The organism is Streptomyces maremycinicus, from assembly GCF_001184025.1.
GTDB classification, from domain to species: Bacteria; Actinomycetota; Actinomycetes; order Streptomycetales; family Streptomycetaceae; genus Streptomyces; species Streptomyces maremycinicus.
Genome location: NZ_BBYG01000008.1, coordinates 392,689 through 450,029 on the forward strand (window position 1 = coordinate 392,689; position 57,341 = coordinate 450,029).

General features: G+C 73.2%; 45 protein-coding genes (1 of these 45 running past the window's edge). 24 read left to right on the forward strand and 21 right to left on the reverse strand.

What is annotated here, in order from left to right; translation table 11 throughout:
- Positions 1-751, reverse strand: partial view of a C40 family peptidase gene (locus AOQ37_RS01920; protein WP_062640438.1) — the 5' portion only. The gene continues 332 nt to the left of window position 1, outside the view; 751 of the gene's 1,083 nt are visible here — the first part of the coding sequence; it begins with the start codon at positions 749-751; its stop codon lies beyond the left edge, outside the window.
- Between the two features lie 460 nt (positions 752-1,211).
- Between AOQ37_RS01920 and AOQ37_RS01925 the strand changes: the two genes are divergently transcribed.
- Complete coding sequence (locus AOQ37_RS01925; RefSeq protein ID WP_062640440.1) at positions 1,212-1,565, forward strand: hypothetical protein; 354 nt, start codon at positions 1,212-1,214, stop codon at positions 1,563-1,565.
- Here the strand turns inward: AOQ37_RS01925 and AOQ37_RS01930 are convergent.
- Positions 1,543-2,550: a tellurite resistance/C4-dicarboxylate transporter family protein gene (locus AOQ37_RS01930; protein WP_078889937.1), complete on the reverse strand. Its 1,008-nt coding sequence runs from the start codon at positions 2,548-2,550 to the stop codon at positions 1,543-1,545. The two genes, AOQ37_RS01925 and AOQ37_RS01930, sit on opposite strands and share 23 nt — an antisense overlap.
- A gap of 436 nt (positions 2,551-2,986) precedes the next feature.
- The gene (locus AOQ37_RS01935) at positions 2,987-4,150 is read right to left on the reverse strand and encodes a C40 family peptidase (RefSeq protein ID WP_062640444.1); all 1,164 of its coding nucleotides are present in this window, start codon (positions 4,148-4,150) and stop codon (positions 2,987-2,989) included.
- 455 nt (positions 4,151-4,605) lie between these two features.
- On the opposite strand from AOQ37_RS01935, the gene pcrA reads away from it, so the two are divergent.
- Positions 4,606-7,110, forward strand: a complete 2,505-nt coding sequence (gene pcrA / locus AOQ37_RS01940; protein ID WP_062640446.1) for a DNA helicase PcrA — start codon at positions 4,606-4,608, stop codon at positions 7,108-7,110.
- A gap of 117 nt (positions 7,111-7,227) precedes the next feature.
- On the opposite strand, the gene AOQ37_RS01945 is transcribed toward pcrA, so the two are convergent.
- Together AOQ37_RS01945 and AOQ37_RS01950 are read right to left on the reverse strand one after the other, a co-directional pair.
- The gene (locus tag AOQ37_RS01945) at positions 7,228-8,763 is read right to left on the reverse strand and encodes a M23 family metallopeptidase (protein ID WP_062640448.1); all 1,536 of its coding nucleotides are present in this window, start codon (positions 8,761-8,763) and stop codon (positions 7,228-7,230) included.
- Positions 8,764-9,097: 334 nt separating this feature from the next.
- Complete coding sequence (locus AOQ37_RS01950; RefSeq protein WP_062640450.1) at positions 9,098-10,093, reverse strand: esterase/lipase family protein; 996 nt, start codon at positions 10,091-10,093, stop codon at positions 9,098-9,100.
- 500 nt (positions 10,094-10,593) lie between these two features.
- Between AOQ37_RS01950 and icmB the strand changes: the two genes are divergently transcribed.
- A complete protein-coding gene (icmB, locus tag AOQ37_RS01955; protein ID WP_020132112.1) occupies positions 10,594-11,010 on the forward strand; it encodes a coenzyme B12-dependent isobutyryl CoA mutase small subunit in 417 nt (138 codons plus the stop codon).
- A 228-nt stretch (positions 11,011-11,238) separates the two neighbouring features.
- Here the strand turns inward: icmB and AOQ37_RS01960 are convergent, their stop codons facing one another.
- Positions 11,239-12,870 carry a DUF5691 domain-containing protein gene (locus AOQ37_RS01960; protein WP_062640451.1) on the reverse strand — a complete coding sequence of 544 codons (1,632 nt, stop codon included), beginning with the start codon at positions 12,868-12,870 and terminating at the stop codon, positions 11,239-11,241.
- A 67-nt stretch (positions 12,871-12,937) separates the two neighbouring features.
- Positions 12,938-14,290, reverse strand: a complete 1,353-nt coding sequence (locus AOQ37_RS01965) for an SWIM zinc finger family protein (protein WP_062640454.1) — start codon at positions 14,288-14,290, stop codon at positions 12,938-12,940.
- 180 nt (positions 14,291-14,470) lie between these two features.
- Between AOQ37_RS01965 and AOQ37_RS01970 the strand changes: the two genes are divergently transcribed.
- The 3 genes from AOQ37_RS01970 (at position 14,471) to AOQ37_RS01980 (ending at position 19,498) form a co-directional block, all read left to right on the forward strand.
- Entirely contained in the window at positions 14,471-15,613 is a 1,143-nt protein-coding gene (locus AOQ37_RS01970) for an ATP-binding protein (RefSeq protein ID WP_062640456.1), read from the forward strand.
- Positions 15,614-15,752: 139 nt separating this feature from the next.
- Positions 15,753-18,287 carry a DUF5682 family protein gene (locus AOQ37_RS01975; protein WP_062640458.1) on the forward strand — a complete coding sequence of 845 codons (2,535 nt, stop codon included), beginning with the start codon at positions 15,753-15,755 and terminating at the stop codon, positions 18,285-18,287.
- A gap of 17 nt (positions 18,288-18,304) precedes the next feature.
- Positions 18,305-19,498 carry a VWA domain-containing protein gene (locus AOQ37_RS01980; RefSeq protein WP_107085072.1) on the forward strand — a complete coding sequence of 398 codons (1,194 nt, stop codon included), beginning with the start codon at positions 18,305-18,307 and terminating at the stop codon, positions 19,496-19,498.
- Positions 19,499-19,798: 300 nt separating this feature from the next.
- Here the strand turns inward: AOQ37_RS01980 and AOQ37_RS01985 are convergent, their stop codons facing one another.
- Entirely contained in the window at positions 19,799-20,020 is a 222-nt protein-coding gene (locus tag AOQ37_RS01985; protein WP_062640462.1) for a hypothetical protein, read from the reverse strand.
- A gap of 265 nt (positions 20,021-20,285) precedes the next feature.
- Between AOQ37_RS01985 and AOQ37_RS01990 the strand changes: the two genes are divergently transcribed.
- The 3 genes from AOQ37_RS01990 (at position 20,286) to sucD (ending at position 23,342) form a co-directional block, all read left to right on the forward strand.
- Positions 20,286-20,726 (forward strand): hypothetical protein, encoded by a 441-nt coding sequence (locus AOQ37_RS01990; RefSeq protein ID WP_062640464.1) that lies wholly within the window; start codon positions 20,286-20,288, stop codon positions 20,724-20,726.
- A gap of 528 nt (positions 20,727-21,254) precedes the next feature.
- Complete coding sequence (gene sucC, locus AOQ37_RS01995; RefSeq protein ID WP_062640466.1) at positions 21,255-22,433, forward strand: ADP-forming succinate--CoA ligase subunit beta; 1,179 nt, start codon at positions 21,255-21,257, stop codon at positions 22,431-22,433.
- 21 nt (positions 22,434-22,454) lie between these two features.
- The gene (sucD, locus tag AOQ37_RS02000) at positions 22,455-23,342 is read left to right on the forward strand and encodes a succinate--CoA ligase subunit alpha (protein ID WP_062640468.1); all 888 of its coding nucleotides are present in this window, start codon (positions 22,455-22,457) and stop codon (positions 23,340-23,342) included.
- Between the two features lie 150 nt (positions 23,343-23,492).
- Here the strand turns inward: sucD and AOQ37_RS02005 are convergent, their stop codons facing one another.
- Entirely contained in the window at positions 23,493-24,593 is a 1,101-nt protein-coding gene (locus tag AOQ37_RS02005) for a helix-turn-helix domain-containing protein (protein ID WP_062640470.1), read from the reverse strand.
- Positions 24,594-24,689: 96 nt separating this feature from the next.
- Between AOQ37_RS02005 and AOQ37_RS02010 the strand changes: the two genes are divergently transcribed.
- Positions 24,690-26,582 carry a cell division protein PerM gene (locus AOQ37_RS02010; RefSeq protein ID WP_062640472.1) on the forward strand — a complete coding sequence of 631 codons (1,893 nt, stop codon included), beginning with the start codon at positions 24,690-24,692 and terminating at the stop codon, positions 26,580-26,582.
- An 85-nt stretch (positions 26,583-26,667) separates the two neighbouring features.
- Here the strand turns inward: AOQ37_RS02010 and AOQ37_RS02015 are convergent, their stop codons facing one another.
- Complete coding sequence (locus AOQ37_RS02015) at positions 26,668-27,435, reverse strand: hypothetical protein (protein WP_062640474.1); 768 nt, start codon at positions 27,433-27,435, stop codon at positions 26,668-26,670.
- A gap of 308 nt (positions 27,436-27,743) precedes the next feature.
- Here AOQ37_RS02015 and purN point away from each other — a divergent pair, with 308 nt between their 5' ends.
- Together purN and purH are read left to right on the forward strand one after the other, a co-directional pair.
- Positions 27,744-28,373, forward strand: coding sequence for a phosphoribosylglycinamide formyltransferase (gene purN / locus AOQ37_RS02020; protein WP_062640477.1), 630 nt, complete (start codon positions 27,744-27,746; stop codon positions 28,371-28,373).
- Positions 28,370-29,953, forward strand: coding sequence for a bifunctional phosphoribosylaminoimidazolecarboxamide formyltransferase/IMP cyclohydrolase (gene purH, locus AOQ37_RS02025; protein WP_062640479.1), 1,584 nt, complete (start codon positions 28,370-28,372; stop codon positions 29,951-29,953). Before purN ends, purH begins: the two co-directional genes overlap by 4 nt.
- A 160-nt stretch (positions 29,954-30,113) precedes the next feature.
- Here purH and AOQ37_RS02030 read toward each other — a convergent pair whose 3' ends face one another.
- The gene (locus AOQ37_RS02030) at positions 30,114-30,746 is read right to left on the reverse strand and encodes an RDD family protein (protein WP_062640480.1); all 633 of its coding nucleotides are present in this window, start codon (positions 30,744-30,746) and stop codon (positions 30,114-30,116) included.
- Positions 30,747-31,081: 335 nt separating this feature from the next.
- Between AOQ37_RS02030 and AOQ37_RS02035 the strand changes: the two genes are divergently transcribed.
- The 5 genes from AOQ37_RS02035 to AOQ37_RS02055 all read left to right on the forward strand — a co-directional run bounded on the left by AOQ37_RS02035 (position 31,082) and on the right by AOQ37_RS02055 (position 35,909).
- Positions 31,082-31,936: a bifunctional methylenetetrahydrofolate dehydrogenase/methenyltetrahydrofolate cyclohydrolase gene (locus AOQ37_RS02035; RefSeq protein WP_062640482.1), complete on the forward strand. Its 855-nt coding sequence runs from the start codon at positions 31,082-31,084 to the stop codon at positions 31,934-31,936.
- Positions 31,926-32,549 (forward strand): DUF3017 domain-containing protein, encoded by a 624-nt coding sequence (locus AOQ37_RS02040; protein ID WP_107085073.1) that lies wholly within the window; start codon positions 31,926-31,928, stop codon positions 32,547-32,549. Before AOQ37_RS02035 ends, AOQ37_RS02040 begins: the two co-directional genes overlap by 11 nt.
- A gap of 300 nt (positions 32,550-32,849) precedes the next feature.
- Positions 32,850-33,308, forward strand: a complete 459-nt coding sequence (locus tag AOQ37_RS02045; protein ID WP_062640484.1) for a helix-turn-helix domain-containing protein — start codon at positions 32,850-32,852, stop codon at positions 33,306-33,308.
- Positions 33,309-33,435: 127 nt separating this feature from the next.
- Positions 33,436-34,422: a helix-turn-helix domain-containing protein gene (locus tag AOQ37_RS02050; protein WP_062640486.1), complete on the forward strand. Its 987-nt coding sequence runs from the start codon at positions 33,436-33,438 to the stop codon at positions 34,420-34,422.
- A gap of 497 nt (positions 34,423-34,919) precedes the next feature.
- On the forward strand, positions 34,920-35,909 hold the full coding sequence (locus AOQ37_RS02055; RefSeq protein ID WP_062640488.1) for a malate dehydrogenase: 990 nt from the start codon (positions 34,920-34,922) through the stop codon (positions 35,907-35,909).
- An 83-nt stretch (positions 35,910-35,992) separates the two neighbouring features.
- Here AOQ37_RS02055 and AOQ37_RS02060 read toward each other — a convergent pair whose 3' ends face one another.
- Genes AOQ37_RS02060 through AOQ37_RS02090 form a run of 7 tightly spaced genes read right to left on the reverse strand, consistent with a single transcriptional unit; the run spans position 35,993 to position 45,444 of the window.
- Positions 35,993-39,343 (reverse strand): SAV_2336 N-terminal domain-related protein, encoded by a 3,351-nt coding sequence (locus AOQ37_RS02060; RefSeq protein WP_159401282.1) that lies wholly within the window; start codon positions 39,341-39,343, stop codon positions 35,993-35,995.
- Positions 39,344-39,367: 24 nt separating this feature from the next.
- Entirely contained in the window at positions 39,368-40,330 is a 963-nt protein-coding gene (locus AOQ37_RS02065) for an AAA family ATPase (RefSeq protein WP_062640492.1), read from the reverse strand.
- The gene (locus AOQ37_RS02070; RefSeq protein WP_062640494.1) at positions 40,327-42,576 is read right to left on the reverse strand and encodes a VMAP-C domain-containing protein; all 2,250 of its coding nucleotides are present in this window, start codon (positions 42,574-42,576) and stop codon (positions 40,327-40,329) included. The genes AOQ37_RS02065 and AOQ37_RS02070 overlap by 4 nt, the downstream gene beginning before the upstream one ends.
- Before the next feature lie 3 nt (positions 42,577-42,579).
- Positions 42,580-42,969 carry a CU044_2847 family protein gene (locus AOQ37_RS02075; RefSeq protein ID WP_234436764.1) on the reverse strand — a complete coding sequence of 130 codons (390 nt, stop codon included), beginning with the start codon at positions 42,967-42,969 and terminating at the stop codon, positions 42,580-42,582.
- Positions 42,954-43,172 (reverse strand): DUF397 domain-containing protein, encoded by a 219-nt coding sequence (locus AOQ37_RS02080; protein WP_062640496.1) that lies wholly within the window; start codon positions 43,170-43,172, stop codon positions 42,954-42,956. Before AOQ37_RS02080 ends, AOQ37_RS02075 begins: the two co-directional genes overlap by 16 nt.
- Positions 43,154-43,996 (reverse strand): helix-turn-helix domain-containing protein, encoded by an 843-nt coding sequence (locus tag AOQ37_RS02085; protein WP_062640498.1) that lies wholly within the window; start codon positions 43,994-43,996, stop codon positions 43,154-43,156. The genes AOQ37_RS02080 and AOQ37_RS02085 overlap by 19 nt, the downstream gene beginning before the upstream one ends.
- A 41-nt stretch (positions 43,997-44,037) precedes the next feature.
- On the reverse strand, positions 44,038-45,444 hold the full coding sequence (locus AOQ37_RS02090) for an MFS transporter (RefSeq protein ID WP_062640500.1): 1,407 nt from the start codon (positions 45,442-45,444) through the stop codon (positions 44,038-44,040).
- 101 nt (positions 45,445-45,545) lie between these two features.
- On the opposite strand from AOQ37_RS02090, the gene AOQ37_RS02095 reads away from it, so the two are divergent.
- From AOQ37_RS02095 to AOQ37_RS02120, 6 genes are all read left to right on the forward strand, one after another.
- On the forward strand, positions 45,546-46,496 hold the full coding sequence (locus AOQ37_RS02095) for a LysR family transcriptional regulator (RefSeq protein ID WP_062640502.1): 951 nt from the start codon (positions 45,546-45,548) through the stop codon (positions 46,494-46,496).
- A 213-nt stretch (positions 46,497-46,709) separates the two neighbouring features.
- Positions 46,710-48,239 carry an aldehyde dehydrogenase family protein gene (locus AOQ37_RS02100; RefSeq protein WP_062640504.1) on the forward strand — a complete coding sequence of 510 codons (1,530 nt, stop codon included), beginning with the start codon at positions 46,710-46,712 and terminating at the stop codon, positions 48,237-48,239.
- A gap of 67 nt (positions 48,240-48,306) precedes the next feature.
- Positions 48,307-49,839, forward strand: coding sequence for a GMC family oxidoreductase (locus AOQ37_RS02105; protein WP_062640506.1), 1,533 nt, complete (start codon positions 48,307-48,309; stop codon positions 49,837-49,839).
- Positions 49,836-51,056, forward strand: coding sequence for a quaternary amine ABC transporter ATP-binding protein (locus tag AOQ37_RS02110; RefSeq protein ID WP_062640508.1), 1,221 nt, complete (start codon positions 49,836-49,838; stop codon positions 51,054-51,056). The genes AOQ37_RS02105 and AOQ37_RS02110 overlap by 4 nt, the downstream gene beginning before the upstream one ends.
- Entirely contained in the window at positions 51,056-53,002 is a 1,947-nt protein-coding gene (locus tag AOQ37_RS02115; protein ID WP_062640509.1) for an ABC transporter permease, read from the forward strand. The genes AOQ37_RS02110 and AOQ37_RS02115 overlap by 1 nt, the downstream gene beginning before the upstream one ends.
- A 46-nt stretch (positions 53,003-53,048) precedes the next feature.
- Positions 53,049-54,005 carry an ABC transporter substrate-binding protein gene (locus AOQ37_RS02120; protein ID WP_062641375.1) on the forward strand — a complete coding sequence of 319 codons (957 nt, stop codon included), beginning with the start codon at positions 53,049-53,051 and terminating at the stop codon, positions 54,003-54,005.
- A 3-nt stretch (positions 54,006-54,008) separates the two neighbouring features.
- On the opposite strand, the gene AOQ37_RS02125 is transcribed toward AOQ37_RS02120, so the two are convergent.
- The 3 genes from AOQ37_RS02125 to AOQ37_RS02135 are packed head-to-tail and all read right to left on the reverse strand — an operon-like array spanning position 54,009 to position 55,728.
- Positions 54,009-54,746 (reverse strand): isocitrate lyase/PEP mutase family protein, encoded by a 738-nt coding sequence (locus tag AOQ37_RS02125; RefSeq protein ID WP_374701470.1) that lies wholly within the window; start codon positions 54,744-54,746, stop codon positions 54,009-54,011.
- Entirely contained in the window at positions 54,743-55,171 is a 429-nt protein-coding gene (locus tag AOQ37_RS02130; protein ID WP_062641382.1) for a carboxymuconolactone decarboxylase family protein, read from the reverse strand. Before AOQ37_RS02130 ends, AOQ37_RS02125 begins: the two co-directional genes overlap by 4 nt.
- Positions 55,172-55,209: 38 nt before the next feature.
- A complete protein-coding gene (locus tag AOQ37_RS02135) occupies positions 55,210-55,728 on the reverse strand; it encodes a carboxymuconolactone decarboxylase family protein (RefSeq protein WP_062640511.1) in 519 nt (172 codons plus the stop codon).
- Positions 55,729-55,775: 47 nt separating this feature from the next.
- Here AOQ37_RS02135 and pdxR point away from each other — a divergent pair, with 47 nt between their 5' ends.
- On the forward strand, positions 55,776-57,200 hold the full coding sequence (pdxR, locus tag AOQ37_RS02140; protein ID WP_062640513.1) for a MocR-like pyridoxine biosynthesis transcription factor PdxR: 1,425 nt from the start codon (positions 55,776-55,778) through the stop codon (positions 57,198-57,200).
- Positions 57,201-57,341 lie beyond the last annotated feature (141 nt).

Consider the following 57,341-nt stretch of genomic DNA (forward strand, 5'->3'; position numbering starts at 1 on the left):
CGTCCGCCGCTCGGGAGTTGGGGGCTTTGACGGTGGCGGAGCCGGCGGGCGGGAGGCTGTCGCGTCCGTCCGCCGAGGAGCGTGAGGCGCGGCCGCTCGCGGTGCCGCCGCCGCTCGTCGTCCCGCCGATCCGGGACCGTTCCTCCGCCGTCAGCCGGTTCAGCAGGCGGCGCGCCGCGTCCAGCTTGCCGGTGACCGTCTTCTTGTGGGTCCGCAGCTCGGCCTGGCGGGTCTTGAGCGAGGTCAGTTCGACACGCGCCGCGCCGCGCAGCTGCTCGATCTCCCGCAGCTGTCGGCGTACCTGGGTGACGGCGGCCGACTGGCGGTCCCCGGCGCGTTCGGCGAAGGCGGCGCCGTCGAGGTACCGGTCGGGATCGTCGGAGAGCGCCAGTTGCACGGCCGGGTCGAGCCCGGTGCTGCGGTACTGCGCGGCGGCCATCGAACCCAGCGTCTCCCGCGCCGTGTTGAGCTTCTCCTCCTTGCGGGCCGCCTGGTCCCGCAGGCTCTCCAGCCGCTGCTCGGCCGCCGTCGCCTTCTCCCGGGCGCCGTTGTACTTCTCGGTCGCCTCCTCGGCCTCCTGGTAGAGCTTCGCCACCTTCGCCTTGACCTGGGACGGAGTCAGGTTCGGTTCGGCCTGTCCGGTTCCGTCGAAGGCCGTCGCCGTCGCGGCGCCCGCGAGAGCGAGGGTGAACGCCGTGCGGGCCGTCTGGCCGCCGAGCGAGCGCTGTCGGGGCTTGCGGTGCGCTGCCACGTGGGACTGCACGTCCTTTCGTACGTCCGCCTCGTCCGCCGTACCGCCTCCGGAGAGCCGTCGGGGGAGCGGACGGACGGCCCCGGAGGGCGGCTGACGCGTCCGGCGACGGCCCGACAGGGGGAGCCGGCCGCCGCCGGACCTTCTCGGCGGTGGTGGCCGACTGCCGCCCCTGGCCCGGGCGGCGGTGGGGAGCCGGTCACCTGGGGGAGGACGCTAGGCCCGGGTGTGACGGTCCGGTAACGCGAAGTGCGGAAGTGACGCGAGCGGACCGCGTCATGATCGCAAATGCCCGGAAATCCGGACCCGGGCCGTCGGGTTCGGGCGACGCGCTGACCGAAACGACGATTTCGGGACACGGGGGAGCGGCTGAGTGCTATGGGACGCATATATGCAGCCGTCGCCGAAGGGGAGGGCCGGTGAGGGATGACCCCCGCACGGCTGACTAGCATCCGGCTTCATGGACCTACTCATCCATCTCTTCGTCGGCCTGCACATCATCGGCATCGCCGCGCTCCTCGGCGGCTTCCTCACGCAGCTGAAGGCGATGGGCCGGGGCACGGCCCGCTTCGTCCCCGCGATGCTCCACGGCGCGGCGACGATGCTGGTCACCGGCGTGATCCTGGTGGGCCTCAACCAGGCGGACGACCAGCACGTCAACAACATCAAGATCGGGGTGAAGCTGGCCCTGCTGATCGTGATCCTCGGCCTCGTCTATGTGAAGCGGGACGACGAGACGGTGGAGAAGCCCCTGTTCGGCCTGGTCGGACTGCTGACCGTGGCGAACGTCTTCATCGCGGTGCTCTGGACCTGACGGACGCCAGCGCCGTGGCCAGAGCCGCCGCGGCGACCACCAGCCACGCGGCCACGGCCACCCACAGCAGCACCTGCCCCGGCCCCTTCAGAGACGGCACATCGACGGCGGCGGCGACGGACAGGGTCGCCACCGCCGTCATCCCCATCGGGAAGACGGTCGCCCAGCGGCACATGTCGTAGCGCGGCCGCGGCCACCGCACCTCGGCGACGAGCAGGACGGCGTACCAGGCCAGGGAGAGCACCAGCAGCGCCACGGTCACCGTGCGCAGGACGCCGGTGTCGTCGGCGTTCCACAGGTACATGCCCCCGTCGTCCGCCGTGAGGAGTCGCGCCCCCGCCAGCGCCGAGATGGCGAGCGCGCCGCCCGCCACCCACTGGTCCCCGGCGCCCTCGGCCGGCTGCCGCGGGTCGAAGAGGGCGAGGGCGACGCCGTACAGCACGAGGCCGAGCCAGAACAGCACGAGCGCCGTGTGCGCGAGCCAGGCCGCCGCCTCCGCCTCGGCGAGGACCGCTCCCTGCACGGCGAGCCCCTGGGTGGCCACACAGCACAGGAACACCGTCCCCGGCATACCCCGCTTCCACCGCCGTACGACGGTCACGAGCAGCACGGGCCACAGCACCGCCGCCAGCGCCAGCAGCGCCTCCGAGAGGGTGTGCCGGCCGAGCGCGGAGAACCCCGTGCCGAGCACAGCCGTCGCCGCCACCGCGGTCATCGCGCCGGGCGTGCCCGCCTCGGTCAGCCACCGCTCGCGCCTGCGCACCAGCCGTACGGCGAAGTCCGCCGCCAGTGCCACCCATCCGACGCACGCCATCGCCAGGGTGACGCGGGACAGGACGTCGTACCCCGTCAGGTGCAGACCGATCGACATGATGCCGGTCGCCATGACCGCGGCCCCCGCCGCCGGTGGCCGCTGCGCCCACCAGACGAGGAACGGGGAGCCGGGGGAGGGCGCCGGCGACGGGAGGGCGGGGGAGCCTGGCATGCGGCCGATGCTAAGGAGCGCGGCGCGCCGCGGAAGCGGGGCACGCGCGGGCGCGCAGAAATACGCGCGGGTGCCGGGCGGTGGCCGCGGGCGCGGCATCACGGCATCTCCGCACCCGCGGGCACGCGCGCGCGTGCCTCCGGTGCGCCGGCCTGACGGACTTCAGCCGTGCTGGCCCGAAGCGTGCGGGCTTCTGCCGCGCGGGCTTCTGCCGTGCGGGTGCGCGCGGGCTTCTGCCGTGCGGGCCTGATGCGCGCGGGCCTGACGCGTGCGGGCCTCTGCCGCGCGGGCTTCTGCCGTGCGGGTGCCCGATGCGCGTGGGCTTCTGCCGTGCGGGCCCCACGCGCGCGTGCCCGATGCGTGCGGGGCTCTTGTCCTCTGTGCCTCACGCGTGCCCGTGGGGCGCCCGGGCGCGGGAGGCTCGGGGAGCGTGTACTCAGGCGGGGCGCACCACGCTGTGGATGCTCGACTCGCCGTCGTAGAAGACCGACTCCTCGCGGACGTACGCGCCCGGCTTCGGCGCGTGGATCATCATGCCGTTGCCGATGTAGACGCCGACATGGCTGACGTCGTCGTAGAAGAAGATCAGGTCACCGGGCAGGGCGTCGGCGAGGGAGACCGTGGTGCCCGCGGTGACCTGGTCGTAGGTGGTGCGCGGAAGGGTGACGCCGGCGGCCTTCCAGGCGGCCTGGGTGAGACCGGAGCAGTCGTAGGAGTCGGGGCCGGTCGCACCCCAGACGTACGGCTTGCCGATCTGCGCGCGGGCGAAGGCGAGGGCCTTGTCGGCCTTCGTGGCGTACGAGGGGTCCCCGGCGGAGGAGGGCGCGGTCGAGGACGCCCCGGTCTCCGTTGACGTGCCGCCGCTCTCCTGCCCGCCCGCGGCCTGCTCGGCCGCCTGCTGCCGGGCCAGCTCCGCCGCCCGGCGCGCGGCCTCCTCCTGCCGCTGCTTCTCGATCGCCGCGAGGCGCGCCTTCTCCTGGGCCGTCAGCCGGGACAGCAGCTCGCGCGCGTCGGCGAGCTTCTTCTGAACGGTGGCCTTGGCGGTCTTGAGGTCGCTCTGCGAGTCGGTGAGCGTCGCGAGGCTCTCGGCGGCCTCCTGGCGCTGTTTCATCGTCGCGGCCCGCTCGGTGACGTAGTCGTCGACCGCGCCCTTCCGGCGCTCGGTCAGCCGGCTCATCAGGTGGTTCTGGTCGAAGTAGTCCTGCGGGGTGTCCGCGAGCAGGAAGGACGCCGTGTCGGGTGCGGAGGCGCCGGTGCGGTACTGGGCCGCGGCGTAGGAACCCAGCTCCTCCCGCGCCTCGTTGAGCTTCTGGGTGCGCCGCGCGACGCCGTCCAGGAGGCCGTCGACGAGTTTGCGCTGCTTGGTCGTCTTCTCCTTGGCGGCGTTGTAGTTCTCGGTCGCCGACTCGGCCTGGCGGTAGAGGTCGTCGACCTTCTTCTCGACCTCCTCCAGACTCGGCTTGCCGTCGTCCGACGGCGCGGCGTTCGCCGTCTGGGAGAGCAGGGCCACGGACGTGAGGGCGGCGGTGGCGAGGGCGGGGGTGCGTATGCCCGTCACGCGCGTGCCCGCGGAGCGCGGCTTGCGGTGCTGCGACGCCAAGGGAGGCGACTCCTTCCAGTGCTCCGCCTGCCGGGTCAGCGGTGGGGGGTCCCCGCCAGGCCGGTCAGGCGCTGGGGGAGGTTCGGGCAGGTGTGTCGGAAGGGTTGCCCTACGGCCCGTCCCCGAAGGGGCGTCGGGCCGATTCACCCCGAGATCTCGGTGGGTCCCCGGTTCCGTCGGCGTGAGCGGACGCGTCGGACTCGGCGGAGGCCGTGCGGTCCGGCGGGGTTCGCCGGTGGGGGTCCTACGGCCTGCTCGGCACGGTAGCCAACTCGTGTGGTCCGTGTGAAGGTTGTCGGGCGATATGCCCGATACATTTTCGTGACCTTCGGTCGGCGGTCCATGTCGCCGTCCCACGGGTCGCGGATCGTGACAGGGGCGTCCCGGAGGGTGAGTGGGGAGATGTTCCGGGACGGCGGCGGGTTGTCAGTGGCGCCCTCTAGACTCGGAGGGCGATGAGCAGCCTCTTTGACGACAGCTTCCTGGCGAACCTCCAGGGCCCCCGCGCCCATGAGGAGGAACCCCCGCCACCGCCCGAGGACGATCACGGACCGGAGTCGGTTCCGGACGATCTGTTCGGCGGGAAGTTCGACGTGCCCCCCGACCGGGACACCCACTACCGCGGCGGCGCCCCGCGCCCCGTCCTGGACGCGGCCGCACTCCTGGAGGGGCTGAACGACAACCAGCGCGCGGCCGTCACCCACGCCGGCTCCCCGCTGCTCATCGTGGCCGGCGCCGGCTCCGGCAAGACGCGCGTGCTCACCCACCGCATCGCCCACCTCCTCGCCGAGCGGCAGGTGCACCCGGGACAGATCCTCGCGATCACCTTCACCAACAAGGCCGCGGGCGAGATGAAGGAGCGCGTCGAAGCGCTCGTCGGCCCGCGCGCGAACGCGATGTGGGTGATGACCTTCCACAGTTCGTGCGTGCGCATCCTGCGCCGCGAGAGCAAGCGGCTCGGCTTCACGTCCTCGTTCTCGATCTACGACGCCGCCGACTCCAAGCGCCTGATGGCCCTGGTCTGCCGCGACCTGGACCTCGACCCCAAGCGCTACCCGCCCAAGTCCTTCAGCGCCAAGATCAGCAACCTGAAGAACGAGTTGATCGACGAGGAGGACTTCGCCGCCCAGGCCGCCGACGGCTTCGAGAAGACCCTCGCCCAGGCCTACGCGATGTACCAGTCGCGGCTGCGCGAGGCCAACGCCCTCGACTTCGACGACCTGATCATGACGACGGTCAATCTGCTGCGCGCCTTCCCGGACGTCGCCGAGCACTACCGCCGCCGGTTCCGGCACGTCCTGGTCGACGAGTACCAGGACACCAACCACGCCCAGTACGCCCTCGTGCGCGAGCTGGTCGGCACCTCCGAGCACCCCGTCGACGTCCCCCCGGGCGAGTACGACGTGCCGCCCGCCGAACTCTGCGTCGTAGGTGACGCCGACCAGTCGATCTACGCCTTCCGCGGCGCGACGATCCGCAACATCCTCCAGTTCGAGGAGGACTACCCGGACGCGACGACGATCCTGCTGGAGCAGAACTACCGCTCCACGCAGACGATCCTGTCCGCCGCCAACGCCGTCATCGAGCGCAACGAGTCCCGCCGCCCCAAGAACCTGTGGACCAACGCGGGCGCGGGCGCGCGGATCACCGGCTACGTCGCCGACACCGAGCACGACGAGGCGCAGTTCGTCGCCGACGAGATAGACCGGCTGACGGACGCGGGTGACGCGAAGGCGGGCGATGTCGCCGTCTTCTACCGCACCAACGCCCAGTCCCGTGTCTTCGAGGAGATCTTCATCCGCGTCGGCCTGCCCTACAAGGTCGTCGGCGGGGTCCGCTTCTACGAGCGCAAGGAGGTCCGGGACGTCCTGGCCTACCTGCGTGTGCTGGCCAACCCGGAGGACTCGGTGCCGCTGCGCCGGATCCTCAACGTGCCCAAGCGCGGCATCGGCGACCGTGCCGAGGCGATGATCGACGCCCTCTCCCAGCGCGAGAAGATCAGCTTCCCGCAGGCCCTGAAGCGCGTCGACGAGGCCTACGGCATGGCCTCGCGGTCGACGAACGCCGTGAAGCGGTTCAACGCGCTGATGGAGGAGCTCCGCACGATCGTCGAGTCCGGCGCCGGTCCGGCGACGGTCCTGGAGGCGGTGCTCGAACGCACCGGCTACCTCGCCGAGTTGCAGGCCTCCACCGACCCGCAGGACGAGACTCGGATCGAGAACCTCCAGGAACTCGCCGCCGTCGCCCTGGAGTTCGAGCAGGAGGCCGCCGCGGCGGAGGGCGAGAGCGAGGGCACGGCCCCGGTCGGACTCTCCGAGTTCCTCGAGCGGGTCGCCCTGGTCGCCGACTCCGACCAGATCCCCGACGAGGAGGAGGACGGTTCGGGCGTCATCACCCTGATGACCCTGCACACCGCCAAGGGACTCGAGTTCCCGGTCGTGTTCCTCACCGGCATGGAGGACGGCGTCTTCCCGCACATGCGCGCCCTCGGCCAGACCAAGGAGCTCGAGGAGGAGCGCCGCCTGGCGTACGTCGGCATCACCCGCGCGCGGGAGCGGCTCTACCTGACGAGGTCCGCACTGCGCAGCGCCTGGGGACAGCCGTCGTACAACCCGCCCTCCCGGTTCCTGGAGGAGATCCCGCCGACGCATGTGGACTGGAAGCGGACGGGGGCGACCGTGCCCGTGTCCTCCGGTCCCGTCTCCGGCGTGGCGGCTTCGCTGTCCTCGTCCCGCTCGCGTTCCTCGGCCGCCGGCGCGTCCGGCTTCGCGACGCGCCGGTCCGCCGACAAGCCGGTGGTCTCGCTGGCCGTCGGAGACCGTGTCACCCACGACCAGTTCGGTCTCGGCACGGTCGTCGGGGTGAAGGGCACGGGCGCGAACGCGGAGGCGACGGTCGACTTCGGCGACGTCAAGCCGAAGCGTCTGCTGCTGCGGTACGCGCCGGTGGAGAAGCTGTAGGTGCAGAACCTGTAGGTGCAGAAGCTGTAGGTGCGCACGCTGTAGGCGCAGGAGTCGTGGCGCAGCAGTGAGCCCCCGCTGCGACAGCGGGGGCCCGGAGCGCGAAAGGCGTTCAGGTCACGTCGGGTTGAGTCCGTGGCTGCGCAGCCACGGCAGCGGGTCGATCGCGGAGCCGCCCGCGGGCCGGACCTCGAAGTGCAGGTGCGGGCCGGTGGAGTTGCCGGAGTTGCCGGAGTACGCGATCGGGTCGCCGGCCTTGACCGTCGTACCGGAGGAGACGCGGTAGCTGGAGAGGTGGCAGTACCAGGTCTCCGTGCCGTCCTTCGCCGTCACGATCATCATGTTGCCGTAGGCGCTGTTCCACTGCGTCCGTACGGTGCCGTCGGTGGCCGCCATCACGGTCGTGCCGTAGGAGACGGGGAAGTCGATACCGGTGTGCTGGGACATCCAGTTGATGCCGGCCTGGCCGAAGTAGGCGCTGAGGCCGTGCTGCGAGACCGGAAGGGCGTACTTGGGGCGCAGCCGCTCCTTGCGGGCCGCCTCGGCCGCCGCCTTCTTCTTCTCGGCTTCCTGCTGCGTCTTCAGGTCGAGACGTTCCTGCGTCCGGCTGGCCCGGTCGGCGAAGTCGTCGGCCTCCGCGCTGAGGGTCTCGAGCTGGGCGTCCAGCTTGTTGTTGGCGGCGGACGGTTTCACCGGCTGCGCGTCCGCGGCGGAGGCCGTGGTGTCCTTGTCGTCGCCGCCGGTCAGCGAGCCGACCGAGGCCGCGGCGATACCGGCGACTCCCATCACGCACACCGAGGGCACGGCCACGGTCAGCAGCGCGGAGCGCTTCGCGGGCATCCGGCGCCGGGAACGGTTCGCGTTGCGGGCGGCAGCCCGCCCGCCGGGCGCGGGGACCGGAACCGGGGCGGCCTCCTCCTGGTCGTCGAGGAGGGGCAGCGGAGCGCCGTCCGACGACTCGCCCTCGGCAGGGGCGTGTTCGTCCTGCCCGACCTGCTCGAAGGTGGCGGTGGCCAGCTGGTCGAACGGGACCTCGGCCTGCTGCTCGTGCTCGTCGGCGCTCTGGCGGTCGGTCTCGCCGCCGTCGGAGTTCCACTGGGTGGCGTCGTAGGCGCCGGTGTCGAAGGCCTGCGTGCCCCATTCCCACTGCTGGGTCCGGTCGGCGGCCGGGCTCACGGCTCCGTCGGGCTGGAGCCAGGCGCTCGCGTCCCACTGGCCACTGGCATCCGGTGCCGTGCCCTGCGGCGGAACGGCGTTCAGCTGCTGGTGGTGGTCGGGGGACCAGGCGGTGGTCTCGTACGCGCCCGTGTCGTAGGCGGCGTGGTGCTGGGCCGCGTACCCGTCGTAGTTCAGGGTCTGGTGACTGCCCGTGTCCGGGGCCTGGTGGCTGCCGGTGCCCCATTGGGTGGTGTCGTACGTGCCGGTCGCGAGATTCGTGCCGTCGTCCGGGAGCGCGCCGAAGAGCGGGTCGGCCTGCGCGAAGTGGCCGCCGGCGTGGGCGCCGGCGTCGAAGGCGCCGGTCTCGTAGCGCTGGTACGTGGTGAAGCCGTCGTACTGGGCTTCCTGGGTGCCGTACGACGCGTAGTGCGCCGAAGCGGCGTCGGAAGCCGGGGTCGGGGTGGTCATGATCCCCGACGGGTGACGGTCGTTCACCAACTTCTCTTTCGCCGACAACAGGGGCTGCCAGAGCAGTGCGGCGACTGTACCCGGCAGTACGCGGGCACGACAATCTTCCGCAGGTTTCGTGCCTGCGGGAAAGGGGCATTCGGCCGTGTTTCGGGGGACGACGGGCGTGGGTTTGGCTCTACGTTCGAATGGCGTTCGATATGAGGTGAGGTTCGGACGGCCGTCAGGGGGCCCGCGGGGCCGACGGTGGCGGTGTCACGGGGTGAGCCGGAAGTGAGCCGCGGGTGAGTCGGGTGGGTGTGCTCGGGGGAGCTGGGGTCGGTCGGGGGTGTCCGCGGGGCGTGTGGGACAGGGGGCGGTGTCAGGCCACGGTGAGGCCGTCGGTCTGAGGACCCGTACGGGTCGCGGCTCGGCCGCCGGTCCGAGCGCCGGTCGACGCCCCCGCGGGCGCCGTGTCGAGGGCCTGCCGTATGCCGGTGGCGACGGCCGGGTGGACGGGCAGGGCGAGGTGGCCGATCCCGGTCACCCGGACGTTCTGCACCAACAGGTCGGGATGGTCGACGCAGGCCGACTCCAGCGGGTCCATGAGGTGGTCGAGGTCGCTCCAGAAGCTGACGAACTGCGTCCGGCAGCCCGGCGCCGGCCGGGAGAGCTCCTCGATCAGCTCGGAGCCCGGGCGCATCTGGCGCACGATCGGATGGGCGTTCGCCAGCGGCGCCACCCGGGTGCCGGAGTGCGGGGTGCCCAGCGTGACCAGGGTCCTGACCCTGCCGTCACCGCCCAGCCGCTGCACGTAGTAGCGGGCGATGAGGCCGCCCAGGCTGTGTCCGACCACATCGACCTGCGCGCTGCCGGTGCGCTCGCAGATCTCCTCGATGTGCCGGCCGAGCAACTCGGCGGCCGTCCGGATGTCGCAGGTCAGGGGGGAGTAGTTGAGCGACTCCACCCGGTGCCTGCCGTGCTGGGCCAGGCTGCGGCGCAGCAGGACGAACACGGAACGGTTGTCGATGAACCCGTGCAGCAGGACGACCGGGAGCGGTGCCTTGGTCGGCAGCTGTGCCGGGTCGGCGACGCCGGCCGCCCTGGGCAGCGCCGGGCGGGCCGCGGCGCGGCGCTCCTGGACGATGCCGGACGGATAGAGGAGCAGGTGGCCCGCGAGGATCGCCAGATCCAGCGCGGTCGCCTTGAGCAGGGTCAGGGAGAGTCCGGCCAGTCTGCTGGGCAGTCCGGGAAGGCCGGGGAGTCCTGGGAGGTTCGGCAGGGTGGAGAGGTTGAGGATGCCCGGAAGGGTCCGCAGGTCCGGCAGCAGACGCTGGCACAGCGGAAAAAAGGGCTGAAGTGCCCGGGTGACCTTCATGGCCGACCTCCTGTCGGCACGCTGAGGACTTCTCTGTCCCCCGTGTGCCCTCGTGGAAGTCGCGGTGGAGGAGGTCGATCGGGCACGGCAGGGAGTGGGGCGGGTACGGCCTGGAGTGCGGGGCGTGTACGGCTTGTGTGACACCCGTTACACCGATGACGTCACAAGGAGCCCTGCCGGTCTGGCGACGAGGCTCCCCGCTGTCGTGCCTTACCTGTCCTACGTGCCCATCGTGCCTTCCGATGCGCCGTACCGCCACGCCAGCGGCCTGTGGCGTGGGGACGACGACCTCTCTGCGGCTCCCGGTGCGCCTGTTCCCCCGTGGCGCGGGGGGACGGTGCGCGGTGAAAGTGTCCCTTCGTGTGATTTCCCCCTCGGTCCACACCGTGAAACTGCCGGTTGCGGGATGCTGGCGATAACGTTCGTTCACTTCCCCGGGCGGTCTGGCACGGGGTGTCCGTGCCGTTGAGGATGGACGTAGTCGCTTCATGGAGGCAGTGATGGGTGTGGCAGCCGGTCCGATCCGCGTGGTGGTGGCCAAGCCGGGGCTCGACGGCCACGATCGCGGGGCCAAGGTGATCGCGCGGGCGCTGCGTGACGCCGGTATGGAGGTCATCTACACCGGGCTCCACCAGACGCCCGAGCAGATCGTCGGCACGGCGATCCAGGAGGACGCCGACGCGATCGGTCTGTCCATCCTGTCCGGGGCCCACAACACGCTGTTCGCCGCGGTGATCGAGCTGCTGAAGGAGCGGGACGCGGCGGACATCCTGGTGTTCGGCGGGGGCATCATTCCGGAGGCGGACATCGCGCCGTTGAAGGAGAAGGGGGTCGCGGAGATCTTCACGCCGGGGGCGACCACCGCGTCCATCGTCGACTGGGTTCGGGCGAACGTGCGGCAGCCTGCCGGCGCGTAGGTCTTTCTGCGGGGGTTGTGCGGGTGGGTCGGGGTGACGGTGCCTGGGGGCGCTGCCCCCAGACCCCCGATCGGCCCTGAACGGGCCTCGTCCTCAAGCGCCGGACGGGCTGGACATGCGGGCCGGCGCTCCTCAGGTGCCGGGTGTGCTGGATGTGCGGGCCTCGTCTTCGATCGCCGGGTGGGCTGGTTACGCGAGTCGGCGTTCCTGAGGTGCCGGGCAGGCTGGTCACGCGGGGCGGTGTTGCTGAGGTGCTTGCAGTTCTTGGGTCATGGTTGCTCGTAGGCGCAGGGTTCTTCCCAGGCGTTGGAATGCTTCCGCCCAGTAGCCGCCGGCGCCGGGGGACGCGTCCTCCGGTTCGTCCGGGACCGCCAGGAGGGCGTCCAGGTGGGTTGCCTCCTCGGGGTCCAGGCAGCGTTCGGCCAGGCCCATGACCCCGCTGAAGCTCCAGGGGTAACTGCCCGCGTCCCGGGCGATGTTGAGCGCGTCCACGACGGAACGGCCGAGTGGTGTCGCCCAGGGCACCGGGCAGACGCCGAGCAGTTGGAAGGCCTCCGAGAGGCCGTGGGCCGCGATGAAACCGGCGACCCAGTCGGCCCGCTCGGCAGCCGGGAGGGTGCCCAGCAGCTTGGCCCGCTCGGCCAGCGAGACCGCGCCGGGCCCGCCCGCGCCGGGTGCCGACGGCACCCCGAGCAGCGCCCGCGACCAGTCGGCGTCGCGCTGGCGGACGGCGGCCCGGCACCACGCCGCGTGCAGTTCGCCCAGCCAGTCGTCGGCCACCGGCAACGCCACGATCTGCTCCGGCGTACGGCCGCCCAGGCGCGCCCGCCAGGTGGCGAGCGGGGCCGCCTCCATCAGCTGGCCGAACCACCAGGACCGCTCGCCCCGGCCGGGCGGCGCCTTGGCCGACACACCGTCGCGTTCCATGGCCGCGTCGCACTCGTGCGGGGCCTCCACGAGGAGGGTCGGTGTGTCCCCGGTGTGGTCGACGGCCACGCACGCCCCGGCCCGGACCGCCATCCGGGCGGCGAGCGCGGAACCCGGCAGCGCCGAGAGCAGCTCCGCCGCGGTGGCCCGCACATTGCGGCTCCGGTCCGTCAGGGCCTGTTCCAGGAAGGGCTCGTCGCGTGGTCCGAGGCCGGCGCGCAGCGAGTCGAGGAACATCAGCCGGTCCTCGGCCCGTTCCGTCGACCAGGTCGCGGACAGCAGTGCGCGGGCCGCGTCGGGGTCCTGGCGGCGGATCGACGCCAGGAGGGCGACCCGCTCGGCGAACAGGCCCTCCTGCCAGAGCGTGCGGGTGCGTTCGGTCTCCGTCGGCCCGGGCAGCGAGGCGCCGCCGCCGGGTGCCGCGCGCAGGGCGAACCGCCAGTCGGGGTTCAGCCGGGCCAGCCACAGGGCGCGCGGACCGGCGAACTCCAGCGCCGCCGGGCGCAGGTCCGTACGCCCGCGGGCCGCGTCCAGCAAGGCGGGGAGGGACTCGGCGGGCGCGGCGAACCCCCGGGCGTTCACCGCCGTCAGCCACTGGGGCAGCAGCTCCATGAGATCCGGCGCGGTGCCTCTGCGGCCGCCCGCGCCGGTGCCGGGCCGGTCGGCCAGCAGGAAGGCGAGCCGGCGGGCCGCGGCGACGGGCAGTGCCGGACGCGGGTCCTCGGCGGCCGGCGTCGGCCGGGGGGCCGCCCGGCCCGGGCGCAGACCGACCCGGCGGCGGACGGTCTCGGCGGCCGCCGCGTCCAGCAGGGCGGCCGGAGCGGCCCGGCCGGGGGCCGCGCCCGGGGGTGTGCGGCGGTCCGTGCCGAGAAGCGCGGCGGTGACCAGGTCCTCCCATGCGGGCGGCGGGGGGAGGGGCGAAGTGGCGTTCACGAGGCTCCCTTCTGCTGTCGTCGTCGTGGGGTGCCGGTGCGGCCGTCGGCCCGGCCGCGGGTTTCCTTCAGCACAGGCGTACCGCCTCTCCCGCGCCCGTCGGCCAGGCCGTCAGCGGGGTGAAGCCGCGATGGCCGCACTCACCGAAGACCCGGACGGGGGCGCCGCCCGAGAGGGCGACCAGGCGCCACAGGCCGGGGCGGGAGACCGCGGCGGGGGTGAGCGGCAGCGCCGTGGCGCCTTCGGCGTCGGCCAGTTGCCAGGAGTCGCCGTCCGGGGTCGGCACGACGTCGTCCAGCGTCACCGGGACGGACTCCAGCCAGGGGTCGTGGCGCAGGATCTCGCCGTAGCGGGCGGTCGCCTCGGTCGTGGTCACACCCGGGGGACGGGTCCCGGTGAGGACGGGCGGTGCGAACTGCTCACCGAGCGACGCCCGTTGTCCTCCGGCGCCCGGGTGGGCGGACAGTTCGGCGTCCAGGGCGAGGCCGACGGGCAGGGTCAGCTCCGGTGCGCGGCCCGCCGCTCCGTAGGAGAGGAGGAGCGCCGTGAGGCCCGAGGCGGTGCCGTACAGCCAGATACGGCGGGTCGTCAGTTTCGGGTCGGGCGTGTCGTACTGGGCGAGCACCAGCCAGTGGTCGCGGACCGGCGGGCCCGTCGCCGAGGACGGCAGGCCCACGCGGGCCCGGACCGTCGCCGCCAGGGCGTCCGGCAGCCGCTCACGGTGCAGCCAGCCCTGGTCCAGGAGGTGGAGCAGCGCGCACTCCTCCAGCAGCCGCGCCGGCCAGTCCGCCCCGGATCCGGCGACCGCCCCCAACTCCCGCACGCGCGAGGCCAGTCCGGGTGCCTGGGCGTCGACCATGCGGGCCGCCGTCTCCTCCCACAGCGCGTACCCGGACTGCTCGGCCGTGGCGAGGCCCGAGCGCAGGAGGTCGGCGAGCCGTTCCTCCAGCTCCGTCGCCCCCGAGGTGATGCGCTCGGCGCGCCGCTCCGCCCGGCGCCGCGCCCCCTCCGGATCGGCGGGGCCGGACCCCGAACCCGCGGGCCCCGCCTCCCCCTTCTCCGCCGTCCGCCTGCGCCCGGCGATCCACTGCTCGGCCCAGTCCGGTGCCCGCCCCACCGGCAGCGCCGCCTCGCCGCCCGACCAGAGCAGCAGCAGCCCGAGCGCGTGCTTGCAGGGGAACTTGCGGCTCGGACAACTGCACCGGTACGCCGGAGCGGCACCGGCCGCCGTGTCGACGACCGTCCGGTACGGTGCGCCGCCGCTGCCCTCGCACAGACCCCACACCGCCCCCTCCCGCGAACTGCCCGTGCCCGACCACGGACCGGCCGTGCCGAGTTTGCTTCCCGCTTTGCGTGACGTGGAGTCAGGCGCCAGTGCCAGCACCTGGTCCGCCGTCCAGCGCACCCCCTGCTGAGTCATGCCATCGAAGGTAGATCCCCCCACTGACAATCGGTCCGGCGAGCACCCGCAGGCCGTCCGACGACCCCCCGTCCGCGGGCGGCCGGGAGGACGTTTTCGCAGGTCGGATCGCATTGTCAGTGGCGTGGTGCACGGTGGACACCAGATGCCGAACCGGCCGAGCTGGAGGGGGCCTCAGCCATGTCCGTGTCCGTAGATCCCACGACAGAGCCAACGTCCGCGCGACCCACGGGGAACGAGTCCGCGGAAGCGTTGCGTCCGCACGCCGAGCACGCCTTCGCCGGTGAACTCGCCGCGCTGGCCGCGCAGGACGACCGTCCGCGCCCGGCCCGCTGGAGGCTGTCGCCGTGGGCCGTCGCCACCTATCTCCTCGGCGGCGTCCTCCCGGACGGCACGGTGATCTCGCCGAAGTACGTGGGCCCGCGCCGCATCGTCGAGGTCGCCGTGTCCACCCTCGCCACCGACCGCGCCCTGCTGCTGCTCGGTGTCCCGGGCACCGCCAAGACCTGGGTCTCCGAACACCTGGCGGCGGCGGTCAGCGGTGACTCGACGCTGCTGGTGCAGGGCACCGCGGGCACACCGGAGGAGGCGATCCGCTACGGCTGGAACTACGCGCAGCTGCTCGCGCACGGGCCGAGCCGCGACGCGCTGGTGCCCAGCCCCGTCATGCGCGCGATGGCGGACGGGGCGACGGTACGGGTGGAGGAGCTGACCCGGATCCCGGCCGACGTGCAGGACACCCTCATCACCATCCTGTCGGAGAAGACACTGCCGATACCGGAGCTGGGGCAGGAGGTGCAGGCGGTCCGCGGGTTCAGCCTCATCGCCACGGCCAACGACCGCGACCGCGGGGTCAATGAGCTGTCCAGCGCCCTGCGCCGCCGCTTCAACACGGTGGTGCTGCCGCTGCCCGAGAGCGTCGAGGCCGAGGTGGACATCGTCGCCAGGCGGGTCGACCAGATCGGCCGCTCCCTCGACCTGCCGACGGCTCCCGACGGCATCGACGAGATCCGCCGGGTGGTGACGGTCTTCCGCGAACTGCGCGCGGGCGTCACCTCCGACGGCCGGACGAAGGTGAAGTCGCCGAGCGGCACGCTGTCCACCGCCGAGGCCATCTCCGTCGTCACCGGCGGTCTCGCGCTGGCCGCGCACTTCGGCGACGGCGTGCTGCGCGCGGGGGACGTGGCCGCGGGCGTCCTGGGCGCCGTCGTCCGCGATCCGGCGGCCGACCGGGTCGTCTGGCAGGAGTACCTGGAGGCGGTCGTCAGGGAACGCGCCGGCTGGACGGACTTCTACCGCGCCTGCCGGGAGGTGAGCGCGTGAACGGGACCAGGAGGGGCGCCGCGAGCACGACGAGCACCACGAGGAACGGCGACGAGGGGATCCGGGCCCGGGCCCGCGGAGCGTGGAGGGTGGCTGTGGAAGACGACACGAGGTGGCCCCGCAGGTGTGAGGGCCGGGGATGACGGGCGTCGCGCAGGGCGGCGGCCGGGGCCCGCGGACGGGTCGGCCGTTGCTGCTCGGGGTGCGTCATCACGGGCCGGGGTCGGCGCGGGCGGTCCGGGCGGCGCTGGACGCCGCCCGGCCCCTGACCGTCCTCGTCGAGGGGCCGCCCGAGGCCGACGCGCTGATCCCGCTCGCCGCCGACGAGGACATGCGGCCGCCGGTCGCCCTGCTCGCCCACGCCGTCGACGAACCCGGACGCTCGGCCTTCTGGCCGATGGCCGAGTTCTCCCCGGAGTGGGTCGCCCTCCGCTGGGCCCTGGAGCACGGTGTCCCCGTCCGCTTCATCGACCTGCCGGCCACGCACTCACTGGCCTGGGAGACGGACGGACGGTACGGGAGCGAGGAGGCAGACGGGGGCGGGAGCGAGGAGGGAGGCGACAGCGGGGGCGGGGAGGACGGCCCCGGTGGTGGGGAGGGGGTGCGGGGGGACCCTCTCGGGCGGCTCGCCGAGGTCGCCGGGTACGACGATCCCGAGCGCTGGTGGGAGGACGTCGTCGAGCACCGGTCGACAGGGGCGAAGGATCCGTTCGCGCCGTTCACCGCGATCGAGGAGGCCATGGGGGCGCTGAGGGACGCCCACCCGACCGAAGCACGGGGGGACGGCGACGACCGCGACCTCGTGCGGGAGGCGTACATGCGCATCCAGGTGCGCTCGGCGCAGAAGGAGTTCGGGCCGGACGGGGTGGCCGTGGTGTGCGGGGCATGGCATGTGCCCGCGCTGCGCCGGAAGGTCGCCGTCGCCGCCGACCGCGCGCTGCTCAAGGGGCTGCCCAAGGTCAGGACCGACCTGACCTGGGTGCCCTGGACCCACCGCAGACTCGCCCGGGCCGGGGGCTACGGGGCGGGTATCGACGCGCCGGGCTGGTACGCCCACCTGTTCGGCGCGCCGGACCGGCCGGTCGAGCGCTGGCTGACGAAGGTGGCGTTCCTGCTGCGCGCGGAGGACCGGATCGTGTCCTCGGCGCATGTCATCGAGGCGGTCCGGCTGGCCGAGACGCTTGCCGCACTGCGTGGCAGGCCGCTGCCCGGACTGGGCGAGACGACCGACGCCGTACGCGCGGTGCTGTGCGAGGGCTCGGACGTTCCGTTGGCACTGGTGCGCGACCGGCTGGTGGTCGGGGACGTGCTGGGGGAGGTGCCGGCCGACGCGCCCGCGGTGCCCTTGCAGCGGGACGTCGACCGGCTCCAGCGCCGGCTGCGGCTCAAACCGGAGGCGGACACACGCGAGTTGGCCCTCGACCTGCGCAAGGAGAACGACGCCGGGCGCAGCAGGCTCCTGCACCGGCTGCGACTGCTGCGGATCGAGTGGGGCGAGCCGGTCGCCTCGCCGGGCAGCACCGGGACCTTCCGGGAGACGTGGCGGCTGCGGTGGGAGCCGGAGCTGGTCGTGCGGACCGCCGAGGCCGGGGTGTGGGGGACGACCGTGCTCGCCGCCGCCACCGCCAAGGCGGAGGCGGACGCCGTCGCCGCGCGGGGTCTCGCCGAGGTGACCGGGCTCGCCGAGCGCTGCCTCCTGGCCGGGTTGCCGGACGCGCTGCCGACGGTGATGCGAGTCCTGGCCGACCGGGCGGCCCTCGACACCGACGTCGGCCATCTCGCCCAGGCACTGCCCGCGCTGGTCCGCTCGCTGCGCTACGGCGACGTACGCGGCACCGACACCGGTGCGCTGGCGGAGGTGGCCGCGGGCCTCGCCGAACGGGTCTTCGTCGGCCTCCCCCCGGCCTGCGCCTCACTGGACGCGGACGCGGCGGACGAGATGCGGCGCCATGTGGACGCGGTGCACGGCGCGGTGGGGATGCTGGAGGAGACGGACGCGGCCGGAGAAGCGGCCGGGCCTGCGGACGGCGCCGGCGGGCAGGTCCGCCCGGGTGCCGACGGGCTGCGGGCGCGCTGGCGGCGTGTGCTGCGGGTGCTCGCCGGGCGGGACAGCGTGCCGGGGGTGGTCCGGGGGCGGGCCGTGCGGCTGCTCCTGGACGAGGGGGATCTGGGCCAGGACGAGGCGGCGCGGCTCATGGGGCTCGCCCTGTCACCGGGGACGCCGCCGTCGGACGCGGCCGCCTGGATCGAGGGCTTCGTCGGGGGCGGCGCGGGCGGCGGACTGCTCCTCATGCACGACGAGCGGCTGCTCGGGCTGGTCGACGGATGGCTCACGGCGGTGCCGGCGGAGGCGTTCACGGACGTACTGCCGTTGCTGCGGCGGACGTTCTCGGCGTACGAACCGGCGGTGCGCAGAACGCTGGGCGAGCAGGTCCGGCGCGGCCCGGGGAAGCGGGGCAGCGGACCGCGCGCGCGTTCCGGGACACCCGGGTTCGCGGCCGGGCTCGACGAGGGGCGCGCGGACGCGGTCCTGCCGGTGGTGCGGCTGCTGTTGGGGCTGGAACCGCCACCGCCACCGCCACCGCCACCGGAGCCGGAGCCGGAGCCGGAGCCGGAGCTGGGCCCGGCTCCCGGTACGGCGGACGACAACGAGCTCGCGGGGGTGAGTACATGACGACGACCGGAGATGACATGGTCGATGCCGGGACGACGGGCGCGGGGGCGACCGGTGGGGCGGCCGAGGCCGGGCGGGAACGGCTGCGGCGCTGGCGGCTGGTGCTCGGCGGCGACGCGGCCGACGGCACCGGGCACGGGCTCTCCGGGCGGGACGCCCAGATGGACGGGGCGCTCACCGCGCTCTACGGGAAGGAGAGCGGCGCGCGGACGGTGCGCGACCGCTCGGCGGGGCTCGGGGCCTCGGCGCCGTCGGTGGCCCGCTGGCTCGGTGACATCCGCACGTACTTCCCCTCCTCCGTCGTACAGGTGATGCAACGCGACGCCATCGACCGGCTCGGGCTGTCCGCGCTGCTGCTCGAACCGGAGATGCTGGAGGCGGTCGAGGCCGACGTACATCTCGTCGGCACGCTGCTCTCCCTGAACAAGGCGATGCCGGAGACGACGAAGGAGACGGCACGGGCCGTGGTCCGCAAGGTCGTCGAGGACCTGGAGGAGCGGCTCGCCACCCGCACCCGGGCCGCGCTCACCGGCGCCCTCGACCGCGGCACACGCGTGCGGCGTCCGCGCCATCACGACATCGACTGGAACCGCACGATCGCCGCCAACCTCAAGCACTACCTGCCCGACCACGGGACGGTCGTGCCGGAGCGGCTCGTCGGGTACGGCCGGGCGTCGCGGTCGGTGAAGAAGGAGGTGATCCTCTGCGTCGACCAGTCGGGCTCGATGGCGTCGTCGGTGGTGTACGCGTCGGTCTTCGGCGCGGTGCTGGCGTCGATGCGGTCGATCAGCACCCGGCTCGTCGTCTTCGACACGGCGGTCGCCGACCTCACCGATCAGCTCGACGATCCGGTGGACGTCCTGTTCGGCACCCGGCTCGGCGGGGGGACGGACATCAACCGGGCGCTCGCGTACTGCCAGGCGCAGATCACCCGGCCCGCGGAGACGGTGGTGGTGCTCATCAGCGACCTGTACGAGGGAGGCATACGGAACGAGATGCTCAAGCGCGTCGCGGCGATGAAGGCGTCCGGGGTGCAGTTCGTCGCGCTGCTCGCGCTGTCGGACGAGGGGGCGCCCGCGTACGACCGGGAGCACGCGGCGGCACTCGCGGCGCTGGGCGCACCGGCGTTCGCGTGCACGCCCGACCTGTTCCCGGGCGTCATGGCGGCGGCGATCGAGAAACGTCCGCTGCCCGTGCCGGACACCGCCTGACGCCATGCGGAACGCACGTGCGAGGATCGGGGTACTCGTCGCCGCACGGGAGGAACCCGCCCCCTTGACCTGGCCCACAGTTCTGCCTGGTGCAGCCTTGCGGGTCCTGCGCGTCCTGCGTGGCGCGGCCGGGCGGCGTGTGGTGCAACTGGCGCAACTCGCTCTGCTGGTGGGCGGGTTGTTCGCGCTCGGGTTCCTCTGTGGCGAACAGGCCCATGCGGCGGAGGGCTTGTCGGCACCGGCCCGGCCCGCATCGGTCCTGTCCGCGCCCGCCTTGTCCGCACCGGACGGGGTGAGTGATCAGGTCGAGGTACTCACTTCGGTGCCGATCACGCCGGCTACGCCGATCACGCCGGCCAAGGCGGTTCCCTCCGTTCCGGCGGTCCGGGAAGTCGTGGTGGGAATCGTGGGCGAGCGGCGCTCGGCGCAGCCGCCGGCGCCCGTCCCGTCGCCGCCGACCGCGACACCGACACCGAGCGCGACGCCGACGCCGACGATCGTGTCGGCAGCCCCCGCACTCACCGAGCTCGCGGACCTTCCCGAGCTCAAGGGTCCGTCCGTTGTCCCAGCCCTCCCAGCCTTCCCAGCTCCCCCCGACCTTCCGGCTCGCCCCACTCCGCCCCTCCCCGCTCTCGCCCTCCCCGCTCTTTCGACTCTTCCCGAGCTGCCCCACCTCCCGGCTCTGCCCGACCTTCCGGCTCTGCCCGACCTTCCGGTGCTTCCCGCCCTTCCCGCCCTTCCGGCTCCTCCCTCGGGTCCCGTGGGGACGGTGCCGGTGGAGGTGCCTGTGCGGGGCTCCGTGGTGACCCCGGCGCCCCACGCGGACGCGGGCGGGCTCGGCGGCCGGGAGACGGCCGGTGCGGGGACGGTCGCCGTCGCCGCGAGGGCGGCGGACGCGCTTACGGCGTCGTACGGCCCGGTGAGCGCCGCCGTCGGGGCTTCGGCTGACGTCGGGCACCGCGTCGCGTCCGCCCGCACCGGCCACGCCCACGCCCCCGCCCACGCCCCCGCTCCCGGGCCCGTGCGCCGTGGGCCCGCCGGGGACGGCGACGGCGTGCTGGGCGCCGGTACCTCGGTGCTGAGCGGCGGTGCGTCCCGGCACGGCGACGCACACGCGGTCACGTCGTGTCACCGGACACCGCTGCGGCTGGTGCCCGGCAGCGCCGCGCGCTCCGAGGTCGAAGGCACGCGGACCGGACACCGGAACATCCCGCTCTTCCCCGGCTAGGGGCAGTCGCCCTCCCCCCGGCCCCTCCCTCCCCGCCCCCCTCCCCGCCCTTCCCTTCCGCCGGATACCCAGGCAGCGCGTCACGCGTCTGACCGGATGCTTCCGTGAGGCGGCAGGCCCCCGGACGGCCGAAAGCCTTCGGTTCGTCCGACCGAAACCTCACGGGATGGGACCGAGTGGTCCTCATTGGGGTGAGGACCGTCCGTCCCGCGCCCTCAAAGGGCTGTTCAAGGGGCCTCACCGGGTCAACCCCAACCCGGTGAGGCCCTCCCCGTCCCCGCCCGGGCACCTCACATCAGGCACGGGGTGTCAGTGATTCCGACATCATGTGACAGGTATCACCGCTCAGGTGTGACCCTCGATTTAGGGGCCTCCTGCAAGCAGCGATAACCTGCGAGACGGACATGCCGCGCGCTCGGACACCGTGTGCGCCTCCCTTGTGACTGGCTTACGGCGGACGTCACGTTGCCCTCGCGGCACGCCCACGCAGACAACGAACCGCGAGATCACTGATAGGGACGGAAGCGCGTGGACCTGTTCGAGTACCAGGCGAGGGACCTCTTCGCCAAGCACGATGTACCGGTGCTGGCCGGTGAAGTCATCGACACGCCTGAGGCGGCCCGCGCAGCCACCGAGCGTCTCGGTGGCAAGTCCGTCGTCAAGGCCCAGGTGAAGGTCGGCGGCCGCGGCAAGGCCGGCGGCGTCAAGCTCGCCGCCTCCGCCGACGAGGCCGTGGAGCACGCGACCAACATCCTCGGCATGGACATCAAGGGCCACACGGTCCACAAGGTGATGATCGCCGAGACGGCCCCGGAGATCCTGGAGGAGTACTACGTCTCCTTCCTCCTCGACCGTGCCAACCGCACCTTCCTCTCCATCGCGTCCGTCGAGGGCGGCATGGAGATCGAGGAGGTCGCGGAGACCCGCCCCGAGGCCGTCGCCAAGACGCCGATCGACGCCAACGAGGGTGTGACCCCCGCGAAGGCCCGCGAGATCGTCGAGGCCGCGAACTTCCCGGCCGAGGTCGCCGACAAGGTCGCCGACGTCCTCGTGACGCTGTGGAAGACCTTCATCGAGGAGGACGCCCTCCTCGTCGAGGTCAACCCGCTGGCGAAGGTCGCCTCCGGCGACGTCATCGCCCTCGACGGCAAGGTCTCGCTGGACGAGAACGCCGAGTTCCGTCAGCCGGGACACGAGGAGTTCGTCGACCACGCGTCGGCCAACCCGCTCGAGGCCGCCGCCAAGGCGAAGAACCTCAACTACGTCAAGCTCGACGGCGAGGTCGGCATCATCGGCAACGGCGCGGGTCTCGTCATGAGCACCCTGGACGTCGTCGCGTACGCCGGTGAGGCGCACGGCGGGGTCAAGCCCGCCAACTTCCTCGACATCGGCGGTGGCGCCTCCGCCGCCGTCATGGCGAACGGCCTGGAGATCATCCTCGGCGACCCGGACGTCAAGTCCGTCTTCGTCAACGTCTTCGGTGGCATCACCGCCTGTGACGAGGTCGCCAACGGCATCGTCCAGGCGCTCCAGCTGCTGGCGGACAAGGGTGAGGAAGTCACCAAGCCGCTGGTCGTCCGTCTCGACGGCAACAACGCCGAGCTGGGTCGCAAGATCCTCTCCGACGCCAACCACCCGCTGGTCCAGCGCGTGGACACCATGGACGGCGCGGCCGACAAGGCCGCCGAGCTCGCGGCTGCGAAGTAAGGGAAGAGGGACAGAACAGCCATGGCTATCTTCCTGAACAAGGACAGCAAGGTCATCGTCCAGGGCATGACCGGTGCCACGGGCATGAAGCACACCAAGCTCATGCTGGCGGACGGCACCAACATCGTCGGTGGCGTGAACCCCCGCAAGGCGGGCACGTCCGTCGACATCGACGGCACCGAGATCCCGGTGTTCGGCACGGTCGCCGAGGCGATCGAGAAGACGGGCGCGAACGTGTCCGTCCTCTTCGTGCCGCCGGCCTTCGCGAAGGCCGCCGTGGTCGAGGCGATCGACGCGGAGATCCCGCTGGCCGTCGTCATCACCGAGGGCATCGCCGTCCACGACTCGGCCGCGTTCTACGCGTACGCCGTGTCGCAGGGCAACAAGACCCGGATCATCGGCCCGAACTGCCCCGGTCTCATCACCCCGGGCCAGTCGAACGCCGGCATCATCCCGGGCGACATCACGAAGCCGGGCCGTATCGGTCTGGTCTCGAAGTCCGGCACGCTGACCTACCAGATGATGTACGAGCTGCGTGACATCGGCTTCTCGTCCGCCGTCGGCATCGGTGGCGACCCGGTCATCGGTACGACGCACATCGACGCGCTCGCCGCGTTCGAGGCCGACCCCGACACCGACCTGATCGTCATGATCGGCGAGATCGGCGGTGACGCCGAGGAGCGTGCCGCGGCCTTCATCAAGGACAACGTGAAGAAGCCGGTCGTCGGCTACGTCGCGGGCTTCACCGCGCCCGAGGGCAAGACCATGGGCCACGCCGGCGCCATCGTCTCCGGTTCCTCCGGCACCGCCCAGGCGAAGAAGGAGGCCCTCGAGGCCGCCGGCGTCAAGGTCGGCAAGACGCCGACCGAGACGGCGAGGCTGGCCCGCGAGATCCTCGCGGCCGGCTGAGTCCCACACCGCGTGCCGGTGGGCCCGTTCCCCTCGTGGGGGCGGGCCCACCGGCATGTCCGGCCACGGAGGCCGGGGCCTGACCGAGTGGCCTGACCGAGTGGCCTGACCGGGCGGCCGGGCGGCCGAACAAGGCCGGGCCGGCCGGGTTCATTCCGGCAGGGGGATCAGCCGTTGCGGTCCGTGCCGGACGTCGGACCTCAGCTTGGCGCGCAGTTTCCGTTCCGCGTCCGAGAGCGTGCCGGGGGCCGGTCGCGGCGGGATGCCCTGCACCGTCTCGCCGGGGGGCACGGCGGGCTCGTACCGGGTGGGGGCCGTGCGTACGGTCAGTGCCGTCGCGCCGATGATCGCGATCGTGAACGCGATCGCCGCCCTGGTCCAGAAGCGGGCCCGCTGTTCACTGCCCGCCCGTAGGGTGCTCGGTCCGGCCGCGCGCAGCCGTTCGGCGGACGCCACCTCCGCCAGCCGCCGGTGCAGCGCCGCGGGGCTCGCGAGCTCGGGCAGCCGTGCGGCGACCGCCTCCCGGGCGTGCAGCAGCCGGTTCGCCGCCGCGGGGGTGCTCGCCTCCGTCTCCGCCGCCGTCTCCGGGAGGTCGAGGCCGACACCGTCGTAGAGGAGGAGCGTGCGGCGGTAGGGCGCGGGGAGGGTCAGCAGGACGTCCAGCAGGGCGCGGTCGGCGGCGTCGGCCGGGGGTGGCTCCGGGTGGCGGTAGCGGGGACGGAACCGGTGCCAGGGGGACAGCGCGTACTCGTACGCCGTCGCCCGTACCCAGCCCGCCGGGTCGCGGTCCACGGCCACCTCGGGCCAGCGCTGCCAGGCCAGCTGGAACGCCTGCTCGACCGATTCGCGGGCGAGTTCGCGGCGGCCCGAGAGCAGGTAGGTCTGCCGTACGAGGGCGGGGGCGCAGAAGGCGTAGAGGCCGTCGAAGGCCTGAGCGGGCGTCAGGGCCGTTCTCGGGATCTCGTGGGCCTCCGGGTGATGGGGGTCGCTGTTCAGGCCCACCGTCATCGGGGGTGGGGGCGCTGCCTCCTGCGTGTTCGTCACCATGTCCGCCTCGGTCAGCGATGCCAGCAGTTCCGCGTACGCCTCCCGCCGGTGGCCGCGCGGTGTCGTGCGGCCGGACTCCCACGCGCGCACCGTCTCCCGGGTGACACCGACCCGCTCGGCGACCTGAGCCTGTGTCAGCGAGGCGGCCTCACGCAGGTGTCGGCGCCGCTCGGGAGGGGGGAGTGGGGCAGGGCGCTGCGTCACAGGGGAACCCTTCCCGCGAAAAAGTACATAAACGTATATTGAGCGACACAACGGAACTTCGCCTGTTACGACGGGAAAGCGCGTGTCGTTGGGAGCATGACGGGCGTGACCCAGATGACCGCTCGCCGACTGTCGTTGTCGCCCCTGCTCAGCCGGATGCGAGACCGATCCTCCGGGCTGGCCGCCGGCCTCCTCGGCGGAGCGCTCGCGGCCGGTCTCGGGCTCGGATCGTTCGCCGTGCTCGTGATGGTGCTGTGGATCAGCTCGCCGTACCCCGACAGCGGGCCGGACGGCGCGCTGCACGTGGCCGCCGCGCTGTGGCTGCTGGCCCATGGCGCCGAGCTGGTGCGCGTCGACACGCTGTCTGGGATCCCGGCGCCGGTCGGGGTCACCCCGCTGCTGCTGCTCGCGCTGCCGGTGTGGCTGGTGCGGCGCGCCGCGCGGGACGCGGTGGACACGGGCGACGGTGACGACGAGGCCACTGCGCCGATGAGTGCCCGTACGGCGTGGGCGGGTGTCGTGCTCGGCTATCTCGCCGTCGGGGCGGGCGCCGCCTGCTACGCCGCCACCGGTGGCGCGCTGCGGCCCTCGTGGGCGTGGACGGTGGTGTGCGTGCCGACCGTCGCCGTGCTGGCCGCCGGGGCGGGGGTGTGGTCGGCGCACGGCCGGCCCCGCGAGCCCGTGGACAACGCGCTGCTGGTGCTGCCCCGGGGTGCGCGGCGGTTCCTCCTCGGGGCGGACGGACGGGAGCGGCTCGGGGTCGCCGGACGGGCGGCGGGGGCCGGGGCGGCGGTGCTCTTCGGGGGCGGGGCGGCGCTGGTGGCGGTGTCCTCGGTGTGGCACCTGGGGGCGGCCCGTGAGGGGTTCCTCCAGCTGACGGAGGGCTGGTCGGGGCGGTTCGCGGTGCTGCTGCTGTGCGTGGCGCTGGTGCCGAACGCGGCGGTGTGGGGAGCGGCGTACGCCCTCGGGCCGGGGTACGCCCTCGGCGCCGGACACGTGGTGGCGCCGCTGTCCTCCGACCCGGCGCCGCTGCTGCCGCCCTTTCCGCTGCTGGCGGCGGTGCCGGAGCCGGGGGGCGGTACGGCGTGGAACTGGGCGGTGGGCGTGGTTCCGCTGCTCGCCGCAGCGACGCTGGGGGTGTTCGTGGCCCGGGGGGCGAGCGAGGCGGGAGACGGGGGTGCCTGGTCGCGCGGGCGGACCGTGGGCGGCGTGGTGCTCGCGGGGGTGCTGTGCGGGGTGCTGATGGGCGTGCTCGCCGGGTGGGCCGGTGGACCGCTGGGGGTTTCCGCGCTGGCCCGGTTCGGGCCGGTGTGGTGGCAGGTGGGGGGTGCGGTGACGGTGTGGGCCGTGGGGGTGGGGGCGCCGGTTGCTCTGGTGGTGCGGGCGTGGCGGTGCAGGGGGTCGCGGGGCGGGTGGAGGGTTCCTGCCGGGGGCTCGGCGGGCGGCACGGCCGGCGGCTCGGTCGAGGGGTTCGGTCACGGGACGTTCGCGGGGCTCAGCGACTCCGGCGACTTCCACGGCTCCGGCGACTTCCGCGAGTCCGGCGACTCCGGGAGGTTCGGGGCGTTCGAGGGGTCCGACCTGTACGACTTCTCGCCCGCGGACCACGTCGGCTTCGTACCGCCCGCCGGGACTGCCGCGCCCGTCCTGCCTGCGCCGCCCGTCCTGCCTGCGCCGCCCGGGCCGCTTGCGCCGCCCGGGTCGGGCCCGTTCGGGGTGCCGCCCGTACCGGCCACGGCGCCCGAGCCCGTCGAGCCGGTGGGTCCCGTCGGCGCCCCGGGTCACCGGGACCCGCTGAGCCCCCCGGACGCGCTGGACCCCGTCGGCCCCCCGTCCCCCATGGACCCGGCGGGTCACGGGGAGCCGGTGTGGCACGGGGATGTGGCGCGGGAGGCCCGGTGGGCGGCGTTGCGGGAGGCCGGTGAGGAAGGGGGGACCGAAGGGCCTGAGGGGCCGCGGGGGAGTGGGGCGGGCGGGGCGGGGCGGTGACCGTGGAGGATGTCGCCCCCGCCGTCCCTTCCCCGTCCCCGCTTCCGTCTACGTTCCCGCTTCCGTCTACGTTCCCGGGCTGGAATTACGCGTTCGCGCCCAGGATGTTCTTCAGTTCCTTGGGGAGCAGGTCGCCGCACGACTGCTTGGCCTCGTTGGTGAGGGCGTCGTTCGTGCAGGTGTAGTAGTCGCTGTAGACCAGCTGCGCGGTGAAGCTCGCGGCGACCAGGGCCAGCGCCAGGGACGCGGTGACCAGGCCGCTGACGGCGGCGGTCTTCTGGGGGCGGCCGGTGGGCTCCGGGGCGGGCGGGGCGTCGGGGTCGGGGGTGCGGGGCTTGGCGCGCAGGGCGCTGATGCCCCAGTTCAGGGCCAGCGCGCCGAGCAGCAGGGCCACGTACGGCCAGCCGAAGAGGGCGAAGAAGAAGGCCCACATCCCGCAGAGCAGGGCGTAGCGCGCGTGGCGCTGGGCGGGGTCGGTGGGGTCCCAGCGCTTGGCGGGGTCGGGGCCCGGGCCGCCGCCCTCGGGGGTGCCGCCGGGGCGCTCGCCGAAGCCGCCGGGGGAGCGGCCGGGCTGCCGGTCGCTCCACTGGCCGCCCCACGGGGTGCGCCCGCCCTCGGGAGCACCGCCCTCCGGGCGCCGGGGCTGCCAGGGGCGGTCCGGGGTGCCCTCGGGGGGCGGGGCGAAGGGGTTGTCGTCCTCGGGCGGTGTGGTGGGCGGGTTGTCGCCCGTGTTGCCGCCCGAGGGGGCGTCGGGGGGAGAGGTTGGGCGCTCTCGCAGCAGCACGGCGCCGCGCTCCCCTCCCTGCCGTGACTGCGGGGGGAGCGTGAGGAGTCGCAGACTGCGGTCCGGCATCAAGTGGGCGTCTTCCCCTAGTGATCGGCTAGTGATCGGCTTTGGCTGGTAATGAACGGTATTGCGCTGGTACTGCCTAGCTGGGCCGTCACTTGCAGAACGCACCGCGTCGCCACCGCGTTCCCGAGCCCGCTCGCCCCAGACGCTACCTTCCGGCCACGCCCCCGTCCCGTGGGGGCCGTCCGGTGTGCCGGTATCGTTGCTGACGGTCGGCCGCTTCGTAGACTTCCCCGTATCCCGGGGCGCGAAGCATTCGTACGAATGTATAAACCGGCCGTGCAAACGCTTCCCCGAGAAAGGGCCCCACCGTGGCCGCCAAGCCCGTGGCCAAGCGCCTCGTCGTGCTGGTCTCCGGATCCGGTACGAACCTCCAGGCTCTCCTCGACGCCATCACGGCCGCCGGCGTCGATGCCTACGGCGCCGAGATCGTGGCCGTCGGAGCCGACCGGGAGGGCATCGAGGGACTCGCCCGGGCCGAGCGCGCCGGTATCCCCACCTTCGTGGCGAAGGTCAGGGACTTCGGGAGCCGGTCGGAGTGGGACGCGGCGCTCGCCGAGGCGGTCGCCGCCCACGAGCCGGACCTCGTCGTCTCGGTCGGGTTCATGAAGATCGTGGGGAAGGAATTCCTGGCGCGGTTCGGGGGGCGGTTCGTCAACACGCACCCCGCCCTGCTGCCCAGCTTTCCCGGGGCCCACGGCGTGCGGGACGCGCTCGCGTACGGCGCCCGGGTCACCGGCTGCACCGTCCACTTCGTCGACGACGGCGTCGACACCGGACCGATCATCGCCCAGGGCGTGGTCGAGATCCGGGACGAGGACGACGAGAGCGCTTTGCACGAGCGCATCAAGGAAGTCGAGCGAAGGCTGCTCGTCGAGGTCGTGGGGCGGCTCGCCCGCAACGGCTATCGCATTGAGGGACGAAAGGTAGTTATCCAGTGACCGCCGACAGCACTGTCACGGCAGAGAGCAGCAAGCGGGGCATCCGTCGCGCGCTCGTCAGCGTCTACGACAAGACCGGTCTGGAAGAGCTCGCGCGCGGGCTGCACGAGGCCGGGGTCGAGCTCGTCTCCACCGGTTCCACCGCCTCGCGTATCGCCGCCGCCGGCGTCCCCGTCACCAAGGTCGAGGAGCTCACCGGCTTCCCCGAGTGCCTGGACGGGCGGGTCAAGACCCTGCACCCCAAGGTGCACGCCGGCATCCTCGCCGATCTGCGCCTCGACAGCCACCGGCAGCAGCTGGAGGAGCTGGGCGTCGCGCCGTTCGACCTCGTCGTCGTCAACCTCTACCCCTTCCGGGAGACCGTCGCCTCGGGCGCCTCCGAGGACGAGTGCGTCGAGCAGATCGACATCGGCGGGCCGTCCATGGTGCGCGCCGCCGCGAAGAACCACCCGTCGGTGGCCGTGGTCACCAGCCCCGCGCGGTACGCCGACGTCCTCTCGGCCGTGCGGTCCGGCGGCTTCGACCTGCCCGCCCGCAAGCGGCTCGCCGCCGAGGCCTTCCAGCACACCGCCGCCTACGACGTGGCGGTCGCCTCGTGGTTCGCCTCCTCCTACGCGCCCGTGGACGAGTCGCGCTTCCCCGACTTCCTCGGCGCCACCTGGGAGCGCAAGAGCACCCTGCGCTACGGCGAGAACCCGCACCAGCCCGCCGCGCTCTACGTCGACGGCAGCGGTACCGGTCTCGCCGAGGCCGAGCAGCTGCACGGCAAGGAGATGTCGTACAACAACTACACGGACACGGACGCCGCGCACCGTGCCGCGTACGATCACGCCGAGCCGGCCGTCGCGATCATCAAGCACGCCAACCCGTGCGGGATCGCCGTCGGCGCGGACGTGGCCGAGGCGCACCGCAAGGCGCACGCCTGTGACCCGCTGTCGGCCTTCGGCGGCGTGATCGCCGTCAACCGGCCGGTCAGCAAGGAACTGGCGGAGCAGGTCGCCGAGATCTTCACCGAGGTCATCGTCGCGCCCGGCTACGAGGAGGGGGCGCTCGAGGCCCTCACCAAGAAGAAGAACATCCGGGTGCTCAGGGCGCCCCAGGGCCCCGCGGGCGCGGTCGAGCTCAAGCCCGTCGGCGGCGGCGCGCTGCTCCAGGTCACCGACCGGCTCCAGGCCGACGGTGACGACCCGGCGAACTGGACCCTCGCCACCGGCGAGGCGCTCGACGCGTCCGGACTCGCCGACCTGGCCTTCGCCTGGCGCGCCTGCCGTGCCGTCAAGTCCAACGCCATCCTGCTCGCCAAGGACGGCGCCTCGGTCGGCGTCGGCATGGGACAGGTCAACCGGGTCGACTCGGCGAAGCTGGCCGTCGAGCGGGCCGGCGAGGAGCGGGCGCGCGGCTCGTACGCGGCCTCCGACGCGTTCTTCCCCTTCCCGGACGGGCTGGAGGTCCTGGTCGAGGCGGGCGTCAAGGCCGTGGTGCAGCCCGGTGGTTCGGTTCGTGACGAGCTGGTCGTCGAGGCCGCGAAGAAGGCGGGCGTGACGATGTACTTCACCGGCACGCGCCACTTCTTCCACTGATCCGCCCTGATCGACCGATCCGCCCTGATCGACCGATCCGCGCTGATCGACGCAGCGGCCCCGGTCCGTCTCCTGGTTTCAGGAGGGGGGCCGGGGCCGACTGCGTTCGTCCGCGGCGCGGCGTGTGCGTCACGCGCGCGGGCGGTGCGGGGGGCGTGGGTCAGTTCGTGCGGATGACGATCGAGCTGCACACCTTGTCGGCGAACGTCTGCCGCTTGGCGTCCCAGGCCGGCCACAGCCAGCCCAGGTAGCACGCCAGGCTGTCCAGGAAGTGGGCCAGGCGGCGGACGAACGCCATGCCGACGCCCATCGGCCGGCCGTCGATCTCGCGCACCAGGCGGATGCCCAGCGCCTTCTTGCCGACGGTCTGGCCGGTGCGGCCCTCCTGGACCAGCTGCCAGATCGCGAGGCCGACGAGGGCGGCGGCGCCGACGGCCATCAGCGCCGGGGTGTCCTTGCCGATGATGACGAGGGCGTAGGGCACCGCGAACACCAGCATGTCGACCACGAGACCGCCGAACCGCTGGCCCCAGTTCGCGTACGGCGGCTCACCGCCGTAGCCGGGCTGCTGCGGGTAGCCGTAACCCTGCTGCGGATAGCCGGGCTGCTGCGGGTAGCCGGGCTGCTGCGGGTAGCCGGGGTGCTGCGGCTGGCCGTACCCCTGCGGGGGGACGCCCTGCGGGGCCTGCTGGCCGTAACCGGGCTGCCCCTGCTGGGGGTAGCCGTAACCGGGCTGCCCCTGCTGGGGGTTCTGCGGCTGACCGTAGGGGTCGTTGGGCGGGCCGAAGCTCATGGCGATTTTCCTCCGTTGCACAAGCGGGGACGACGCGGAGTGCGCGGAGGAACATCTTCAGATGAGCGGTTTGCCCCCCAACACCGACCGCATACTGCGAAGACCCATCGTTCTTGGACAGGTGTGCTCCTGTCCAGCCGCATTCCGCAGGCTTTGTGCAAGTGCAACCTTGTCGATCATGGCGGAAACGATCGGGGCGCGTGGCCGGAACGGGTCCGCGCCGGGTCCCGGCGGATGCGCACCAGCTCGGCACGGGGCCGCCGGTGTCCGGGTTCACCCGGACCGGTGCCCGGACGGATTGGAACCGGGGGGCCGTCATCCGGGAGGATGGGTCCATGACCGCCCAGATTCTCGATGGCAAGGCCACCGCAGCCGCGATCAAGTCCGATCTGACCGCCCGGGTGGCGGCGCTGAGGGAGAAGGGCGTGACGCCCGGACTCGGCACGATCCTCGTCGGCACCGACCCCGGCAGTCAGAAATACGTCGCCGGCAAGCACCGCGACTGTGCCGAGGTCGGCATCGCCTCCATCCAGCGCGAGCTGCCCGGCACCGCCACCCAGGAGGAGATCGAGGCGGTCGTCCGTGAGCTGAACGACGACCCCGCGTGCACCGGTTACATCGTCCAGCTCCCGCTGCCCAAGGGCATCGACGAGAACCGGATCCTGGAACTCATGGACCCGGCCAAGGACGCCGACGGCCTGCATCCGATGAACCTCGGCCGGCTGGTCCTCAACGAACCCGCCCCGCTGCCCTGCACCCCCAACGGCGTGCTCACGCTGCTGCGCCGGTACGGCGTCGAGATCAAGGGCGCGGAGGTCGTGGTCGTCGGCCGCGGGGTCACCATCGGCCGCTCCATGCCGCTGCTGCTGACGCGGCGCAGCGAGAACGCGACGGTCACCCAGTGCCACACCGGCACCCGGGATCTCTCGGCGCACCTGAAGCGGGCCGACATCATCGTCGCCGCGGCCGGTTCCGCGCACCTGATCCGGGCCGAGGACGTCAAGCCGGGCGCGGCCGTCCTGGACGTCGGGGTCTCCCGCAACGCGGAGGGGAAGATCGTGGGCGACGTCCACCCGGACGTGCGTGAGGTGGCCGGGTGGGTCTCCCCGAACCCCGGCGGCGTCGGCCCGATGACCCGTGCCCAGCTGCTCGTCAACGTGGTGGAGGCGGCGGAGCGCAGTGTCGACTGACGGAACCTCCGGCAAGGCCGGGAACCTCGACGAGACCGACAGCGCCGACGTCACCGCCGGCGGCGGCACCAGGAGCGCCACCGGCACCGACGGCGCCACCGGCACCGACGGCGCCACCGGCACCGACGGCGCCACCGACACCGACGGCCCGGCCGTCATCGAGGGCGTCGACGGCATAGAGGTGCGTGACCCGGTCAGCGCGCCCGACGCCGACGGGGTGCCGCGCCGCACCACCCGCCGCTTCCCGCTGTTCACCAGGGACACCGCGCGCCCCGAGGGCGGCGGCCGGGCGGCGCCCGGAGACGCGCTGGCCGCCCGGCAGTGGCCGATCATCGTCGTGCTGGGCGTCGTCGCGCTCGGCCTGCTGGTGACCGCGCTCGACGTGTTCCGGATCGGCACGATCCTGATCGGCGTGGGGCTGCTGCTCGGGGCGGTGCTGCGCTGGCTGCTGCCCGGCGTCGGCATGCTCGCCGTGCGCTCCCGCTTCACCGACATCGTGACGTACACCGTGCTGGGCAGCGCGATCGTCCTGCTGGCGCTGATGGCGCAGCCGAACCCGTGGCTCCAGATCCCGTTCCTGAAGGACACCCTGCACTTCACGGTCAGCAGCTGAGCCGAGTCCGGCTGAGCCGAATCCGGACGGGCCGAATCCGGACGGGCTGAGCCCGACCGGGCCGGACTCGGCGCGACACGGTGGTGCGGCGGCCCGTCTTCATCCCCCGAGGAGGACGGGCCGCCGACGCGTTCCACGTTCCACCCTCGTGAGCTGCCTGTTCAACAGTCGATCCGGCGCTGTGGCACAGCAGTGACCGTTCCGCCACGGTGTGCGCACCCCGCCACAGCCGTCCCGCTCCGGGAACCGTCCGGCCGTCCCGCGTCGTCCCCTCAACGGATCGAGGGAGAGGTGGGCGGGATGGGCGCCTGGCAGCCGCTGCCGGACGGGCTGCCGTCGGAGGTACGGCACTTCGTGGAGCAGTTGCGGCAGCTCAAGGACGGTACGGGCCTCAGCCTGGCCTCGCTCGGCGCGCGCACCGCGTACAGCAAGTCCTCCTGGCAGCGCTATCTCAACGCCGTCCAGCCGCCGCCCCGGCAGGCCGTCGCCGCTCTGTGCCGGGTGGCGGGTCTGGCCGGCGCGGACGCCGAACGGCACGTCGTGCGCTGGGAACTGGCCGTCGAGGTCTGGCCTCGGCCGGCGTCGGCGAACCCGGCCGAGGAGTACCGGGACGATCCGACGATCCCGTGGTGGGACCGCCTGGAGGAGCCCGCCCCGCCGGCCTCGCCCCGGCCCGCCGGACGTCTGTTGGTGTACGCGGCCCTGCTTCTGCTGGCGTTGCTGTGCACCGCCGTCGGGGGAGCGGTCGTCTTCGGCTGATGTGCGTCCGTCGTGCGATGTGCGCTCATCATGTCGATACATTGACGGTTCGGGCATGTGTCCCGAATCGTCTCGGCATCGGGTCTGACACGGCCGGTGGGGGAGCCGGCGGAGGGAGGGGGGTTCGATGCCTCGCTGGAGGGCTCTGCCCGAGGAACTCGACCCGCGGGTAAGGGAGTTCGCCGAGCAGTTGCGGCGGGTGGTGGACCGCACGGGACTGAGCCTGGCGGCCGTGGCCGACCGTACGGGCTACGGCAGGACGTCCTGGGAGCGGTATCTCGACGGGCGGCTGCTCGCCCCCAAGGGGGCGGTCGTCGCGCTGGCCGAGGTCACCGGCACGCCTCCCGTCCATCTCGTCACCCTGTGGGAACTGGCCGAACGGGCCTGGAGCCGCTCGGAGACGCGGCACGACCGGACCATGGAGGCCGTGCGGGTCTCCCAGGGGCGGGCCGCGCCGGGGGAGTTCGGGCCGGCACCCGATGTCGGCGAGAGCGACGTGGGCCGGCTGGCGGTGACCCCGGGCGTCGCGGGACCGGCGGGCGTCTCCCCGACGATCCCGTCGGCGCCGGCCGCGCGCACGCCGGCCGGCGGTGCCCCGGGATCAGCGCGGTCCCGCCCAGGGCGGACGACGATGTTCGTCGCGGGTCTCGTGGGGGTGGTGACGGTCGTCGTGGGCGCGTTCCTCCTGACCGACGCGGGCGGTCCGGAACAGGCGGTGGGCACCACCCGGACGTCCTCGCCCGCCGCGTCCTCGTCCGCACCGGGGACCGCCCTGCCTTCCGGGGTGCGGTGCGGTGGCTCCGACTGCACGGGCCGGGACGCGGAGGAGATGGGGTGCAGCGGCGAGCTCGTGACGACGGCGAAGACCGCGACGGTCGGGGCGACCGTGGTGGAGGTCCGCTTCAGCCGGACGTGCGGGGCGGCCTGGGGGCGGATCACCCGGGCCGCGCAGGGCGACGGGGTGCGGGTGACCGTGGGTGCGGTCCGGCAGACCGGCGCCGTCACGGTGGCCGGGGACACGATCGCGTACACCCCGATGGTGGCGGCGACGAGCGCGGCGGACGTGACGGCCTGCGCGGTCCTGGCGTCGGGACAGCAGGGCTGTACTCCCTGAGAACGCCCGGCGACCCTGCGCCGGACGCGGGCCGGACGCGGGCCGGACGCGGGCCGAACGCGGGCCGAACGGGTGGGGTCGGCGGCCTCGGCGGAACCCGGCGCGAAAAAGCCGAAGAGGGCAGGAATACCCTCCTCCGCCGCGGGCACGCGAACCGTACCCCCACGGGAGTCCGGCACGACCCGGTACCCCCACCACGGCGGCCGCAGGTTCCACCTCTCCCGGACCGGCGGCCGCCGCTTCCTGCCGACCCGCTTCCCGCCCGGCCGCGACCCCTCCGCCCGTCCGCCGCCCGTCCGCCCGCGGCTCTCCGTCCGCACGGAGGGGACCGGTCGGGACCACTCTGTGGGACGGGCCACACAACCCCGGCGGTCCGGCACCCCGGAGGCGCGATAGCCTGACCGCTGGTCGGATCTCTTGATACCAAGAGATCGATCATTTGTACGTCCCACCAGGGGCAGGGACGCCCCACCGACAGCTGTCATACGGAGAACGCCATGACCCGCACTCCCGTGAACGTCACCGTCACCGGCGCGGCCGGCCAGATCGGTTACGCCCTGCTCTTCCGCATCGCCTCCGGCCAGCTGCTCGGCGCGGACGTGCCGGTCAAGCTGCGCCTGCTGGAGATCACCCCCGCGCTGAAGGCCGCCGAGGGCACCGCCATGGAGCTCGACGACTGCGCGTTCCCGCTGCTCCAGGGCATCGACATCAGCGACGACCCGAACGTCGCCTTCGACGGCGCCAACGTCGCCCTCCTCGTCGGCGCCCGCCCCCGCACCAAGGGCATGGAGCGCGGTGACCTCCTCGAGGCCAACGGCGGCATCTTCAAGCCGCAGGGCAAGGCCATCAACGACCACGCCGCGGACGACATCAAGGTCCTGGTCGTCGGCAACCCGGCCAACACCAACGCCCTGATCGCCCAGGCCGCCGCCCCGGACGTACCGGCCGAGCGCTTCACCGCGATGACCCGCCTCGACCACAACCGCGCGCTGACCCAGCTCGCGAAGAAGACGGGCTCCACGGTCGCCGACATCAAGCGCCTGACCATCTGGGGCAACCACTCCGCGACCCAGTACCCGGACATCTTCCACGCCACGATCGCCGGCAAGAACGCGGCCGAGACCGTGAACGACGAGAAGTGGCTGGCCGAGGACTTCATCCCGACCGTCGCCAAGCGCGGTGCGGCCATCATCGAGGCGCGTGGCGCGTCCTCCGCCGCCTCCGCCGCCAACGCGGCCATCGACCACGTCCACACCTGGGTCAACGGCACCGCGGACGGCGACTGGGCCTCCATGGGCATCCCGTCGGACGGCTCCTACGGCGTCCCGGAGGGCCTCATCTCCTCCTTCCCGGTCACCACCAAGGACGGCTCGTACGAGATCGTCCAGGGCCTGGACATCAACGAGTTCTCCCGCGCCCGCATCGACGCGTCGGTGCAGGAGCTGGCGGAAGAGCGCGAGGCGGTCCGCGCGCTCGGCCTCATCTGAGTCCCGCCGGACGGTTCCCGACCGTCTGACCGCTCCCGATCCCCGGACGGCTCCGGCCGCCTGGGGATCAGTGCGTTCCGGGATCAGTGCGTCCGGGTCCTCACGACCCGCTCGGCCAGGTCGAGGAACTCGTTCAGGGTCGGCGGCCGCAGCTGGCTCAGCTCCCGGTCCTGGAAGCGCGGAGAGCTCAGAGCCCGGTCGAAGGGGACCGCGATCACCTGGTTCACGCTCACCCCGATACGGCTTGCCAGGGCGGCCGGTACGCGCCGGGCGGACGGCCCCTCGACCTCGGTGACGACGATGATCGCCTCGTCGGCCAACCGCCAGCGGCGAGCGGCGCGCAGCCGCTCGAGGACCTGCCGGGCGGCGGTGAGGAACCAGTCCGCGGTGCCGCAGCACAGGATCAGCCGGTCGGTCAGGTCCAGCACGGTGTCCGCCGAGTCGTCGAGCCGCTGCGGGGCCCAGTCGGTGAGCACGAAGGAGTAGAAGGGCTCCGTCCGGGCCAGCACATGCTCATAGGCCTGGGCGTGCACCAGGTTCGGGTTGGCGTGGCCGGTGGGGTGCGCGGCCACTTCCAGCCCGGACGGCAGACGAGTGGTGAGGGCGCGGACGTCGTCGTACGGGGAATCGGCGGGAAGACCCGCCAGGTCGCGCACGGTAGCCGGGTTACGGTCCGTCAGGAAGCGCCCCAGGGCCCCCTCGTGGGCCGCTCCGTCGAGGGCCAGGACGGGCTCGCCGCGGACGGAGGCGAGCAGCGAGCCGAGCACCATGGTGGTGGTCGCCCGCCCGCTGTAGTGGTAGGCACCGACGACGGTGAGGCGCCTGCCGTGGCGCAGCGGTGTCCGCAGCCGGGCCAGCCGGGCCTCCGCCGCACGGCGGGCGGCGCCGAAGCGGGGCGGGCGCAGGGCCGACGGCGGGCCGGCGCCCTCAGGAGCGGCGGCCGGCGGCAGGGCGAGCGGGACGCGCTCCGTGGGCAGTGCGTTGACCGCGGACGCCGGCGGGACGGTGCGGGTGACGCGGGACTGGGCGATGTACCGCGCCAGGACGTCCGCGACCTCGGCCGCGCTGGGCCGCTCGGCCGGGTCCGCAGCCAGACAGCGCAGCACGCGCCGCCGCAGTTGCTTCCAGGTGTCGCCCTGCCACAGGTGCATGCCCTCAGGGCGGCCGGGCAGCTCCCAGCCCGCCTTGCTGCTGACGATCTGGAGCAGCTCACCCAGCGCGCGCACGTTGTCCTCGGGGGTCGGCATGGGCCCTGTGCCCGCGTACGCGCCGTCCACGGCGCAGTCGGACAGGTCCGTGAGGACGACCGACCGGCGCAACACGTGGATGTGCTCGGCGTTGAGGTCGGTGAGGACGATTCCGTGCAGGTGGCACAGGGCCAGGGCGCTGGCGAGGTGCCAGCCGACGACGAGCGCGGTGATCTTGTCGAAGGGGGCGCGGCCCCCCGCGTGGGCCGCGTTGAAGATGTCCGACAGGACCGCCAGGCTGGGCTGCTGGGGGCCATCGCCGACCGGAGCGACCGCCAGCCAGGGCCGCTCGTCGCGGACCCCGGTGGCGAGCAGGGCGGGGGCGTACTGGCCGCCCAGCCGGCGCAGCGCCTCCGTCTCGGCCGCCAGGGCGTCGCCACCCGGGAGTTCGGGGCGCGGGGTGCGGACCAGGGCGCGGCCGCCCCGCTGGTCGACGCCTTCGTACTCCACCGTCCGTCGCAGTCGTCTGCGTCGCAGCAGCAGGTACGGTCCGAGGTGCCGCGGATCGTCCTCGATCAGCCGGGTCCACCCGTCCGCCGAGTCGGCGCTGCGGCCGCGCCCCGCTTCCAGCCCCTGCGCCTCCCGCTCGAACGACACCCCGAAGCGGGTGAGCAGCCGGCGTTCGACGCTGGTGAACGGGCGGTGGCTGCCCGGGAGATGGGCCGGGCCGTCCGGGTGGGCGAGCCAGGCGGGGAAGTCGGGTGAATGGCCCGCGAGTTGTTCCAGGCGCTGTCCGATGCTGCGGCTGGTCCTGAGGAGTTCGGCCTGCGGAACCGCGTCCAGGAGCACCAGTCTGGAGGTGTCGGAGAAGTCGAAGACCTGGTGTTTGGCGGGCAGCGGACCCGGCACCGGCGCGGGGTGCGGGCGCATCAGTCCGCCGAGGAAGACCTCCGCGAGGTGGGAGGTCCGAGCCCGCCACGGGACCGCGGTCTGTACGAGCCGCATGACCGGCACGGTCAGCGGCGACACCGCCGCCAGATGCGCCGCGAGCCGGTAGGCCTCCGGAGTGGCGGCGTCCCGGAACTGCTGGGCGTCGCCCGGGCCGGGGGCGGGTCCGGCCGCGCTGTACCGGCCGGGCCGCGAGAGCAGGGGCAGCGGGACCGTGGCGCCGGGGGAGGCGAGGAGGTGGGCCCAGTTCCGCAGGGAGGCGGCCGTCGGCTCCAGGACGGGTACCGGCACGCCGTCGAAGGGGGCGAGATCGGCGGGGAGGACCGGGTCGGTGATCTCCCAGGAGGTGTTGGCTCCGCCGATGCGGCGGGTCGTGGCCTGCCAGCGTTCCGCGTGGATGCCGGATCCCTCCCACAGGTCGGGCGGGAGCGTGTGCAGCACCGCGGTGGGTCCGCGGGAGGCCCACTGCGACAGCAGCCGGTGCAGCGAGCCGCTGCGCCAGGAGGCCCCCGTGCCGTCGCTGACGACGAGGACGAGGGTGTGTCCCGAGGGGTCGCTGACCGAGCTGAGCGGCACGGGCGTGCTGTCGTGCCGGAAGGGGCGGGCGTGCAAACGGGGTTCCTGAGCGCTGCGGGTGTCGAGGCCCAGGACGCGGTCGGTGGCGAAGGCGCCGAGCCGTTCGAGGAGGGTGCGCAGTTCCGCGCCGAGGCGGTGCCACAGGAGCATCGACAGGCCGTCGTCGACGAGCAGCACCAGATGCAGCCACCGTTCCTGCACGGGCCGTTGCACCACGTCGGGCAGCCGGGTCTCGGCGAGTTCGGCGGCGGTGCGCTCCTCGTCGATCTCCAGACGGTGCGGGCTGGGGCGGCGGCGGCGCAACGGCCGGAGCGCGCGGGCCAGCGCCAGTTCGGCCGCGAGGGCCTTGTCCTCGGGCACCCGGACGGGCATCGCCCGGTTCGGCTCGGTGCTCGGCCGCAGCCGGATGTCGGGCAGCTGCGGCGGTGCCGGACGGGCCGACCCGTACAGCGAGGACGCGGTCAGGTCGGGTAGATCCGGAGCGTCGGGGTCGGGCGCAGCCCGCCCCCGGTCGGCCGCGTCGGCCTCGGGTGCGGAGGGTTCGGCGTCCGTCGGGTGGTCGGCGGTGGTGGACCGGCTGAGCGGGGTGGCCGCTCCGGCGGGCAGCACCCTGGCGAGCCACAGCACGTCGAGCACCTGGTCCGCGTCCAGCTCGTGCCCGCAGGCCCGCAGCACCCGCAGGGCCTCCGCGAGCCGCGCGCCACCCTCTTGGGCCCCGGTCACCGCACCCCCCTGGTCACGGCCGCCTCACATCGCGCCGGTGAGCTGGTGCAGTACGGCGTCCAGAAGGCCTTCCGCGTCGAGGTCGACGCCTCCGGTGCGCAGGAACACAGCGTTGAGGAGCTGGTCGGTGGCGAGTTCGCCGGGGGCGCGGCGGCGCAGGAACGCGTCGATCAGGTCGTCGGCCTCGCGCAGCGCCTCCTCACCGAGGTGGGCGGTGACGATGGCGCGCAGCCGTGCCTCGTCGGGCACCGGCAGGTCGAGCCGGACGCAGCGGCGCAGGAAGGCGGGCGGGAAGTCGCGCTCGCCGTTGCTGGTGATGACGGCCACCGGGAACTCGGCGCACTGGACCCGGCCCTGGCGTACCGTCACGGTGCCCCGATGGTCGGCTGTCTGCACTTCCACCTCCGCCATGTCCTCGGGCAGTCGGGTCAGTTCGGGGATGTCGAAGTAGCCCTCCTCGAAGACGGTGAGCAGGTCGTTGGGCAGGTCGACGTCACCTTTGTCCATCTCGTCGATGAGCAGGGCGCGAGGCGTGGCGCTCGGCACCAGCGCGGTACCGAGCGCGCCGAGCCGGATGAACGTCCCGATGGACGGCTCGCGTTCGCCGCGGTCACGACTGAGGGTGGTCTCGCGCAGCCGTCCGATCGCGTCGTACTGATAGAGCGCCTCACGCACGGTCGACCTGCTGTTGATGGACCATCGCAGCAACTCGCCGAGCCGCAACTCGTGCGCGACCGCCCGCGCCAGCGAGGACTTGCCCGTGCCGGCCGGTCCGGTGACCAGCAAGGGCCGGCGCAGGTGCAGCGCGGCGTTGACGACATCGGCGTGCTGCGGCTCGATCAGGTAGGGAAGTTCGGGTCGGACGGCCGGTGTCGGGCTGAAACGCCGCCACGGCGGGGCCGAGGGCAGGTCGACGACCCGAGGGACGCCGTCACCGCGGAACAGGCGCCAGTCCGCGCCGGCCCGGGAGTCCTCTGGGGAGGTCATGCGCTCTCCTGTGGTTCGGTCAGGTGCAGCCGGGGCACCGTGCGGTCGGCGTCCGCCCAGGCGAGGACCGGGCGGCCGGGGAACTCCGGAGCGCGTTTTCCCTTGGCGTTGGCCCGGTAGACGCGGACTCCGTCGGGCAGTTCACGGGTGGCGACTGCCTCCATGTGCCGGACGACATGCGATGACGTCGAAGAGGTGGACGCAGTGGGGGCCGCGGAGGATGACACCGGGGGCGAGGACGGTGCGGAAGTGCGCGAGGACGCCTCCGTGCCGTCCCCGCGGTCCCACACCACCACCGGTATGCCCACGGCGAGGCAGATCTGAACGATGGCGTCGCGCGGGCCCGGGGGGACGTCGACGGAGACGCGGACCGTGTCGAGCCGGCCCATCAGCTCGTAGTAGATCTGGTGCGGGTCCTGGGAGGGGTCCGAGACGACCAGCGTCTCCCCCGAGTCGAGCTGCCTCCACCGCTCACGCCAGTCCGGGAGGAAACGCTCGTGCCGTCGCAGCAGTTCCGGGCAGTGCACGACCAGGGGGAACTCGACCCCGAGCACCCCTGGCACGATCTCCCCCGGCGATTGCGCGGCCCATTCGTCGACCGGGAGATTGAGGTCGGTGCGGTCCACGAGAACCTCGACCAGCGGCCGCGCCCCGTCCGTGGCCGAGGGCGCGAGGGATTCCAGGACGCGCAGCAGTTCGCGGGCAGCTCCCGACGCCGAGTACGTGGCGGAGCTGTCGGTCGACATCTGGCGCGGCCCCGTGCCCTCGTCGCACCACACACGCAGCCGGTGACGCCCCCGCCCCGCCCGCGTCACCTGGGCCAGGACCCGCACCCGGCGCGCCCCGCCCCGCAGCATCCGGGCCCAGTCCTCCGCGTCGGAGCGCCGCTCGCGCAGCGCCGCCGCAGGGATGCCGAGCCGTCCTGCCACCGCGTCCGACCACAACCGCAGGTCCGCCTTCCGGGGTTGCGGACAGAGCGCGGCGATGTACTCGACGACCCGCAGCAGCGCCGGGACCCGGGGCCCGCCGTCGTCGGAGTGGCCGTCCCCGGGCAGGGTCTCCAGACGGTCGAGGACGACATCGAGGGTGTCCCCGTCGGCGGGCACCGCGACCCGCTTCGTCGCCTCGCGCACCGCTTCGGGGAACCGCGCGAGGACGGGCCGCTCGACCCGGCGCAGCACCTGGTGCAATCGGCGGTGCTCGCGCGGCGCGAGCAGCAGTGGCGTGTCGGTGAGCCGGCCGGCGACCAGGAGCCGGTCGGCGGAGCGCGGATCCCTGGGCCGCAGGATCTCCACCAGAGCGGGCAGCGCTCGCGGATGGGTGACGAGGAAGTCCGCGAACTCCTCGACCGCGGGCGGCGTCACCGGGCTGCCCGGCTCGATCCCGCACTCGTGCGCGAGCCGACGGGCGGTGTCGCCGAGCGTGTACGGCGACGCCAGGACATTCCGCAGCGCCATCACGAGCATGCCGCGAGCGGGATCGTCGGACTCGGCGCCACCCGCGCCCCCCGAGTCGCCTCGATCTCCCGTGTCGAGGACCCCGAAGGGCCGCAGCTCCGCCTCGACCCGCTGCCAGGGGATGCCCCAACTACGTCGGATCAGGTGCTGGGGGGAGGCCGGGAGGGGTGCTCCGCCCGGATCGCACGGTGGCATGAAATGCGCGGCGACGAGTCCTACGACGGCCCCGTCCTCCTCCGACCACAACGGGCCCCCGCTGTAGCCGGGGCCGACCGCCATACCGGTGCTCTTTCCGTCGAGGTAGCCGATCGGGCCGTCCAGAGCGGCGACCCGAAGATCGGCGAAGGTAGCGCTGTGCCCACTGCCGTGCCAGGCCCGCACCTTCTGGCCCGGCGCCATGGCCGCACAGGGGACCGGGGCGGGGATGCTGCCGAGCGGCGCGTCCACCCGCAGCACCGCGAGGTCACCGAGCCACTCGCTGTCGCCGTCCCGTACGGCCCCGCCGTCCCGCGCGCGTGGGGCGATCCAGTGCACCACGCGCGCGGGAAACCGCTCCGTGCTGCGCGGCCCCTCCAACGCGACGAACACGTCGTCGAGTCTCGGTGTCCGGGCCTCGAACAGATCCCTGCCCAAAGCGTCGTTGACGACATGTGCGCAGGTCAGCACCATGTCGATGCCGAGGATGACCGCCGCGCCCGCCGGCTGACCGTCGGCCGCCCGGCGCACGGACGCCACGCGCGACCTCGTCTCCTTGTCGCCGGACGCCCCCACGGCCCCGAACCATCCCATCGCTCACTCCGCGCCGGGCGCCGGTTTCCAGGAGGCGGTGACGGTCAGATGCGCCTGCCCGCTCCCGCCCACGATCCCGAGCTTCAGGTCCTGCCCGATCTGGACACCGAACGTGACGCTCAGCTCGGCGGGCGGGTCCGGCACCGCCGAGACGGCGTCGTGCACCTCCTGGAGGAGCGGCCCGAGCGGCTTGAGCGTGGCCTTGAGCGCCCCCGCCGCGAAACTGGCGACGGTGGCGCCGCCGGTGGCCACGGGGACGGCCCGGCCCATGCCCTCCGGGAGGCCGTCACCGCCCCCCGGGACGCGGGCCGTGGCCGCGGGCGGGGATGTGAGGAGGAATCTGACGGGTGTCCCGTCGTCCAACTCTGCCTCTGCGCTTATGGGTTCGGCCACGCGGCCATTGTGATCGACGAGACGAAAACGGACCAGACCCCCGCATCGAACACGAGCGCTCCGCGCTCGGGGTCCTTGCTGTCCCGCACGGGGACGAGGCCGGGGTCGCGGGTGCCTTCGGCGACTTCGAGGCACTCACCGCCGGTGGTGTTGCTGTAACTGGACTTGCGCCATGTGGCGTTGCTCAGATCGATGGCTCGCACGGCACTTCCTCCAACATCCGCGTGATGAACTTCCGCGACTCGACCGGGGACAGTGCCAGGTCGCGCATCGCATCGTAGGCACGCTGTAGCTGCTCAACCGACCTGTTTTCCTCGACCAGTTCACCGCGTACGTCGTTCTCGCTGTATGCCACCGTACGGGCGTCCGGCAAGCGAAGGAACATCATGGCGCTGTTCATCAGGCCATGGGGGCCGGCGCTGAACGGCAGGACATGGACTGTGATGTTCGGACGCTCAGAGACCTCTGCCAGATGCTCCAGCTGCTCCCGCCACTCCTGTCGATCGTGCAGCTGCGTACGAAGCACGGCTTCCGAGAGAATGGCGCGGAACTGCGGCGCCTCCTTCCCTTCCAGCAGCTTTCTTCTTCCCATGCGCGCTTCAACCTGCTGATGCAGGTCGTCGCCCCTGAGGCCACCCGCCGCAAGCGCCTCCCGGGCGTATCCCGGGGTCTGGAGCAAGCCGGGTGGCGCGCTCACGGCGTAGTGCCACAGACTCACCGCCTCCGCCTCCAGCACCATGTACCGCCGGTACTGCTCGCGGAACTGGCTCGGATCCGCCAGCGCCAGTTCCCACAGCGTCAGCAGCAGTCCCGGTGTCCCGTAGTGCTGGTCGAGGGCCTCGACGATCTCGGGGCTGCCCAGTGACTCCCCGCTCTCCATCTTGCCGAACGTCGACGGGTCCCAGCCCAGCCGTTCGCCGACCTGGCGCAGGCTCTCCCCGCGTGCGCCGCGCAGCAGTCGCAGTTCCTCGGCGAACCGGCGGCGTGGTTCCTGGCTCCGGCCGGTGACCACCCGTCGAGACGGCATGACACGCTCCTCCCCGTAACACTGCTAATACGCAGAGTAGTTCAGGGCTGTTCCGGGGTCAGGCGTTTCGCGGGGGCCGGGGGCGCGGTCGTCCCGGTGGCCGTTACCCGGTCCCGCAGGCCGGTCACGACCAGCACCGTCGCCGCCAGGACCAGCACCGCGACCGTGCGCAGCGCCGGGCCCATGCCGCCCGGGAAGTCGGTGTGACCGGCCAGGACCGTGCCGGTGACCGCGACGCCCAGGGCCGCGCCGATCTCCCGGGCCGAGGTGCCGAGGCCGGAGCCGAGGCCCGCCTGGTGGTGGGGGAGCGAGGTGACGACGCCCAGGGTCAGCGCGGGCATCGACAGGCCCGTGCCCGCCGAGATGACCAGCAGCCAGCAGGCGTACAGCGCGTAGGGCGTGCCGGCGTCGGCGGTGGACGCGCCGAGCAGGCCCAGGCCGATCAGGGCGAGCCCGGTGCCGATGACCGGGCGCGGGTGCGCCGACCAGCGGGCGGCCAGCTTGGGGACGAGCGCCATGCCGGTGATCAGCGGGACGATCGCGACCCCGGTGACGGCGGGCCCGTAACCCTTCACGTCCTGGAGGTACTGGGAGTTGACGAAGAACAGCGCGAACAGGCCGAAGAAGCCCGTCATCAGGCCGAGGCCGGTCGCCCGCAGGCGGGGGGAGCGGAACACCCGGGGGTCGAAGAGCGGTGTGCGGGAGCGCAGGGACCGGAGGGTGAACGCGGCGACCAGGAGGGCTCCCGCGCCGAACGAGCCCAGGATGCGCGGTGAGGTCCAGCCGTGGTCCGGACCCTCGATGATGCCGAACAGGACGGCGACCAGCCCGGCGGTGAGCAGCAGGGTGCCCAGCGGGTCGAGGTTGCCGTGCGGGGAGCGCTCGGTGCGCGGGGTGGTGAGGGTCACGGCCAGCGCCAGCAGCGCCGCCAGCGGAACCATCGCGCCGAACAGGGCCCGCCAGGTCAGGAACTGGCCGGCCAGACCGCCGCCCAGGTTGCCCGCCAGGCCGCCGAGGCCGAGGGCGAGGGTCCAGGACGCCATCGCCTGCGCCCTGCCCCGCGGCCCCGCGAGGTGGACGAGGATCGACATCGTCGCCGGGGTGATGAGTGCCGCGCCCGCTCCCGAGATGCCCCGGCCCGCGATCAGCGCCGCCGGGTCGGACGCGAACGCGCTGGTGGCGGCGCCCGCGGCGAAGAGGCCGAGGCCGGCGAGGAGGGCGCCCTTGCGGCCGTGGCGGTCGCCGAGCGCGCCCGCCGGGATGAGCAGGGCCGCGAAGGCGATGACGTAGGCGTCGACCGTCCACAGGACCTCGGCGTGCGAGGGACGCAGGGACGACGAGGCCAGTTGCGGGATGAGGAGGTTGATCGCGGCGACCATGCTCTGCGCGACCAGGACACAGGCGCACAGCGCGAGGAGGGTGGACCGTTTCAGGGTGTGCGAGGGCACGGCTGCTCCGGGGAACTGGGTGGAGTGGGATGCCCGGCCGGGGCCCTTCACCGTAGGCTCGCCCCTGACCTGCTTTCCAGTGCAACCTTTGCAAGGGGCGAATGCGTGTGACGCAATCCGTGAAGGGACCGGTGGGCGGCGCGGCGGGCGTCGACCTGAATCTGCTGCTGGCGCTCGACGTGCTGCTGGAGGAGCAGAGCGTCCAGGGCGCGGCCCGCCGCCTGCATCTGTCGGAGCCGGCCATGAGCCGCACCCTCGGCCGGATCCGCCGGGCCCTCGGCGATCCGGTCCTGGTGCGGGCCGGGCGGCGGATGGTGCCGACCCCGCACGCCCTCGCGGTGCGGGCCGAGGTGAGTGCCGTCGTGGAGCGGGCGCGGGCCCTGTTCGCCCCCGCCGAGGACGCCGACCTCAGGACGGTGACCCGCACCTTCACGATCCTCGGCCACGACGCCATCGCGGCCGCCCACGGCCCGGCCCTCTACGCCCGCGTCGCCGCCGAGGCCCCCGGTATCCGGCTCCGCTTCCTGAGCGAGAGCCACATCGACGCGCCGTTCCTGCGCGAGGGCACCGCCGACCTGGAGGTGGGCGTCCTCGACACGGCCGCGCCCGAGGTGCATCGCGAACCGCTCGTCGAGGACCGCATGATGGGCGTCGCCCGGGCCGGACACCCGCTGCTGGAAGGCGAGTTGACGCCCGAGCGGTATGCCCGGGAGGCCGACCACCTCCTGGTGTCCCGGCGCGGCAAGCTGCACGGGCCCGTCGACGCCGCGCTCGCCGAACTGGGCCTGGAGCGCCGGGTGGTGGGGACCGTCGGCTCCCTGCCCTCCTCCCTCTTCGTCATCCGGGACACCGACCTCGTGGGCCTCAACACCACCTGGGGGCTGCCGTTGGCGGAGAGTCTCGGTCTGGTCCCCTTCGAGGTGCCGCTGCCGCTGCCCCCGCTCCGGCTGGGCATGGCCTGGCATCCACGCCATGACGCCGACCCGGCCCACGCCTGGCTGCGCGGCGCGGTGCGGGACCTGATCGCCGGATGGTCAGCCGCCCGTCGGTGAGGCCGTCGGTGAGGCGGTCGGTGAGGCGGTCGGCCCTGCACTCCGATCGCGCGTACGTTTCGTTCGCTTATGTCCATAAACTCCGTGATGCAGCGCACTTTCGGCCATGAGTTGCGCATGCAATGACGGGTTGAGGGCATGTGGACGCCGTCGCCGAGACAGACCCACAGGTGACGCAGGGGGACTGAACAGGAACGGAAGGCGACACCGATCATGGCCGACAGGACGGAACAGCCGGAACGGCGAGACCACCGGACGATCCACGCGGGCGGAGAGTGGCGAGAAGCCGTCTCCGGCGCGACGCGCGAGATCCTCGACCCCGCGGACGGCCGCCCCTTCGCCGTGGTCGCGGAAGGCGACGAGAAGGACACCGACCTCGCGGTCGCGGCCGCCCGCGCCGCCTTCGACGAGGGCGACTGGCCGCGCACCCCCGCCGTCGAACGCGCCGCCCTGCTGCACCGCGTCGCCGATCTGCTCGTGCGCGATCGCGAACGGCTCGGTCTGATGGAGAGCAGGGACGCGGGCAAGACGATCGAGGAAGGACGCGTCGACATCGACTGCGTCGCCGACGCCTTCCGCTACTTCGCCGGACTGATCGCCGCAGAGTCCCCGGGCCGGGTGGTGGACGCGGGATCGCCCGACATCCACAGCGTCGTCGTGCACGAGCCGGTCGGTGTGTGCGCCCTCATCACCCCCTGGAACTACCCGCTCCTCCAGGCGAGCTGGAAGATCGCCCCGGCGCTCGCCGCGGGCAACACCTTCGTCGTCAAGCCGAGCGAGATCACCCCGCTGACGACGATCGCGCTCATCGACCTGCTCCTCGAGGCCGGACTGCCCGCCGGGGTCGCGGGCATCGTCACCGGCCCCGGGCACACGGTCGGCGCCCGGCTCGCCGCACATCCCGACGTCGACCTCGTCTCCTTCACCGGTGGCCTGGTCAGCGGGACGAAGGTCGCGCAGGCGGCCGCCCCGAGCGTCAAGAAGGTCGCCCTCGAACTCGGCGGCAAGAACCCCAACGTGGTCTTCGCCGACGCCTGCGCCACCGACGAGGGCTTCGACACCGCCGTCGACCAGGCCCTCAACGCCGCGTTCATCCACAGCGGCCAGGTCTGCTCGGCGGGCTCCCGGCTCATCGTCGAGGAGTCGGTCCGGGACCGTTTCGTCGCCGAACTCGCCCGCAGGGCAGGGAAGATCCGGCTCGGCCGCGGCACGGAGGACGGCGTCGAGTGCGGTCCGCTCGTCTCCGAGCAGCAGCGCGCCAAGACCGAGGCGTACGTCGCCTCCGCGCTCGCCGAGGGCGCGGTGTTGCGCTCCGGCGGCCGGCGCCCGGAACCCGCCCCGCAGCGCCCGGAGTCCGGCTACTTCTACGAGCCGACCGTCCTCGACCACTGCCACCGCGAGATGACGGTGGTGCGGGAGGAGGTCTTCGGACCGGTCCTCACCGTCGAGACCTTCCGCACCGAGGACGAGGCCGTAGCCCTCGCCAACGACACCGAGTACGGCCTCGCGGGCGCCGTCTGGACCGCCGACGCGGGCCGGGCCCGCCGGGTCGCCGGACGGCTGCGGCACGGCACGGTCTGGATCAACGACTTCCACCCCTATCTGCCGCAGGCCGAGTGGGGCGGCTTCGGGAAGAGCGGCGTGGGCCGCGAACTCGGCCCGGCCGGGCTCGCCGAGTACCGCGAGTCCAAGCACGTCTACCAGAACCTCGCGCCGCGACCCGTCCGCTGGTTCACCGGCTGACCTCCCGCCCGCCCCGAGCACGCTCGAGCCCGCCCGGAAGACTTCGCACGCCCCTGGAGTACCCCCCATGCCAGAGAACGCACCTGTCTACGACTACGTCGTCATCGGAGGCGGCACCGCCGGTTCCGTCATCGCCTCCCGGCTGACCGAGAACCCGGACACCACCGTCGCCGTGATCGAGGGCGGCCCCAGCGACGTAGGCCGCGACGACGTCCTCACCCTGCGCCGCTGGATGGGCCTGCTCGGCGGCGAGCTCGACTACGACTACCCCACCACCGAGCAGCCGCGCGGCAACTCCCACATCCGGCACAGCCGGGCCCGCGTCCTCGGCGGCTGCTCCTCCCACAACACGCTCATCGCCTTCAAGCCGCTGCCGTCCGACTTCGACGAGTGGGAGGCGGCCGGCGCGAAGGGGTGGGGCGCGGTTCCCATGGAGGCGTACTACGCGCGCCTGCTGAACAACATCGTGCCGGTCGACGAGAAGGACCGGAACGCCATCGCCCGCGACTTCGTCGACGCCGCGCGCCGGGCGACGGGAGTGCCGCGGATCGAGAGCTTCAACCAGCAGCCCTTCGACGACGGCGTCGGCTTCTTCGACCTCGCCTACCACCCGGAGACCAACAAGCGCTCGAGCGCCTCCGTGGCCTATCTGCACCCGGTGATGGACGAGCGGCCCAACCTGACGATCCTGCTGGAGAGCTGGGCGTACCGGCTGGAGTTCGACGGCACCCGCGCCGAAGGCGTGCACGTCCGCACCGAGGACGGCGAGGAGATCCTCGTACGGGCCCGCCGCGAGGTCGTGCTGTGCGCGGGCGCCGTCGACTCGCCCCGCCTCCTGCTGCACTCCGGCATCGGCCCGAAGGCCGACCTGGAGGCGCTCGGCATACCCGTCGTGCACGACCTGCCCGGCGTCGGCGAGAACCTCCTCGACCACCCCGAGTCGGTGATCGTCTGGGAGACCCACGGGCCGATCCCCGAGAACTCCGCGATGGACTCCGACGCCGGTCTCTTCGTGCGCCGCGACCCCGCGCACCCGGGCCCCGACCTGATGTTCCACTTCTACCAGATCCCCTTCACGGACAACCCGGAGCGCCTGGGGTACGAACGCCCGCGGCACGGCGTGTCGATGACCCCCAACATCCCCAAGCCGAAGTCCCGGGGCCGGCTCTACCTGGAGAGCGCGGACCCGTCCGTGAAGCCCGCCCTCGACTTCCGCTACTTCACCGACGAGGACGACCACGACGGCCGCACCCTCGTCGACGGGATCCGGATCGCCCGCGAGATCGCGAAGACCGAGCCGCTGGCCGGCTGGCTCAAGCGCGAGGTGGCGCCCGGCCCGGACATCACGGGCGACGAGGAACTCAGCGAGTACGCCCGCAAGGTCGCGCACACCGTCTACCACCCGGCGGGCACCTGCCGCATGGGCGCCGAGGACGACGAACTGGCCGTGGTGGACCCGCGGTTGCGCATCCGAGGCCTGGACGGCATCCGTATCGCGGACGCCTCCGTGTTCCCCACCATGACCGCCGTGAACCCCATGATCGGGGTGCTCATGGTCGGCGAGAAAGCCGTCGACCTGATCGGAGACGATGCGCGATGACGATCATGCCCGCCACCCGTAAGCCGCCCACCGCGGACACCGACGCCCCCGTCTTCTCGGTCGACGGCCTCTGGAAGGTCTTCGGACCCAAGGCCGAGCGCGTCCCGGCCGACCCGGAACTCGCCGCCCTCCCGCCCGCCGAACTGCGCGCCCGCACCGGCTGCACGGCCGCCGTCCGCGACGTCTCCTTCGACGTGCGCAAGGGCGAGGTCTTCGTCGTCATGGGCCTGTCCGGCTCCGGCAAGTCCACCCTGGTGCGCTGTCTGACCCGGCTGATCGAGCCGACGGCCGGCACCATCGCCGTCGACGGCGAGGACGTCCGCGCGATGGACCGCACCCGGCTGCGCGAACTGCGCCGGCACCGCGCCGCGATGGTCTTCCAGCACTTCGGCCTCCTCCCGCACCGCACGGTCCTCGACAACGTGGCCTACGGCCTGGAGATCCAGGGCATGGGCCGTGCCGAGCGACGCGCCCGCGCCAAGGAGGTCGTCGACAAGGTCGGCCTGGACGGCATGGAACAGCGCAGGCCCGCCCAGCTCTCCGGTGGCCAGCGGCAACGCGTCGGCCTGGCCCGCGCGCTGGCCGTCGACCCCGAGGTGCTCCTCTTCGACGAGCCGTTCAGCGCCCTCGACCCGCTCATCCGGCGCGACATGCAGGAGGAGGTCGTCCGGCTGCACCGCGAGGAGGGCCGCACGATGGTCTTCATCACCCACGACCTCGGCGAGGCGCTCAAGCTGGGCGACCGCATCGCCCTGATGCGCGACGGCCGGGTCGTGCAGCTGGGCACGCCCGAGGAGATCGTCGGCTCCCCGGCCGACGACTACGTCCGCGAGTTCGTCCGTGACGTGCCGCGCGAGCAGGTCCTGACGGTCGGTACGGCCATGCGGTCCGCGTCCCTGGAGGAGGCGGGCGCCGGACCGGCTGTGTCCCCGGACGCCACCGTGTCCCAGGCCATCGAGGCGGTCGCCCGGTCGGGCGGCCCGGTACGGGTCATGGACTCGGGCCGGTGCCTGGGCGTCGTCGACCATGAGGGACTGCTCGGCGTGGTGGCCGGCACGGACCCCAGGTCCGGCCCGGCCGCGACGACGCCCGGATCCGGTCCGGCCGGCGCGGAGCGCGGTGCGGCCCCGGCCCAGGGCGACCCCGGATCCGCCACGTCCGGACGGGCGCCCGGATCGCGCGCGGTCGGGACGGAGCCCCGTAAGGAGGCGGTCTGATGGCCACGCTGACCACACCCGCCCCCCGGACCGCCCTGCCGGGCGTCCTCAGGAACCAGGCCGTCCGCAAGCTCGGGCTGCTCGCGCTCCTCGCCGCCGTCCTCGTCCCGCTCGCCGACGCCCGCTGGTCCAGCGGCACCTGGCCGCACGCGCTCACCGTCGACCTGACCGCGCCGCTCACCTCGGCCAGCGACTGGATCGTCGACAACCGCGACAGCCACCCCCTCTTCCTCTACTTCTTCGGCTACCTCAGCAACGGCGTGGTCCTCTCGGTGCGCGCCGTGTACCTGGTGCTGCTCGGCGCGGGCTGGGCCGGGGTCACCGCGGCGGCCGCGCTGATCGCCTGGCGGGCGGCCGGGGTACGGCTCGCGCTCGGCACGGCGGCCGCGTTCCTCGCCTGCGGCCTGCTCGGCATGTGGGTGCCGACGATGCAGACCCTGGCCCTGATGATCGTCGCCGTCCTCGTGTCGGTCGTCGTCGGCGTGGTGCTCGGCCTGGCCGGCGGCCTCTCCGACCGTCTGCACCGCGCCCTGCGCCCGGTCCTCGACACCATGCAGGTGCTGCCCGCCTTCGCCTATCTGCTGCCGGTCGTCCTCGTCTTCGGCATCGGCGTCCCGGCGGCCGTCCTGGCCACCGTCGTCTACGCCGCCCCGCCCATGGCCCGGCTCACCGCGCTCGGACTGCGCGGCGCCGACAAGGAGGTCCTGGAGGCGGTGGAGTCGCTGGGCGCGACCGCCCGGCAGCGCCTGCTGACCGCCCGGATCCCGCTGGCCCGCAAGGAACTCCTGCTCGGCCTCAACCAGACGATCATGATGGCGCTGGGCATGGCCGTCATCGCGTCGGTGATCGGCGCGGGCGGCCTCGGAGACCGCGTCTACCAGGCGCTGGCCTCGGTCGACGTCGGCGCGGCCCTCGCCGCCGGCATCCCGATCGTGCTGCTCGCGGTCGTCCTGGACCGGGTCACCGCCGCCGCCGGACGCGCCGGCGACGGCGAACCGGGCGGCCACCGCGCCGCCTGGGCCTGGGCCGCCGTGTCCGCCGTGGCCGTGGCGCTCGCCGGGCGCGTGGCGGGCCGGCTCGACTGGCCCGACTCCTGGACGGTGGCCATCGCCGCCCCGGTCAACGACGTCGTGGACTGGATGACCGACCACCTCTACTCCGGGGTGCCCTTGATCGGCGGCACCGCCGACTGGGCCGGCCACTTCACCACCTGGGTCCTCGACCCCCTCCGGTCCGGCCTCCAGGGCCTGCCCTGGTGGGCCGTGCTGCTGCTGGTCGCCGCGATCGCCTGGCCGATCGGCACCTGGCGCACCGCGCTGACCGCCGTCCTCGCGCTGGCCGCCACCGGTGTGCTCGGCGTGTGGGAACCGTCGCTCGACACCCTCTCCCAGGTGCTGGCCGCCGTGGCCGTCACCCTCGTCCTCGGCTTCGCGACCGGCATCGCCGCCGCCCGCAGCGACCGTGTCGAACGGCTGCTGCGCCCGGTCCTGGACGTGTTCCAGACGATGCCGCAGTTCGTGTACCTGATCCCGGTCGTCGCGCTGTTCGGCGTCGGCCGAGCCCCCGCCGTCGCGGCGGCCGTCGTGTACGCGCTGCCCGCCGTCGTCCGCATCACCACCCAGGGCCTGCGCCAGGTCGACCCGGCGGCCATGGAGTCCGCCCGCTCCCTCGGCGCCACCGGCACGCAGCAACTGCGCCAGGTCCAGCTGCCGCTCGCCCGGCCCGCGCTGCTGCTCGCCGTGAACCAGGGCGTGGTCCTCGTCCTCGCCGTCGTCATCATCGGCGGTCTGGTCGGCGGCGGCGCGCTCGGCTACGACGCCGTGTTCGGGCTGGCCCAGGGCGACCTGGCGACCGGTCTGGTGGCCGGTGCCGCGATCGTCTGCCTCGGCCTGATGCTCGACCGGGTGACCCAGCCCGCCGACCGCCGCGTGAAGAAGGGAGCCTGACATGCGACTTCGTGACCTACGACTCCGCGACATGCGGCTTCGTGACGTGCGGCTCCGTACGACCGCCCTGACCGCCGGGGCGTCCGCGCTCCTGCTGCTCACCGGCTGCGGCGCCGCCGACATGACCAAGCAGGCCTCGCCCTTCGCCAACGCGCAGGGCGCGAAGACGGTGACCCTCTCCGTCCAGTCCTGGGTGGGCGCGCAGGCCAACGTGGCCGTCGCCCAGTACCTGCTGGAACACAAGCTCGGCTACCGCGTCGACACCGTGCAGGTCGACGAGGTGCCCGCCTGGGACGCGCTCAGCCAGGGCCGGGTCGACGCCATCCTGGAGGACTGGGGCCACCCCGACCAGGAACAGCGCTACGTCGACGACAAGAAGACGATCGCGCGCGGCGGCGACCTCGGCGTCACCGGACACATCGGCTGGTACGTCCCGACGTACTTCGCCGAGCAGCACCCGGACGTCACCGACTGGAAGAACCTGAACAAGTACGCGTCGCAGTTGCGCACCGCCGAGAGCGGCGGCAAGGGCCAGCTCATGGACGGCTCCCCGTCCTACGTCACCAACGACAAGGCCCTGGTGCGGAACCTGAAGCTCGACTACCAGGTCGTCTTCGCCGGTTCCGAGGCCGCCCAGATCACCCAGATACGGCAGTTCGCCAAGGAGAAGAAGCCCTTCCTCACCTACTGGTACGCGCCGCAGTGGCTCTTCGAGAAGGTCCCGATGACCGAGGTGAAGCTGCCCGCCTACAAGGAGGGCTGCGACGCGGAGCCGGACGAGGTCGCCTGCGGCTACCCCCACACCCCGCTCCAGAAGTACCTCAACGCGGGCTTCTCGAAGGACGGCGGCAAGGCGGCCGCCTTCCTGAAGAAGTTCAAGTGGACGACGAAGGACCAGAACGACGTGTCCCTGATGATCGCGGACCAGAAGCTCACCCCGGAGGCGGCCGCGAAGAAGTGGGTGGACAGCCACCCCTCGACCTGGAAGGCGTGGCTGTCCTGACGGTCAGGGCCTCAGCCCGGTGACGAGATCCCGCAGGAGGATCACCGCCCGTTGCTGGAGTCCCGGTCCGAACGTGACGCGAGTGGCCCCGAGTTCACCGAGCGCGGTGGGCGAGGGGTCCTCGCCGACCTGCGCGAACACGTTCAGCGGTCCCTGCGTCCCGGACCGCAGCAACGGCAGGACGGCCGCCGGGGCGCCGATCGGATAGACGCAGTCGGCGCCCGCGGCGACGTAGGCCGCCGCCCGTCCGATGGCGTCGTCCGGGTCCCCGTCGCCGTATGCGAACGTGTCGACGCGCGCGTTCACGAACAGCCGGTCGCCCGCCGCCCACCGCACCTCGGCCAGCCATTCGGCGTGCTCGTGCGGGTCCTTGAGGACGCCGTCGACCGAGTCCTCCAGGTTGCAGCCGACCGCGCCCGTCTCCAGCAGCCGTTCCACCAGCTCCTTCGGGGGCAGCCCGTATCCGCCCTCCACGTCCGCCGACACCGGCACGTCCACCGCCCGCACGATCCGGGCGACCGCCGCGAACATCTCGTCGGCCGGGGTCAGCCCGTCCGGGTACCCGAGGGAGGCGGCGATGCCCGCGCTGGGGGTCGCGAGCGCCGGGAACCCGGCCTCGGCGAACACCCGGGCGGCGGCCGCGTCCCAGGGGCCGGGCAGCACGAGCGGATCGCCCGGCAGCCGGCCGTGGTGCAGCCGGCGGAAGGCGTCCGCCTTGCTCAGGGCGTCGGCGTCGCTCATGGTGTGTAGCCCCCCGGTGGGATGCGGCGGGCGACCATCACCCGGTTCCAGCTGTTGATGGCGATGATCAGCGCGAGCAGATGCGCGAGCCGCGGGGCGTCGAAGTGCCGCGCGGCCCGCTCGTACACCGCGTCGGGCACGAAGCCCCCGGAGCCGAAAGCCCGGGAGGTGCCCCCGGTCGGCACGGTCACCGCCTCCGTGAGCGCGAGCGCGGCCCGCTCCCGCTCGTCGTAGACGTCCCCCGCCTCCTCCCACGCGCTCAGCAGATCGAGCTGCCTCTCGCTCACGCCGTGCTCGCGGGCGATCGTGAGATGCATGTCGAGGCAGAACGCACAGTGGTTGAGCTGCGAGGCGCGGATCACCACGAGTTCGGCGAGCGCGGGGTCACCGAGCCCCCGTTTCGCGGCCGCGCTCAACGCGGACATGGCCGGGCCGACCTCACGGTCGAGGAGGTTCGTACGGCTCACGCGTGCTGCCCCGGCGTGTAGTGGCCCGGCACCAGCCGGCAGGCCACGCCGAACCGGTTCCACGCGTTGATCACCGTGATCGTGGCGATCAGCTGCGCCAGCTCGGCCTCCTCGAAGTGCGCGGCGGCCCGCTCGTACACCGCGTCGGGCACGAACCCGTCCGTCAGCACGGTCACCGCCTCGGTGAGGGCCAGCGCCGCGAGCTCCTTCTCGGTGTAGAAGTGCTCCGACTCCTCCCACGCGCTGAGCTGGATGATCCGCTCGACGCTCTCGCCCGCCGCGAGCGCGTCCTTGCTGTGCATGTCGACGCAGAGCGCGCAGCGGTTGATCTGCGAGGCGCGGACCTTCACCAGCTCGACCAGCTTCGGATCGAGGCCCTTACGGGCGGCGGCGTCGAGCCGGAGCATCGCCTTGAGGACGTCGGGGGCGTGCGCCGACCAGTCCAGCCGGGGGGTGTGCTCGGGGGCGCGGTCAACCTGTTCGTCGGTGGTCGTGGGGTCTGCGTGCGTCGTCATGCCCTCGACCCTAGGAGCGGGGCAGCCCAGGAGTATGGTCCATTTCCATGGCGAGATCCTGGGCCACTTTCGGCGTCGACCTGCACCTGGAACCGAGCGGGCCGCATCTGCGCCGGGGCCTGACCGACGCCCTGCGCGAGGCCGTCCGCAGCGGCCGTCTGCCCTCCGGCACCAGGCTGCCCTCCTCGCGCTCGCTCGCCGTCGACCTGGGCATCGCCCGCAACACGGTCGCCGACGCCTACACCGACCTCGTCGCCGAGGGCTGGCTCACCGCCCGCCAGGGCTCGGGCACGCGGGTGGCCGAGGGCAGGGCCGTGGCGCCCACAGGCGCGGCGCCCCCTCGTCCCGAGCGCCGGCGGCCCGCCTACGACCTGCGCCCCGGCAGCCCCGACCTCGGGTCCTTCCCGCGCGCGGAGTGGCTCAGGGCGGCCCGCCGCGCCCTCACCGCGGCCCCTTCCGACGCCCTCGGTTACGGCGATCCCCGCGGCCGGTCCGAACTGCGCACCGCCCTCGCCGGCTATCTCGCCCGCGCCCGCGGGGTGCGCGTCGACCCCGGACGCATCGTGGTGTGCGCCGGGTTCGCGCACGGTCTGCGACTGCTCACCACCGTCCTGCGGGCGCGCGGGGCGCGCACGATCGCCGTCGACTCCTACGGCCTGGACGAGCACTGGAGGCTGATCGCGGCGGCGGGACTGGCGATGACCGCGCTGCCCGTCGACGAACGCGGCACGGACACCGGCCGGTTGAAGGGCGCCGGCGCGGTCCTGCTCACCCCCGCCCACCAGTTCCCGATGGGCGTGCCCCTGCACCACGACCGGCGGTCGGCAGTGGTGGACTGGGCGCGGCGGACCGGCGGGCTGGTCCTGGAGGACGACTACGACGGCGAGTTCCGCTACGACCGCCAGCCCGTCGGCGCCCTCCAGGGACTGGACCCCGACCACGTGGTCTACCTGGGCACCGCGAGCAAGTCGCTGGCCCCCGGTCTGCGGCTGGGCTGGATGGCGCTGCCGCCGGACGTCGCGGAGGAGGTGGTGGCGGCCAAGGGCGGGGTGGACTCCTCGGGGGTCCTCGACCAGTTGACGCTGGCGGAGTTCATCACGTCGGGCGCCTACGACCGTCATGTCCGGGCGGCGCGCACCCGCTACCGGCGGCGCCGTGACGAGCTGGTCGCGGCCCTCACCGCGCACGCCCCCGCGATCCGCGTCACCGGCATCGCGGCGGGCCTGCACGCCGTCCTGCGGCTACCGCCCGGCACGGAGGAGGCGGCGGTACGGGCGGCGGCCTACCAGGGCCTGGCGGTCAACGGCCTCACCCCCCGGCACCGCCACCCCGACGCGGTCACCGAGCCCCTCGACGCGCTGGTCGTCGGCTACGGCACCCCGCCGGACCACGCCTGGTCCGGCGCGCTGGACGCGTTGTGCGCGGCGCTTCCCTCCGGTGAGAACGGCTCCGGCATTCCTTTCCCCGGCTAGATCTCCCGGACCCACCTGCGTGAGGAGCGCACCCCCGGGTCCGGGGGCCGCGGGCTGGCGTCCCGGAGCCGAGGCTCCGGCCGTGGGGCGGCGTGCGGGGGGTGAGGGTTCGGTCGTGGGCTGGTGTCCGGAGCCGAGGGT

Coding starts and splice junctions, on each gene's coding strand:
- AOQ37_RS01925 (WP_062640440.1), top strand. CDS start 1,212: ATGGACCTACTCATCCATCTCTTCGTCGGCCTGCACATCATCGGCATC.
- AOQ37_RS01930 (WP_078889937.1), bottom strand. CDS start 2,550: ATGCCAGGCTCCCCCGCCCTCCCGTCGCCGGCGCCCTCCCCCGGCTCC.
- pcrA (WP_062640446.1), top strand. CDS start 4,606: ATGAGCAGCCTCTTTGACGACAGCTTCCTGGCGAACCTCCAGGGCCCC.
- AOQ37_RS01950 (WP_062640450.1), bottom strand. CDS start 10,093: ATGAAGGTCACCCGGGCACTTCAGCCCTTTTTTCCGCTGTGCCAGCGT.
- icmB (WP_020132112.1), top strand. CDS start 10,594: ATGGGTGTGGCAGCCGGTCCGATCCGCGTGGTGGTGGCCAAGCCGGGG.
- AOQ37_RS01965 (WP_062640454.1), bottom strand. CDS start 14,290: ATGACTCAGCAGGGGGTGCGCTGGACGGCGGACCAGGTGCTGGCACTG.
- AOQ37_RS01970 (WP_062640456.1), top strand. CDS start 14,471: ATGTCCGTGTCCGTAGATCCCACGACAGAGCCAACGTCCGCGCGACCC.
- AOQ37_RS01975 (WP_062640458.1), top strand. CDS start 15,753: ATGACGGGCGTCGCGCAGGGCGGCGGCCGGGGCCCGCGGACGGGTCGG.
- AOQ37_RS01980 (WP_107085072.1), top strand. CDS start 18,305: ATGGTCGATGCCGGGACGACGGGCGCGGGGGCGACCGGTGGGGCGGCC.
- sucD (WP_062640468.1), top strand. CDS start 22,455: ATGGCTATCTTCCTGAACAAGGACAGCAAGGTCATCGTCCAGGGCATG.
- AOQ37_RS02010 (WP_062640472.1), top strand. CDS start 24,690: ATGACGGGCGTGACCCAGATGACCGCTCGCCGACTGTCGTTGTCGCCC.
- AOQ37_RS02015 (WP_062640474.1), bottom strand. CDS start 27,435: ATGCCGGACCGCAGTCTGCGACTCCTCACGCTCCCCCCGCAGTCACGG.
- AOQ37_RS02030 (WP_062640480.1), bottom strand. CDS start 30,746: ATGAGCTTCGGCCCGCCCAACGACCCCTACGGTCAGCCGCAGAACCCC.
- AOQ37_RS02035 (WP_062640482.1), top strand. CDS start 31,082: ATGACCGCCCAGATTCTCGATGGCAAGGCCACCGCAGCCGCGATCAAG.
- AOQ37_RS02045 (WP_062640484.1), top strand. CDS start 32,850: ATGGGCGCCTGGCAGCCGCTGCCGGACGGGCTGCCGTCGGAGGTACGG.
- AOQ37_RS02050 (WP_062640486.1), top strand. CDS start 33,436: ATGCCTCGCTGGAGGGCTCTGCCCGAGGAACTCGACCCGCGGGTAAGG.
- AOQ37_RS02055 (WP_062640488.1), top strand. CDS start 34,920: ATGACCCGCACTCCCGTGAACGTCACCGTCACCGGCGCGGCCGGCCAG.
- AOQ37_RS02065 (WP_062640492.1), bottom strand. CDS start 40,330: ATGACCTCCCCAGAGGACTCCCGGGCCGGCGCGGACTGGCGCCTGTTC.
- AOQ37_RS02070 (WP_062640494.1), bottom strand. CDS start 42,576: ATGGGATGGTTCGGGGCCGTGGGGGCGTCCGGCGACAAGGAGACGAGG.
- AOQ37_RS02085 (WP_062640498.1), bottom strand. CDS start 43,996: ATGCCGTCTCGACGGGTGGTCACCGGCCGGAGCCAGGAACCACGCCGC.
- AOQ37_RS02095 (WP_062640502.1), top strand. CDS start 45,546: ATGCGTGTGACGCAATCCGTGAAGGGACCGGTGGGCGGCGCGGCGGGC.
- AOQ37_RS02100 (WP_062640504.1), top strand. CDS start 46,710: ATGGCCGACAGGACGGAACAGCCGGAACGGCGAGACCACCGGACGATC.
- AOQ37_RS02105 (WP_062640506.1), top strand. CDS start 48,307: ATGCCAGAGAACGCACCTGTCTACGACTACGTCGTCATCGGAGGCGGC.
- AOQ37_RS02110 (WP_062640508.1), top strand. CDS start 49,836: ATGACGATCATGCCCGCCACCCGTAAGCCGCCCACCGCGGACACCGAC.
- AOQ37_RS02115 (WP_062640509.1), top strand. CDS start 51,056: ATGGCCACGCTGACCACACCCGCCCCCCGGACCGCCCTGCCGGGCGTC.
- AOQ37_RS02125 (WP_374701470.1), bottom strand. CDS start 54,746: ATGAGCGACGCCGACGCCCTGAGCAAGGCGGACGCCTTCCGCCGGCTG.
- AOQ37_RS02130 (WP_062641382.1), bottom strand. CDS start 55,171: ATGTCCGCGTTGAGCGCGGCCGCGAAACGGGGGCTCGGTGACCCCGCG.
- AOQ37_RS02135 (WP_062640511.1), bottom strand. CDS start 55,728: ATGACGACGCACGCAGACCCCACGACCACCGACGAACAGGTTGACCGC.
- pdxR (WP_062640513.1), top strand. CDS start 55,776: ATGGCGAGATCCTGGGCCACTTTCGGCGTCGACCTGCACCTGGAACCG.